Here is a 57671-nt window from a genome sequence, read left to right on the forward strand (position 1 = left end):
GGCGTGGGAGTGATCGTGGACTGGGTGAGCGCGCACTTCCCCAACGATGCGCATGGCCTGGCCGGGTTCGATGGCACCGCGCTGTACGAGCATGCCGACCCGCGCGAAGGGGTGCACGCCGACTGGGACACGCTGATCTACAACTACGGCCGCAACGAAGTGGCCGCCTACCTGATCGGCAGTGCGTTGGAGTGGGTGGAGCGCTTCCATGTCGACGGTCTGCGCGTGGACGCCGTAGCGTCGATGCTGTACCGGGATTACAGCCGTGCCGAGGGGGAGTGGGTACCCAACGAGCAGGGCGGGCGCGAGAACCTGCAGGCGGTCGCTTTCCTGCGGCGGATGAACCAGACGCTGCGGGAGCGCTTCCCGGACGTGCTGGTGATCGCCGAGGAATCCACCGCGTGGCCGGGGGTGACAGCGCCGGTGGAGGAGGGCGGGCTTGGCTTCACCCACAAGTGGAACATGGGCTGGATGCACGACACCCTGCAGTACCTGGGGCGCGATCCGGTCCATCGTTCGCATCACCACAGCCAGATCAGCTTCGGCCTGGTCTACGCCTTCTCCGAACGGTTCGTGCTGCCGCTGTCCCACGACGAGGTGGTGCATGGCAAGGGCGCGCTGCTGGCCAAGATGGCGGGCGAGCCGGCACAGCGGCTGGCCCAGCAGCGCGCGTATTACGGCTTCATGTGGGCGCACCCGGGCAGCAAACTGCTGTTCATGGGCGGCGAGTTCGGCCAGGGCCATGAGTGGTCGCACGATGCGGCACTGGACTGGGCACGGGCGGCCAGCAGCGAGGGCCAGGGCCTGTCGCGCCTGGTGGGCGACCTCAATAACGTGCTCCGCGCCGAACCTGCGTTGCATCGCGACGAACGCGACGAACGCGGCTTCGACTGGAGCGTGGCGGACGACAGTCGCAACAGCGTCTACGCCTTCATCCGCCGGGATCCTGCCGGCAGCGGCCGCACCCTGCTGGTGGTGAGCAACTTCACCCCGCTGCGTCGCGACGGCTACCGGGTCGGGGTGCCGCAACCGGGGCGCTGGAGCGAACGGCTCAACACCGACAGCGCGTATTACGGTGGCGGCAATGCGGGAAACCTCGGCGCAGTGCATACCGAGCCCAGGCCGATGCACGGCCACGCGCAGTCGCTGCGGCTCACGCTGCCGCCGCTGTCCACGCTCTACCTGCAGGTTGATGCATGACCACAGTGGCCCCGCGCCTGGGCGCTTGGCCGGTGGCCGGTGACGGGGTGGAGTTCCGCGTGTGGGCACCGGACGCAAGGACGATGGCGCTGTGCCTGCAAGGCACCCAGCGGCCGATGCAGCGCGACCCGGACGGCTGCCACTGGCTGCGAATACCGGCATCGCATGGCGACCGCTACCGGTTCCGCCTGCCTTCTGGCCAGGACGTGCCCGACCCGGCCTCGCGCTGGCAGCCGGACGGCATCGACGGCGACAGCGCGGTGGTGCTGGATACCGACGCGACGGGGCCTGCCTGGCAGGGGCATGCCTGGCAGGACCTGGTGATCTATGAGGTGCATATCGAGGCCGGGGGCGGCTTCGCGGCGTTGACCGCGCAGCTGCCGATGCTGGCCGCGCTGGGCATCACCGCCATTGAACTGATGCCGGTCGCGCAGTTTCCCGGCCAGCGCAACTGGGGCTACGACGGCGTGTTCCCGTATGCGCCGGCCCATGCCTATGGCGGGCCGGCAGCGCTGAGGGCCTTCATCGAAGCGGCGCACGATGCAGGGCTGTCGGTGCTGCTGGATGTGGTCTACAACCACTTCGGACCACAGGGCAACCACCTGCGCGACTACGCGCGCGGGTTCTTCCGTGACGACCGCAGCACGCCGTGGGGCGAGGCCATCGACTTCCGCCAGCCCTGGGTGCGGCGCTTTTTCATCGACAACGCGCTGATGTGGTTGCGCGACTACGGCTTCGATGGCCTGCGCCTGGACGCGGTGCACGCCATTGACGATGACCGTTTCCTGCAGCAGCTGGCCGATGAGGTACGTGCGGTGGCCCCGCACGCGCACCTGGTGCTGGAGAACGAGCGCAACCAGGCGCGATGGCTGCGCGGCGCCTACCAGGGGCAGTGGAACGATGACTTCCACAATGCGCTGCACGTGATGCTGACCGGCGAGCAGGAAGGCTATTACGCGGCCTATGCCGGTCGCGCCGAAGCACTGCTGGCGCGCTGCCTGGCCGAGGGATTCGCCTGGCAGGGTGAACCGGACCTGCGCGGCAATCCCCGCGGCGAACCCAGCGCCGACCTGTCGCCCGCGCGTTTTGTGGTATTCGCGCAGAACCATGACCAGGTGGGCAACCGCGCTTTCGGCGAGCGCCTGTCGATGCTGACCGATCCTGCGCCGCTGCGCGCGGCGCTGGCGCTGACCCTGCTGACGCCGATGATCCCGCTGCTGTTCATGGGCGAGCCGTGGCAGGCGCAATCGCCCTTCCTGTTCTTCACCGACTACGCGCCGCCGCTGGACGAGGCGGTGCGTGAAGGGCGTCGACGTGAGTTCGCTGGTTTCAGCGCCTTTGCCGACGCCGCCGCGCGCGCGCGTATTCCGGACCCGAACGATGCGGCGACCCTGCAGGCGTCGTACACGCCGCCGCCCGGCGATGATCCCTGGTCGCAGCACTGGCTGCGCTGCTCGGGTGAATTCCTCGGCCTGCGCAGGCGCTATCTGCAGCCGGGCCTGCTGCAGGCGCGGTCGCTGGGCGCGCGCGTGCTTGGCCAAGGCGCGGTGCAGGCGGGCTGGCAGTTGCCATCGGGCCAATGGTGGATCGCGATCAACGTGGGCCCTGTGCCGGTGGCGCATGCGGTGCCGGCCGGCGAGTACGTCGTGGGGCCGGACGCTGCCGGGATGCTGCCGGCAGGCGGCGGCGTGCTGGCCTGCTGGGTCGCCGCATGAATACGGATGCAGCGGTGCGGGAGACGGCCCGCCGTGCGGGCCTGCTGGTCCGCTGGACCGACGTGGCCGGTGCCGCGCGCGAGGTCGCGCCGGACGTGCTGCGCGCCGTGCTGGAGGGGCTGCAGTGCGAGGCGGTGCCCGAGCACGCTGGCCTGCGCACGGCCTGCTGCGGACAGCTGCTGGTGATGCCGGAGGCAGCCGGCGCAGCGTGCTGGGTGGATGAGCAGGGCGCAGCGTTGCCCGCCCGTGCCGATGCGCAGGGCCGCTGGCGCGTGCCGGACCAGCCGGGTTACTGGCAGTGGCGCCGGGGCGACCAGCAACAGGCGGTTGCGGTGGCGCCACAGCGTGCCTGGTGGCCGCGGGGCACGCTGCGCGGCTGGGGCCTGTCGGCGCAGGTCTACAGCCTGCGCGCGCCCGGTGATGCCGGCATCGGTGACAGTGCCGGCTGTGCACGATGGAGCGAGCTGCTGCACCGGCACGGCGGCGACGCACTGGCGTTGAGCCCGCTGCACGCCGGCTTGCCACCGGGCCCAGGCTACAGCCCCTATTCGCCCAGCGACCGGCGCTGGCTCGACCCGCTGCAGGTCTCCCTGCCGCAGGTACTGCCCGGTGCTGCCAACAGCGTGCTGGGCGTGGACGAGGCGCTGGCGGCGGCGGTGGAAGCGGGAACTGCCGCACGTCGCATTGACTGGCCGCACTCGGCGGCAGTGAAGTGGCGCTGGATACGGCAGGTTCGCCAATGGATTGCAGCGCAGGCACCGTCGCAGCACGCGCAGATCGAAACCTGGCGTGCCATGCAGGGCGATCCGCTGTGGCACTATTGCCAGCATGCCGCCGACCGGTTCACCGGCAGCGCGGACGACCACGCGTTTGCGCAGTGGTTGGCACAGCAGGGCTGGGCGCAGGTACACGCCACGCTGCGCGACGAGGGCGCTTCGATCGGGTTGATTGCCGACCTGGCCGTGGGCTGCGCGCCGCAGGGCGTGGAGGCACGCACCGGGGGGGCTGATCTGCTGCAGGGACTTGAGCTGGGTGCGCCGCCGGACGCGTTCAATCCGCTCGGCCAGGCCTGGGGCATCACCAGCTGGTCACCGATGGCGTTGCTGCGCGAGGGCTTCGCCCCCTACCTTCGCGTGCTGCGCGCCGTGATGTCCGGCCGCGGCGGGCTTCGCATCGATCACATCCTGGGCCTGCTGCGGCTGTGGGTGTTGCCCCGTGGCGCGGGCGCTGGGCAGGGAGTGTACCTGCGCTATCCGTTCGATGATCTGATCAACCTGCTGGTGCTGGAGTCCTGGCGGCATCGCTGCGTGCTGATCGGCGAAGACCTGGGCGTGGTTCCGCCGGGCATGCGCCAGCGGCTGGCAGCCCGGGGCATTCTGGGCATCGAGGTGCTGCCGTTTGCCCGCAACGGCGCGCGCTTCCTGCCGGCGCCGCAGTGGCGCCGCGATGCAGTGGCCATGCCCTCCACCCATGACCTGCCACCGCTGGCCGGCTGGCTGCGCGGGCGTGACCTGCGCTGGCGTGCACGCCTGGGTGAGCTGGCGGATCTGCCAGCGGCACTGCGCGCGCGCGCAAGCGACGCGCAGGCACTTTCTGCGGTGGCCGGCGGCGAGGGCGCGCCGCTGGACGCCAGGGCGTTGTCTCTGGTCGCCCACTCGGCGTCCCGGCTGGCGTTGCTGCCGCTGGAAGACGCGCTGGGCGGTCGCGCACAGGTGAACCTGCCAGGCACCGTCGGCGGCCATCCCAACTGGCGCCGCCGCCTGCCGCCGACGTGGGATGCTGACGCGGCCGATGCGCGCGTGGCGCGCCTGAGTGCCACGCGCCGCAGGACCGGGCAATGACGGGGTTGCGTGCCACCGCGCGCCTGCAGCTGCACGCAGGCTTCGACCTCGGAGCGGCTGCCGCGCAGGTGCCGTACTACGCCGCGCTGGGCGTCAGCCACCTTTACCTGTCACCGATCGCTGCGGCGGTGCCCGGGTCGACGCATGGCTACGATGGCGTCGACCCGGCTCGCATCAATCCGGAACTGGGCGGTGAAGCGGGCTTCCTGCAGCTGGCGGAAGTGACGCGCGCGCACGGCATGGGCCTGATCCTGGACATCGTGCCCAACCATCTGGCGGCGTCCCCGCACAGCCAGTGGTGGAGCGATGTGCTGATGCACGGGCCTCGAAGCCCGCACGCAGCTTGGTTTGACATCGAGTGGGAGGCGCCGGGCTGCGAGGGCCGGCTCTGGCTGCCGGTACTGGACCGGCCGTTGCACGACGCGGTACGCGACGGCGTGGTGCGCGTGGTGGTGGACAACGCGCGGCCCGTGCTGCGCCACCATGGCCTGGCATTGCCGTTGTCGCCGCGCAGCCATCCGCTGGAACCCGCGCAGTGGCCGGCGTGGGCCGAACGCTGCAACCGCAGCGTTGAACGGTTGCACACGCTGCTGCAGCGGCAGCACTACCGTCTGGCCTGGTGGCGCACGGCCGGCGATCAGGTGAACTACCGGCGCTTTTTCGATATCAACGAACTGGCCGCGCTGCGGGTGGAGCGCGAGGATGTGTTCGAGGCAGTGCATGCGCTGCCGCTGCGGCTGGTACGCGAGGGATGGGTGGACGGCCTGCGCATCGACCACGTGGATGGCCTGGCCTCCCCGGGCGCGTACCTGCAGCGCCTGCGTCAATCGCTCGACGCCGCCTGCGCGGCCGGCGGTCGTGAGCCGCAGGCCGTCAGCCTGCATGTGGAGAAGATACTGGCCGAGGGCGAGCAGCTGCCCGACGACTGGGCCTGCGACGGCACCACCGGCTATGACTTCATGGACCAGGCCGGGGCCTGGTTGCACGATCCGGCGGCTGCACCCGCGCTCTCGCGCACGTGGCAGGCGCTGGGCGGTGACCCGCGCAGCTTCGACCGGATCCAGCAGGACGCCCGCGCCATGTTGCTGCGCCAGGGCCTTCATGCCGACTTCCAGCGGCTGCTGCGCAGCGCGCAGCAGGTCCTGCAGCCGCGGCTGGCCGAAGCCGATATCGGAGTGGCTGCGCTGGCCCGCGCATTGGCTTCCGTGCTGGGGCATTACCGCACCTACCGGCCCTATTCGCTGCAGGGGGCGGGTGAACGAAAGGCGCTGGCGGACGCTTCCGCCGCAGCGCGCCAGGCACTGGACGGTGCCGCACGCGCGGCGCTGGACCTGTTGCTGGCAGCGCTTGCCGGCGAGGCGCAGGCCGAGCGCGTGCTGCGTGCGCGTTTCGGTCAACTGGCCGCGCCGTTGAATGCCAAGTCGGTGGAAGACACCGGGTTCTATCGCTATTTCAGGCTGCTCTCGCGCAACGACGTCGGCAGTGATCCGCAGCGGCTGGGCATGGAGGGGCGCGCGCTGCTGGAACACGCCGCCGCGCGCCTGCGTCGCCATCCCAGGGCGTTGCTTGCGCTTGCGACCCACGATCACAAGCGCGGCGCCGACAGCCGGGCACGGCTGGCGGTTCTCAGTACCTGCACGTTCGAATGGCGGGACGCTGTGCGGCGCTGGAACCGGATGTTGACCCGCGCCGGCGCGCCGATGCCATTGCCGGGTGCCGAGGCCTACGCACTGTGGCAGGCGCTCGTGGCCGCATGGCCGATGCACGGTGCCCCTGGCGCCGACTTCGCCTCGAGGATGGTGCAATGGCTGACCAAGGCATTGCGCGAGGGCAAGCGGGTCAGCAGCTGGTCAGACCCGGATGTGGCCGTGGAGGAGGCCGCCGCGCAGTGGCTGCACGCGCTGCTGGACGCAGCGCCCTTGCAGCCGGTGCGCGAGGCGCTGGCGACGTTCGTGGCGCGCATCGCGCCGGCCGGCGCCTGCAACGGCCTGGCGCAGCTGTGCCTGCAGCACTGCCTGCCCGGCGTGCCCGACCTCTATCAGGGCGGCGAAGGCTGGGACCTGAGCCTGGTGGACCCGGACAACCGGCGTGCCGTGGACTATCCAGCGCGGCAGGCGTGGCTGCGCGATACGCGCGGGTGGCCCGCGCTGCTGGAAGACTGGCGGGACGGTGGCATCAAGGCATTCCTGCTGCGGCAATTGCTGGAGTGCCGCCGCAGGCACCCGCACCTGTTCCTGCATGGCCAGTTGCAGCCGCTGTCCGCGCCTGCGCGCTCGCCGTGGCTGGCGTTCACGCGCAGGCATCAGGCGCAGGTGCTGCTGGTGATCGTGCGGCGGGGTTCGCCCGCCGCCGTGCCTGGGCCCAGCCTGCACGCCGCGCACGACGTCGGCACCGGCGTAGCACTGCACGGTCTGCCGACAGGCCCCATGCGCAACCTCCTGGACGGGCGCATCGAACATTTCAACGCAACCGCGGACGTGGGCAGGCTTCTGGCTGGCAGCCCGCTGGCGATATGGATCAACGAGGAGACAGGTAGGGATGGACAGCAGGGAACGACGGCAGCGGATTGAGGCATTGGCCCACCAGATCTGGGAAGCGGAGGGGCGCCCGGACGACCAGCAGCAGCGGCACTGGCACATGGCCGAGCGCCTGGTGGAGGCCGAGATTGCCGCGGCGCGCGGCGAGGAGGGCACCGATGGCCAGCCGTAAGTGGACGCAGACCTCGCGCGTGCGCGAAGGCCGGCCGTTCCCGCTGGGCGCGACGTGGGACGGGCTGGGCGTGAACTTTGCGCTGTACTCGCGGCATGCCACCCGGGTGGAGCTGTGCCTGTTCGATGCGCGCAACCGTGAAGTCGAGCGCATCGTCCTGCCTGAGTACACCAACGAGATCTGGCACGGCTACCTGCCGGACGTGCGGCCCGGGCAACGTTATGGCTATCGGGTGCACGGCCCGTATGCGCCGGAGGAGGGGCATCGCTTCAATCCCAACAAACTGTTGCTGGACCCCTACGCCAAGCAGATCGTCGGCGAGCTGAAGTGGGCGCCGCACCTGTTCGGCTACACCCTGGGCCACCGCGATGGCGATCTCAGTTTCGACCGCCGCGACAGCGCCAGCTACATGCCACGCTGCGCGGTGATCGATCCGGCCTTCAGCTGGGGTGTCGAACGTGCACCCGCAACGCCCTGGGACCGGACCGTGATCTACGAAGCGCACGTGCGCGGACTGACCATGCAGCACCCCGATGTCCCGCAGGCCGAGCGCGGCACCTTCTCTGCCCTGCGCCACGACGCGGTGGTCGACCACCTCAGCCATCTGGGGGTGACCGCCATCGAGCTGCTGCCGGTGCATGCCTACGTGGATGACCAGCAGCTGCTCGAGCGCGGGCTGCGCAACTACTGGGGGTACAACACCATCGGCTTCTTCGCGCCGCAGCCACGCTACCTGTCGCTGGGCACCGTGGCCGAGTTCAAGCAGATGGTCGCGCGGCTGCACAGTGCCGGCATCGAAGTGATCCTGGACGTGGTCTACAACCACACCGCCGAAGGCAATGAGCTGGGCCCTACGCTGTCCTTCAAGGGCATCGACAATGCCAGCTACTACCGCCTGGCCGATGATCGCCGCTATTACATCAACGATACCGGCACCGGCAACACGTTCGACCTGACCAATGCCGGCGCGCTGCGCATGGTGATGGACTCGCTGCGCTACTGGGTGACCGAGATGCGGGTGGATGGGTTCCGTTTCGACCTGGCCACCATCCTTGGCCGCGAGCGGCATGGCTTCGATGCCTCGGGCAGTTTCCTTGATGCGGTACGCCAGGACCCGATCCTGAGCCAGGTGAAGCTGATTGCCGAGCCATGGGACATCGGCCCGGGCGGCTATCAACTGGGCCAGTTCCCGCCGGGCTGGGCGGAATGGAACGACCGCTTCCGCGATACGGTGCGCGCGCTCTGGCGCGGCGATGGCGGCCAGTTGCCGGAATTCGCCACGCGCTTCACCGGCTCGGCCGACCTGTTCGAACATCATGGCAGGCGGCCCTCGGCCAGCATCAACCTGGTGACGGCGCACGATGGGTTCACCCTGCACGATCTGGTGAGCTACAACGATCGCCACAACGAGGCCAACGGCGAAGACAACCGCGATGGCCACTCGCACAACCTCTCCAGCAACCACGGTGTGGAGGGCGACACCGATGATGCGGCGATCCTCTCGTTGCGTGCGCGGCAGATGCGCAACCTGCTGGCCACGCTGCTGTTCGCGCAGGGCACGCCGATGCTGCTGGCCGGCGATGAGTTCGGCCATTCGCAGCAGGGCAACAACAACGCCTACTGCCAGGACAACCCGCTGAGCTGGATCGACTGGGAGCGTGCGGCATCGCCGGCTGCACAGGCGCAGGTGGCGTTCGTACGCCGGGCGCTGTCGCTGCGCCGACGCTATGGCCTGCTGCGCAGGAACCGGTTCCTGCGCGGCGAATACGATGAAGCGCTGGGCCTGCGTGATATCGACTGGCGGCATCCTGACGGCCGCAGCATGGAGGAAGCGGACTGGCATGACGCAGGGCTGCGTGCGCTGCTGATCGTGCTGGACGGCCGCAGCCCGGACAGCGGCCTGCGCGAGCCCGGGCGGCATGTCAGCCTGGCCCTGCTGTTGAACGCCGGGGACCAGCCGCAGCGGTTCAGTGTGTCGGATGAAGCCTTGTCGTTCCGGCGCGTACTCCTGCAGACCGACGAAACGCCGTTGGAGCCGGATGAGGCAGGTGCCTGGACCCTGCCGCCGCGCAGCCTGTGCCTGCTGGCGGCAAGCAGCAGCGCCTGACGGCAGCGCGCGTACAGGCGGTGCTGCGATGACTGGCCAGCGCCGGGCCTTTGCCCGGCGCACCGCAGTCAGCCCATCAGGTAGCGCAGCAGCCCGGCCGAGGCCACGCCGATCAGCACCGTCGGCAGCATCGACAGCCGCGTGGCGGCCAGCAGGGTGATCGCCAGCGCGGCCAGGTCGGCGGGCTTGTCGGCGACGAAATCCGGAGCGATCACCGAGATCAGCACGCAGCCCGGCGCGGCTTCCATCACCGTCACCGCGCGCTTGCCCAGCGTGCGGTTGCGCAGCGCGAGGAAGCCGACGATGCGCGTCAGGTAGGTGGCGGCGGCCATCAGCACGATGGTCAGCACCGAGGACCAGTGGATCAGGCCGTTGAAGATCATGCTGCGTCCTCCGCCAGCAGCCAGGCGGCGGCCAGGCCGGCCAATGCGCCGCTGGCCACGTACCACGCACCTGGGATCAGCAGATAGGTGCCGGCGGCCACGACCAGGCTGACCAGCCACGGGCGCGTGGCCTTCATGCCCTGCCACATGCCGCGCAGCAGCACCAGGAACACGGCGGGGAAGGCCATGTCGAAGCCGTAGGCGTGGATGTCGCCCAGCAGCGGCCCGACGATCGCACCCAGCGCGGTGCAGGCCACCCAGACGGTGTAGAGGCCCGCGGAGACGCCCAGGTAATAGGCCAGGCTGAAGCCGAGCGCACGGCGGCGCGCATCGGCCACGCCCATCGCCCAGCTTTCGTCACACATGAAGAACAGGGCCGGCAGCACCCGGCGGCGCGGCAGGTGCTGCAGCAGTGGGGCCAGGCTGGCGCCCATCAGCAGATGGCGGCTGTTGACCAGTGCGGTGATCGCCACGATCAGTGCGATGTGCGGTGGCGAGGTCCACAGTTCGACGGCGGCGAACTCCGAGCCGCCAGCGAAGTTGAGGCCCGTCATCAGTGGTACTTCCAGTGCGCTCAGGCCCTTCTGCGCGGCCTGCGCGCCGAGCACCAGGGCGAAGGGAATGAAACCGATCATCACCGGCACGGCGGCGCGCAGGCCGCGCAGGAATTCGGCACGCGGCGCGGTATCGCAGGTGTCGGGCAGGGGGAGGGTGGTACGGGCGTCCATGGAACGGCACAACGAGGTGGGGGTGGCCCATGCTAGCGGTCCGATCGCGAAATCGGGTTGCGTTGATGCCACTGGATTCTGGATCATTGATATTTCATGCGGCCAAAAGTGACAAGGGCGAAATCCCATGCAGTATCAGCTCGACAACCTCGATCGGCGTATCCTCGACGCCCTGCAGCGCGACGGCCGCCTGCAGAACCTGGAGCTTGCCCGGCTGGTCGGGCTGTCGCCGTCGGCCTGCCTGCGTCGGGTGCGGCTGCTGGAGGAAGGCGGCTACATCGACCGCTACGTGGCCTTGTTGAACGAGGCCAAGGTGGGCCGTGGCTTCACGGTATTCGTCCGCGTGTGGCTGCGCGGGCAGGACGAGGACACCACCAATTACTTCATCAACAGCATCAAGTCGTTCCCGGAAGTGCTTGAATGCCATCTGATGGCCGGTGACTGCGATTTCCTGCTGCGGGTGGCGGTGGCCGATCTTGATGCCTACCGTCAGTTCCAGATGCAGCACCTGAACCGGATTGCCGGCGTGCAGAACACCAAGACCGAGATTCCGATGCAGCGGATCAAGCAGACGACCCGGCTGCCGCTGTGAAGGGCGGGGGTTTCCGCCCGGGTGGCGCCCGGCACCCGCAGGTAGTGCCGGCCGCTGGCCGGCAACCCCAGAAGCAACAGCCGAAGCAACAGCGTGCATTCCGTTGGATGGCGGGGTGGGTCCGGTTGCAGGGGACGCCGTAAACCCTTCCATGGGGGCTTGGCCGCGGCATCCATGCCGCGGACACCCCTGCAACCAGACCCGCCCCGCCTTCGACAGTTCCCCGCAATCTGCCGGAACGGCATGAACTGCTCTTGGTGGGTGTCGACCTTGGTCGACACGTTTGGACCGGCACGGGGTCGGATCCCGTTGCTGCGCAACGGGCTCTGACCCCAGGCGTGGATGAGGTGGTCTGTTCGATTTATTGATTCCTGATGGGTGACTGGCTTCACGTCGGCCGTAGGCGGCGGTCATCGCAATGACATGTGGCCCCGCTACGGTTTGAGCCCGCTTGCGGGTCGCGCGCGGGCCGGGGTTCCGGTCGTGGTGCGCGTCCACTGCAGCTGCTGTCGCTGCCGAGGGTCATGTGTTCTACGTCAGGGGGCTGAATGGACACCATGCGGTCAGAACTTGGAAGGTGGCCATCGTCGCGTGGCTGCTGCTGTCCTTTGCCGCTGCCGCACAGGACGGAGTTCATGCCTACGACATCCCTGCGCAGCCGCTGGAACAGGCGGTCGAGCGCTTCAGCGTCATCAGCGGGTGGTCGGTGATGTACCCGGGCGACCTTGCCGCCGGGCGCAGCAGCTATCCGCTGCACGCCAACCTGCCGCCGCTGCCGGCACTGCAGGTGCTGTTGCAGGACTCCGGTGTCGAGGCCGAGGTGATCGGCGAGCAGCGTGTCGTGCTGCGCCGGGGCACGCCCTTGGCGACCGGCCCCGATGTTGGCGCTGAACTCCCTGAGGCCGAGCGTCGGCGTCGCTACGGTGGCCTGCAGCAGCGGCTGCGTGCGGCGTTCTGTGACGGCCCGGAGATCGCGCCCGGCCGCTACGCCGCGACGCTGCGCTTCCGCATCGACGGTGCGGGCCGGGTGAGCGAGCCCGAGCTGCTGTCCGGCAGTGGCAGTGCCCGCCGCGATGCACGCCTGCTGCAGGCGCTGCAGGGCCTGGTGCTGGCGACCGAGGCCGCCGCGCTGGCGCAGCCGGTGACCCTGCAGATACGTCCTTCCGGCACCGACCACGACTGTGGTGGGCGCGCGCCCCTTCCATGACTTCAAGGATTCGAACATGAGCAACGGTACGGCTGGCGCAGTTGACCTGATGGACCACCTTCTGGGGGCTTACGACGAGCTGAAGCGCCGGTTGGTGCGCAAGCTGGGATCGGAGGAGCTGGCCGGCGACGCGCTGCAGGACACCTGGATGCGCCTGAGTGCGCGCCGTGACCGCCTGGACGCCGTGCAGAACCCTGCGGCCTACCTGCTGCGCATGGCGATGAATACCGTGATCGACCGCCAACGTGCCGACCATCGCCTGCTGAGCCTGGAAGAGGTGGAGACGCTGATGGACATGGCCGACCCTGCACCTGGGCCGGCGCAGGCGGCCGAACTGGACTTCGCGCTGGAGGACATGGTGGGCCTGCTGCAGCGCATGCCCGAGCGGCGTCGCCGCATCCTGCTGGCAATCCGCGTCGATGGCCTGCAGCAGCGTGACGTCGCCGATCACCTCGGCGTGTCGCTGCGGCTGGTGCAGCGTGAGCTGAAGGCGGCCCAGGACTACCTGGCAGAGCGCAGCGGGCAGGGGCGCCAGGTGCGGTTCTGAGCGGCGGCAACCGTCTACACTTTGACGCCGAGCAGAACCCCGCAGCGTGCGGGTCCGGCATGAGCCCCCATGGATCCTGACGATCGCCCGCAACGCCCGCTGGATGCCGTCGAGCGCCAGGCGCACGCGTGGGTGGTGCGGCTGACCTCGGGCGAGGCTACTGCGGCCGACGGGCGCAGCTTCCGCGCGTGGTGCGAGGCTGATCCCCGTCATCGCGAAGCATTCGGCCGTGCGCGCCGGCAATGGGAGCAGGTACGCCTGGCCGGCGAGCAGCTGCCTGCCGCTGCACGCCAACCGGCCGTGCCGACGCCGACCCAGCGCTGGAGCCGGCGTGCCTTCCTGGGTGCCGCGATTGCCGCCCCGGCCAGCCTGGCAGTGGTGGCGGCGATCCGTCCGCCGCTGGGGCTGTGGCCCTCGGTGACGGCGATGACGGCCGACTTCCACACCGGTACCGGTGAACGGCTGCAGATCGCACCTTCGCCACAGCTGAAGATCGAGCTGGATACGCAGAGCAGCCTGCGCCGCCGTGCGGACACGGAGGGCGAAGGCTTCGAGCTGGTGCAGGGCCAGGCCGCGATCGAGACCCGGGCCGGTCTGCGCCTGGCCCTGTTCGCAGGGGCGGGCTGCGTGATTGCCGATGAAGGGGCGGTGCGCCTGGACGTGCGCAACACCCACGGCCAGGTACGGGTGACCTGCCTGCAGGGCAGCGCCCGGATCGAGCACCCGCAGGGCCGCCTGCAGCTGCAGGCGGGCCAGCAGACCCGGTACGACGAGCGCCTCAGTGGCGTGGTGGCCGAAGCCGTGGCCTCGGAAGTGAGTGCCTGGACCGAAGGCATGCTGGTGTTCCGCCGGGCGCCGCTGCGCGAGGTGGTGGAGGAGATCAACCGCTACCGCCGCGGCAAGGTGCTGCTGGGTGAATCGGCATTGGCGCGCGCCCCGGTCAGCGGCCGCTTCCGCATCGATGATCCGGATGCGGCGCTGGAGCAGCTGCGACTGACGATGTCGCTGGATCTGCGTCGCTTTCCAGGTGGCATTGCCGTCCTTGGTTAGGTGAAGACGCTGGCCGTGCGCGCCGCGCAGGGCTGTTGCAAGCAAGGAGACGCCAAGGATGCGCAACGAGACCATCGGTGTGCTGGATCTGCGCCGCAATCTGTCGGCGTTGCTGGAAACCACCCAGCGACGGCCGTTGATGGTGCACCGCTACGGCTCGCCATGGGTATGCGTGGTATCGGACGCACAGTGGCAGCAACAGGCCGTGCTGCTGGACTTCGATCCGCAGTCGCACCCGTTGGCGATGCTGTTGCGCCTGCAGCAGCAGGTGCTGCCGCTGGCTGAAACCGGTGTGTTGCCGCCTGCGGCGCTGGCACGCGCACTGCTGCTGATGGACATGCATGGCATCAAGGATCTCGCGCAGCTGCACGAGCAGGTGCTGCACCATCGGCTGTGGCACTGGTTCGTGGCGGGCACCCGCGGGCTGATGGACGGCTGGCAGCTGCCGGCGGTGCGCATTGCGATGGCGTCGTGGTGCGATGACGTGGACATGACAGACGCGCTGGTCGCGTTCGCCGCGCGCAGCGACGTTGCGGTACTGGCCCGCCGCTGCGGGGGTGACGCACCGCGCCTGCAGCGCGAAGCCTGCAGGCGGATGACGCTGCGATGACGTTGCCGATGAAGCACCACCCAGCGCACAGAGCGGCATTCGCGCTGTCGCTTCACCTGCGTTGCTGACGTCTTCTCCAGAGTACGACGCACCACGCGTCGCGGAGCACGGGCGACGCAGATGGCAGACAGTCGCAGGATCAGCATGCTGGAGCTGGATCGCCACCTGAGCCGGTCGCTGGAGCAGGCGCGGCACACGCCGTTGAATGTGCAACGCTACGGGCACTCGTGGGTCTGGGTGCTGTCCAGTGATGCCTGGGCCGATGCCGCGCGCTGGGCGGCACTGGACAGCAGCGCGCATCCATTGGCGGCGCTGCGGCGCGCCCTTGATCTGCAGCTGCGGCCGTGGTCCGAAGCAGCCATGAACGCGCTGCCGCTTGACGCAGGCGATGCGCGGCTGCTGCAACGTGCGGCCCTGCTGGTGGTCGTGCGTGATCTCAACAGTGCGCAGCGCGTGTACGACGATCTGCGCTATCACCAGGCCTACCGCACGTTCATCGGCCTCGACCATGGCACCGCGTGGTCGCCGATGCAGTGCGTGCGCCTGTTGCAGGCGTGCGCGCTTCCGCTGCTGCGCGGCTGCATCGACGAAACGCTGTCCAGTGTGCCGCCACACCTGCTCGAGGCGGCACGCGTACCGGCTGCGCCGGCGCCCGCCCAGGCACATGCGCAGCGAATTGCCGGCGGATGTTTATCGTACTGACACATGCACCGCTGACCATGGCGCAGCGGTCTCTTCCAGGATGACGAGGGCGGAACAATGGCAAGGCAGGTGGGTGGTCGCAGGGCTCGGCAGCAGGGTTTCAGCCTGATCGAGATCATGGTGGTGGTGGTGATCATCGGCATTCTCGCGGCATTGATCGTGCCGCGCTTGATGGACCGTCCCGACCAGGCGCGCGTGGTGGCAGCGCGCCAGGACATCGCGGCGCTGATGCAGGCGCTGAAGTTGTTCAAGCTGGACAATGGTCGCTATCCCAGCGCCGAGCAGGGCCTGCAGGCGCTGGTGAAGCCGCCGCAGGGCAGTGGCGCGATGCCGGTCACGCCCTATCTGGATCGCCTGCCGAACGACCCGTGGGGCCATCCGTACCAATATCAGGTGCCTGGCACACATGGCGACATCGATGTGTTCTCGCTGGGTGCGGACAGCAGGCCCGGTGGCGACGCCGGGAACGCGGACATCGGCTCGTGGCAGCTGTGAGGCAGGCCGATGTCAGCCCGGATGCGGTCTGTTTCGAGTGTCCGTCAACGTGGCATGGCGGTGATCGTCGCCCTGCTGGTGGTGGCACTGGTGGCAGTGATTGCCACTGCACTGCTCACCCGGCAGTCGGCCCAGCTGCGCGCGCTGCGTGGTGACCAGCTGCGCGCACAGGTACGCATGGCCGTGGACGCAACGCTGGAACGTGCGGCGCAGCAGCTGCGCGAGGACGCAAAGGAACAGCTGACCACGGTGCGCAGCGGGCGCTGGGCGCGCCCATTGGAGCTGCAGGTGCCGTTGCCGGTCCAGCTGCAGCTGGTCGATGCGCAGTCGATGTTCAACCTGCGCAATCTGCTTGCGCATGGCAGGCCGGACCCCGAGGCGCGGCGCGCGTTCATCGCGTTGTGTGCCGGGCAGGGGCTGGGCCAGGGCGCCTGCACATCCGCCGCGGATCACATCCAGGCGCGCCTGCGCGATGGCGACATGCAGGCGCAGGCGCCGCTGCCGCGCGAATCACTGATCGAACAGGTGCTGCCGGGTGCCGATCCGGTGGCGTTGCAGGCGCTGGCGCGACGCACCGTGGTGTTGCCGGCACAGACCCTGGTCAACGCCAACACCAGCGACCTGCGCGTTCTGCAGGCGGTGACGCCTGCGGTCGAGCCGGCACGGCTGCAGGCGCTGCTCGGTGAGCGCGACGCTGGCCATTGGCTGCTCAATCGCGGCGACATCGCCAACCGACTCCAACTGAGCAACGAACAGATGGCGGTACTTCCCTTGGGTATCCATAGCGAGTGGTTCCTGGCCGTCGGCCAGGTGCAGGCTGACGGCAGCGCGGTTGATTTCCGCGCGCTGCTCTGGCGCGAGTACCGCGACGATGGCGTGCGTGTGCAGCGCGTGTGGACGAGGATCGGCGCATGAACGCGCAGCTTCGGGTGCGCCTGCCGACGCTTGAGGGTCTGCACGCCGACAGCGCGGTGGACTGGGCGCAGCTGCACAGGGGCGAGGTGCTGGCCCACGGTTGCGCCACGCTGGCGGCGCTGGGCCTGCGGCATCCGCGGGCTGCGGTGCATGCCTGCCTCGATCCGGGCGACCTGATCCTGCTGGAACTGCAGCTGCCACCGTTGTCCGGGCGCCGCCTGCAGTTGGCGTTGCAGGGTGAGGTGGAGGCAATGTTGCTGGATGACCTGCAGGACGTCGCGCTGGCCCACGGTGCGCAGGCGGCTGACGGCACGGTTCCGGTGGCCTGGCTCGGCCAGCAGGCGGTCCTGCAGGCGCAGCAGTTGCTGGCCTCGTGCGGACTGCAGCTGCAGGCACTCCATCCGACGCCCCTGCTGCTGCCCTGGCAGGACGGACAGGCCACGCTGCAGGTCAGCGGCGAGCACCTGCTGGTGCGAAGCGGGCGCGATCGGGGCTTCGTCCAGTGGTATGGCGGACGTGATGCGTGTGCAGTCATGCAGGCGCTGGCCGTTCGCCTGCCACAGGCCGGCGTGCAGGCCGTGCAATGGATCGGCAGCGTACCGCCGGCGTGGCCGGACAGCCTGCCGGCCACCGCCGTCATGAAGGAACGGCAGGCATGTGGCCCTCTGCCGGGGTGGTCACTGCCGCTGCCCGGTGCGGATCGGCAAGCGCCACGCCTGGCAATCGGCCTCGCGTTGGCGGCAGTGCTGCTGGCCGCGCTCGGCCTGCAGCTGCAGGTCTGGCGTTGGCGGATCGAGGGCGAGGCGCTGCAACAGGACATGGCGCGGCAGTTCAGCGCACGCTTCCCGGAAATCACCGATGTGGTGGATCCGGTGCTGCAGGCAAGGCGTGCTCTGGCGGTGCCGCCACCGGCGCCACCGTTGCCGCCGTTGCAACGGCAGGTAGCCAGCACGCTGCTGGCGGTTCCGGAACTGGCCGGGCAGGTGCGCAGCCTGCATTACCAGCCCGGCCAGCTCGACATGGAGCTGGATGCCGATGCCCAGGCATTGGCCGACGATCCGCAGCGGCTTGAGCACTGGCAGCAGGCGCTGCAGGTGCAGGGCCTGCTGCTGGCGCGCGACGCCGGTGGGCGCCTGCGGGTGAGCGGAGCGGGACAGTGACGGCCCGCACCCTGCGGCTGGGCGGGGGGCTGGCCGGCCTGCAGCAGCGCTGGCAACGCCTGCCACCGCGCGACCGGCGGATGCTGTGGGTGATGGTGGTGGCGCTGCTGGTGGCGGGCCTGTGGTCGTTGTGGCTGGAGCCACTGCTGAAGCAGCGCACGCACTGGCAGGCCGAGCTACCGCGGCTGCAGGCGCAGTGGCGCGCACTGGCACCGCTGCTGCGCGTCCGTGAGCGCCAGCAGCTGGCGCAGGGCCAGCATCCGACACTGGCCGGGCTGCGCGATGGAATCAAGACCGCCGGCCTTGCCGACGGCCTGCATATCGAAGCGCGCGACGGGCGCTGGCACCTGCAGGTGCAGGCGGTGCCCGCCGATGCGCTATGGAACTGGCTGCTGCCGCTGCTGGCCGACCCCGCCATCGAGCTGCAGCAGCTGCAACTGACACGCACAGGGGACGCGAACATGCCGGCGGCACGGATTTCCGGAAACATCGTGATGGTGGCCACTGCGGGTGCCCATCCATGAGGGCGATGCGCAGCCTTGCCTGCAGTACTGCATTGGCCCTGATCGGGGGCATGGCCCACGTGCCGGCGCCGGTGGCAGCGCAGGACACACGCGATGAGCCGCTGCAGCTGAACCTGGTGGATACCGATATCGGTGGCGTGCTGCGGATGGCGGCACGGTTCACCGGCCGCCAGTTCCTGGTCGACCCACGGGTGACCGGCAAGATGACGGTGGTCTCCGATGGCCCGGTCAGCCGTACCCAGGCCTATCAGCTGCTGCTGGGCGCGCTGCGCATGCGCGGCTTCGCCGTGGTCGAGAATGGCGGCGTCAGCCGGGTGGTGCCGCAGGCCGACGCCAAGCTGCTCGGTGGCCGGGTGGGCAGTGGCGGTGCAGGAGGCGAGGTCGCCACGCGCACCTTTCCGCTGCGCTACGAGAACGCCGCCGCGCTGGTGGCGGTGCTGCGGCCGATGATCAGCCCGGACAATCCGATCACGGCGAACCCGGGCAACAACACCCTGGTGATCACCGACTATGCCGACAACCTGGAGCGCATCGCGCGGGTGATCGCCAGCGTCGACACGCCGGCCGGCATGGACACCGATGTGGTGAAGCTGCAGCAGGGCATCGCCGTAGACGTCGCGGCGATGGTCGCGCCGCTGCTGGATGCGCAGGGCGCAGAGCCCAGCCAGAAGGTGGTGGTGATGGCCGACCCGCGCAGCAACAGCGTGCTGCTGCGTTCCAGCAGTCCCGGGCGCACCCGTCTGGCCCGGCAGCTGGTGGAGAAGCTGGACCGCGCGCAGGACGAGTCCGGCAACCTGCATGTGGTCTACCTGCGCAATGCCCAGGCCAATCAGCTCGCCGGCGTGCTGCGCGGCGTGGTTGCGGGGCAGAGCGATGCGCCGGCAGTGGGCAGCAATGAAGGCATCACGCCACTGCCTGGCGATGCAAGCCGTTCCGCACCGGCGCAGCCGTCGCAGCCACAACAGGCCAGGGCCGGCAGCAATGCGCTGGAATCGCAGCGGCTGGATCCGAACCGCCGCGACCCGATCGACGCCGGGAGCACCGGCTTCAGCCAGAACGGCATTTCGGTACAGGCGGACGTGGCCACCAACACGCTGTTGATCTCGGCGCCGGAACCGGTGTACCGCAACCTGCGCCGGGTGATCGACCAGCTTGACCAGCGCCGTGCACAGGTGCTGGTGGAAAGCCTGATCGTGGAGGTCAACCAGACCGACGCGGCCGAACTGGGCGTGCAGTGGATGCTGGGCAATGGCCGCACCTTCGGCGGCACCCACTTCGGCGGCACCAGCGGTGGCAGCGGGCTGAACACCACCGCGCGCACCACCCTGGACGTGCTGCCCAAGGATGGCCTGAAGATCGGGGTGATCGACGGCACGATCAACCTGCCCGGCGTCGGCCAGATCCTCAACATGAAGGCGCTGGCCAACGCGCTGCAGAGCAAGGGCGGTGCCAACATCCTGTCCACGCCGAACCTGATGACGCTGGACAACGAGGCGGCCAGCATCATGGTCGGGCAGACCGTGCCGTTTGTGAGCGGCCGCTACGTGACCGACGGTGGCGGCGGCAGCAACAATCCATTCCAGACCATCGTGCGCGAGGACGTGGGCCTGAAGCTGCGGGTACGCCCGCAGATTTCCGAGGGCGGCACGGTGAAGCTGGACATCTACCAGGAAGTCAGCAGCATCGATGCGCAGAGCGCGAACAGCACGGCCGGCATCATCACCAACAAGCGCGCACTGGATACCAGCGTGCTGCTGGACGATGGCCAGATCATGGTGCTGGGTGGCCTGCTGGAAGACAGCGTCAGCCATGGCCGTGACGCGGTGCCGGGGTTGGGGAAGATTCCGGTGCTGGGTGCCTTGTTCCGCAGCGACACACGCAAGCGCGCCAAGACCAACCTGATGGTGTTCCTGCGTCCGCACGTGGTGCGTGACCCGGCCGCCGGCCAGCGCCTGACCCGCGACCGCTATGACTACATGCGCAACGCGCAGGCTGGCGCGCAACCGGTGCAGAGCTGGGCATTGCCGGCGCTGTCGGCACCGCAGCTGCCGCCGCAGGACCTGTCTGTACTCGGCCAGGGCAACGCGCGCGATGGCCAGGGCCAGCCGCTGCAGAACACCAGCCTGGCAGCGTTGTATCCGGCCGGTGACGGCGATGCGCAGCTGGTGCAGTTCGCACAGGGGCTGGACCCGACCCGTGCCCGCCAGGGCGTGGCGCAGGTGCGGGCGCTGGGCCTGCAGGCCTATGCCGAGGCGACGCCGGGCGAGAGTGGCCAGCGCCTGCGGGTGCGGCTGCCGCGCGACCCGGCGACGCTGGATCCGGCACTGCAGCAACTGCGCGGGCTGGGCTACACGCCGGAACTGGTGATCGGACCGTGAGCGCCGCCGCGCCACTGCCGTACGCCTGGGTGCGCAGCCATGGGGTGATGCTGTCCGAGGTTGGCGGTGAGCCTGTGCTGCTGGGTACCGTCGATACCGCAGCGTGGGCTGTGGCCGAACTGCGCCGCCGGCATGGACCGTTGCCCTTCCAGGCACTGGATGCCGCGACGTGGCAGCAGCGGTTGGCTGAGCAGTATCGTGACGGCGGCGACGCCGCTGCCGTGGTCGGTGCCGCCGAGAGCGAAGTCGATCTGGACCGGCTGATGCAGGACATGCCGGAAGTCACCGATCTGCTGGACGCGCAGGATGATGCGCCGGTGATCCGCATGATCAACGCGCTGCTGGCGCAGGCCGCACGTGATGGCGCCAGCGATCTGCACATCGAGCCGTTCGAGACCCATTCGGTGGTGCGCTACCGGGTGGACGGCACGCTGCGCGACATGGTGCAGCCACGGCGCGCACTGCACGCAGCGCTCGTATCGCGCATCAAGATCATGGCCCACCTGGACATCGCCGAGAAGCGCCTGCCGCAGGACGGGCGCATCGCGATCCGCGTGGGTGGGCGTCCGCTGGATATCCGAGTCTCCACGGTGCCGACCGGGCATGGCGAGCGCGCCGTGCTGCGACTGCTGGAGAAGGATGCCGGCCGTCTGCAGCTGCAGCGCCTTGGCATGGCCGATGACACCCTGGCCACGTTCACTGGATTGATCCGGCAGCCGCATGGCATCGTGCTGGTCACCGGCCCGACCGGTAGTGGCAAGACCACCTCGCTGTACGCCGCGTTGGGCCAGCTCGACAGCAGCACCAGCAACATCCTCACCGTGGAGGACCCGGTGGAGTACGACTTCGCCGGCATCGGCCAGATCCAAGTGAACGCGCGCATCGGCATGAGCTTCGGCACCGCGCTGCGCGCGATCCTGCGCCAGGACCCGGACACCATCATGATCGGCGAGATCCGCGACCTGGAGACCGCACAGATTGCGGTGCAGTCGTCGCTGACCGGCCATGGCGTGCTGGCGTCCCTGCATACCAACGACGCGATCTCGGCAGTGACGCGCCTGGCCGATATGGGCGTGGAACCGTTCCTGCTGGCCTCGTCGCTGCGCGGTGTGCTGGCGCAGCGGCTGGTGCGGCGGCTGTGCACCCAATGCCGGCGTGCCGAGGTGGATGGGGACGGCCGTACCGTATGGCGCGCGGTGGGTTGCGCGGCCTGTGCCAACAGCGGCTACCGGGGGCGTACCGGCATCCACGAGTTGTTCGTGGTGGACGATCGCGTGCGTACGCTGATCCATGAAGGGCAGGGTGAACCTGCACTGCGCGAGGCGGCGCGGCGTGCCGGCATGCGGACCTTGCGTCAGGACGGCCAGCGTTGGATCGACAGCGGGGTGACCACGCTGGAAGAGATCCTGCGCGTCACCGGCGACGACTGAGGCTTGCATGGCGCTGTTCGACTACCAGGCCGCCAACGCGCAGGGCCGCATCGAGAAGGGCCAGCTGGACGCTGACAGCCCGCGCGGTGCGCGACAGGTGCTGCGCGGTCGTGGGCTGACACCCGTGCAGGTCAGCGTGGCGCGCAGTGCCGGCAGTGGCTGGGCTGCCCGGCGGCTGTCTGCCAGCGAGCTGGCCTGGGCCACGCGCCAGCTGGCCAGCCTGCTGGCCGCCAGCCTGCCGTTGGAAGGCGCCTTGAGTGCGGTGATCGAGCAGGCCGAACGCCCGCACGTGGCCCAGGCGCTCACCGCAGTACGCGCCGACGTGCGTGCCGGCCAGCGCCTGACCGTGGCGCTGGCAGCGCGGCCGCGCGATTTTCCGCCGATCTATCGGGCGCTGGTGGGCGCTGGTGAAGACTCTGGTGACCTGGCACGGGTGATGGAGCGCCTGGCCGACTACATCGAAGAACGCAATGCGCTGCAGGCCAAGGTACTGACCGCCTTCATCTATCCGGCGGCGATCAGCCTGGTGTCGGTGGCGATCGTGATCTTCCTGCTCAGCTATGTGGTGCCGCAGGTGGTGACCGCGTTCGTTCAGGCACGGCAGACGCTGCCGATGCTGACCCAGGTGATGCTGGCCGCCAGCGCGTTCGTGCGCAGCTGGGGTGCGTGGGCAGGGCTGGGCATGGCTGCGCTGGTGGTGGCCTGGCGGCTGGCATTGCGGCGGCCGGAACTGCGCCTGCGCTGGGACGCGATGCTGCTGCGGGTGCCGATGGTCGGGCGCTTCGTGCTGGGTGTGAACAGTGCGCGCTTTGCCTCGACGCTGGCGATCCTGCTGGACGCCGGTGTGCCGCTGCTGCGTGCGCTCGAAGCGGCGCGGCAGACGCTTGGCAATGCGTTGCTGGCGCGCTGTGCCGATGATGTGGCTGCTCGCGTACGCGAAGGTGCGGCACTGGGTGCTGCGTTGAAGGTACAGAAGGTCTATCCGCCGATCCTGGTGCATCTGGTGGCCAGCGGCGAGAAGACCGGTTCGCTGGCGCCACTGCTCGAACGCGCCGCGCAGACGATCTCGCGCGAGATCGAGCGCCGCGCGATGGCGCTGACCGCACTGCTGGAACCGACCATGATCCTGGTGATGGGCGGCGTGGTGTTGACGATCGTGCTGGCAGTGCTGATGCCGATCATGGAAATGAACCAGCTGGTGCAGTGATGCGCAACGCGCATCACGGGTGGAGTCGACTGCTTCCAAGCACACTTCGACAGGACCAGCGCTCCGTGCACCAGGCGACGAACAGTCGACTCTACCCGGTCGCCGTCTTCGATTCTCCACACAATCCTCCACACCTTTTTCCGATCTTCCACAGGTTTCTTAAGCGGCCTGTCATCGGCGCGGACCAGCATGGACACGTCGCCGCAGAGTGGGCTGGGAGGCCCTCGGCGGCAGCAGGCGTGTAGTGACCGTTCCTCCCTTGGTGTTTCCCTTCGCAGTAAACCCTTCAGGAGAAGATCATGAACAAGTACAAGACCCTGGCCGCGCTGGTTGCCACCGCGCTGCTCGCTACCGTGGGCGCCGCCTCGGCGCAGACCGTGACCGGCGGCGGTGCCTCGTTGCCGGCCGACCTCTACAAGGGTTCGTCCGACAGCATCCTGCCGGCGAACTTCAGCTACGCCGTGACCGGTTCGGGCACCGGCAAGAAGGCCTTCCTGGAAAACAACTCGCTGCTGTTCTCGACCACCGGCACCGTGCACTTCGCCGGCAGCGATTCGGTACTGAGCGGCACCGAGCTGAACACCTACACCACCAACTTCAACCAGCCGACCAATGCCAACCGCTACGGCGCGCTGATCCAGGTGCCGTCGGTGGCCACCTCGGTCACCATCCCGTTCAACAAGGCCGGTTCGGCGGTGAACCTGAGCGTGGCGCAGATCTGCGGCGTGTTCTCGGGTGCGATCAGCGACTGGTCGACCATCGATGCCAACCGCAGCGGCCCGATCCAGGTGGTGTACCGCACGGAAAGCAGCGGCACCAGCGAAATGTTCAGCCGCTTCCTGACCGCGGCCTGTGCCGCTGAGAACGCTGAAACCTCGAAGCTGGTGGGCGGCAAGTTCGCCATCAAGTCGACCTTCGCCGACCTGTACAAGCGCGATGCCAACGGCAACCTGCCGGCGTTCCTGGTGGCCGCCCCGGCCACCGGCGGCACCTCGCTGTACAACGCTGTCTACGCGGCTGAAGGCCGTATCGGCTACGTTGGCCCGGACGTGATTCCGAACCTGACCGATGCGACCAAGGTCGCCAAGGTCAAGGGCTTCTCGCCGGACCAGGTGAGCGTGCAGGCCACCCTGGACACCGTCGCTCCGCCGACCGGCACGGATGCAGAGAACCCCGCCAACTGGGTGCCGGTATTCGGCAACCCGTCGGCCGGCTATCCGATCGCCGGCTACACCAACCTGGTGATCGGCCAGTGCTACAAGGATTCGAGCGTCGCCACCAGCCTGCGCGGCTTCCTGGCCCGCCACTATCCGGCGACCTACACCGTCGCGTATGAGAAGTCGATCACCGACCACGGCTTCATCCCGCTGACCAAGGTTTGGCGCGATGCGATCCGCAACCGCTTCGTGCTGGCCAGCAGCACTGCCGGCCTGAACAACCCCAGCACCTGCGCCGGCATCGGCCGTCCGCTGTAATCCGCAGCACGGGTTGAATCCTGCTTGACCCGACGCCGGCCTCTGGGCCGGCGTCGCCATTTCCGCGACGGTGCCGCCGTTGCAGCGTTTGGCTGTCGGCTTCGTCTCGCGTGAACCGTCTATCAGTGGCAGGGCATGCGTTGCGTGTGCCTCCCCGATCGTCGCCGCAGCTGCGGCCCACCAGGTTGATGAGGTTCCGATGTCGCACCCGCTCCCGTCCGCTGTTCATCCGGCCGCGTCGATGCGCCGCAATCATCCGATGGCGTGGGCCATCGCGGTCGCACTGGGGAGCATGGTAGCCCCGGCCAGCCAGGCGCAGCAGGCGTTCACTCCGGGCTGGTTCGCCGAACGGGGCGCGGCCCAGGGCAGCGCGGCACAGAGTGGCCGGATGCCCAACGGCGTGCCGATCCAGTTCCAGTTGCCGGCCCAGCAGCAGGATGCGGCACGGCAGAAGCTGCAGCAGTCGATCGACAATCTTGGCACTGCGGCACAGGCGATTGCCCTGCAGCAGCGCCTGCAGGAACAAGCCCGGCAGGCGCACCGCGAGGCTGGCTTCATCGTTGCCGATGGCCTCGGCAAGGACGGCCTGAGCGTCGACCAGAACCCGCTGACCCGTGGCTGGCTCAATGCGCGCGACGCGATCCAGTCGCAGGGCAGCGACGGGAGGGTGCAGGTCACGGTCGAGCAGACCGCGGACAAGGCGATCCTGAACTGGGAGACTTTCAACATCGGCGGCAACACCACGCTGAATTTCCTGCAGAACCCTGACTGGGCCGTACTGAACCGCGTCAACGATCCGCAGGCGCGGCCCAGCCACATCCTGGGCCAGCTGAAGGCCAGTGGCACGGTGTTCGTGGCCAACCGCAACGGCGTGGTGTTCGGCAACAACAGCCAGGTCAATGTACGCAATCTGCTGGCGGCTGCAGCACGGATCAGCGATGCGCAGTTCCGCGACAACGGCCTGTACAGCCCCGACGCCAGCAGCAGCGCGCTCAGCGATGCATTCGGCAAGGTGATGGTGGAGCGGGGCGCGCGCATCGCGACCCATGAGCCGACCAGTGCGACGCGCGGCGGTGGCTACGTGCTGCTGGCCGGGCACAGCGTGGACAATGCTGGCCAGATCGAAGCGCGCAAGGGCCAGGTGCAGCTCGCAGCAGGTGACAGTTTCGTGATCCGGCGCGGCGTGGGTACGGCCGCCAACACCAGTTCCACCACCCGCGGCAATGAAATCGCGCCGCGCTTCATTGCTGGCAGCACGGCTGGCAGCGTGCGCAATACCGGCCTGCTGCGCGCACTCGAGGGTGACGTGACCCTGGCCGGACGCAGCGTCGAGCAGGCCGGTGTGGCCGTGGCCAGCACCACGCTTGCACAGCGCGGCACCGTGCATCTTCTGGCCTCGGCCAGTGATGCAGGCAGCAGCGTCACGCTTGCTGACGGAGCCACCACGGCGGTGCTGATCGAGGACGATGGCAAGACCACGGTGCTGGATACGCAGCGCGACGCCCTAATCAAGGAATCGGCCGAGCAGGACGCGATCCGCGCTGGCGCGCGTTCGGCAACCTTCGACAATCTGTCCCAGCACAATGATCGCCGGGACCAGTCGCGGGTGGAGATCGTCTCGGGTGGCAACATCCATTTCAGCGCGGATTCGCTGACGGTTGCCACGGGCGGCCAGATCATCGCCGATGCGGCGGCCCGTAGCTACGTGGACGATGCCGCGCGCGTGGACGTGTCCGGCGCAGTGGGCGTGCAGGTGTCGATGGAGAGCAACAATGTCCAGGTCAAGGTGCAGGGCAACGAACTGCGCGATGCCCTGGACAACCGCGACAGCGGCAAGCTGACCAGCAGCGAAGTCTGGGTCGACCGCCGCAGGCTGGTCCACGTTCCGGCCGGTACCGGGGGCTACGAGGGTGAGCGCTGGTACGCCGCAGGCGGCCTGCTGGAAGTGGGGGGCTACCTCGACAACCAGGGGCACTCGATCGGCGAATGGGCTGCGCAGGGAGGCACCGTCCTGCTGGGCGGCAGGGAAGTGATCACGCAGGGTGGCTCACGCATCAACCTTGCCGGCGGCAGCCTGGATGTGCAGAGCGGCGTGGTCCGGCAGAGCTGGGTGCGCGGCGTTGATGGCCAGGTCTACCGTCTTGATGAGGCGCCAGCGGAGATGCTGTTCGATGGCCTGTACAGCGGCCATGAAGTGAAGCAGGAACGCTGGGGCATCACCGAGACCTTCCGTGATCCGATCGTATTCGCGGCGCAGCGGGTCGATAACGGGTACACGGTCGGCCGCGATGCAGGACGGCTGATCGTCTCCGCACCGACCGCGGTGCTGGATGGAAAGGTTGAGACTGCAACCTTCCAGGGCGCGCAGCAGAACCGCAGGCCGGATGCCGCGCGGGATGGCTATGCACAGGCGCAGACGGCGGTCGCGCGCAATGCGCAGTTGTACCTGGGGCGCTACGACGGCCAGGGCCGCAGTGGTGTGTTCGGCTCGGATGTGCGCCTGGGTGACAAGGCTCCGACGAAGACGGCGTGGTCGCTGGCGGCTCCGGTCAACGAGGAGCGGCGTGACACGGTGTGGCTGGATATTGCAGAGCTGAGTGCCCAGCAGTGGGGGCGGATCGACCTGGCGACCGCCGATCGCATCCGCATCGACGGCAGCCTTCGGCTTCAGGCCGGCGGGCAGCTCAACCTGACCGGCAGCGAGGTGGAGCTGGCAGGCGACATCGGCATTGCCGGCGGCCAGTTGTCGGCGGGCAACCTGCTGGATGTCCAGGGCCGGCCGACGGCGCTGCTGCACGATGGCCGCGCCCGCACCGTCATTGCCGACGGCACGCGGATCGACCTCTCCGGCGAATGGAGCAACGCCTCACTGGCGATGCCGCGCGACGCGAGCGGTGCCTGGACGGATGGCGGCCGCCTGAGCCTGGGCAACAGTCATGACGTGGCCGTGGGCGCCAAGGCAACGGTTGACGTCGAGGCCGGTGCTGCGCTGGACCTGCGCGGCAAGGCCCATATCGGCAAAGGCGGCAGCGTCAGCCTGCAGGCGAACAGCAGTACGGTGACGACCGACGGCAGTGGCCGTGTGCAACTGGGTGAGGGAAGCCGGTTCAGTGGTCGAGGACAGGGCGGTGGTTCTTTCTCGCTGGGGACCGGTGGCCAGGTGCGGGTGGGCGATGCGGACCTGGCGGGCGCGTCGCTGCGACTGGACCCCGGCCTGTTCGGCAGTGGCTTCGCGCAGTACGACATCAATGGCCACCACGGCGTGGAGGTGGCCGATGGCGCGCGGCTGGTCGCTGCCCTGCCAGGCCTGCGCCTGACCCAGGACGCGCCGATGGCGACCGACCGGGCGTCCGCACTGGCGGCGTGGGACGAACCGCTGTACAGCGCCGATCCGTCGAGCGGGCGCGTCAGCCAGCGCGCGGGTGCGAGCATCAGCCTGCGTTCGGAGCGCAACAGCGTGGGCGGTGACCTGCGGGTCGGCAAGGATGCACTGGTGGCGGTCGATCCAGGCCAGACGATCTCGCTGCTTGGTGCGGGCAACATCGATGTTGAAGGCACGCTGCGCGCGAAGGGCGGACGCATCCTGATCGACGATGTGCGCCCGGAGAACGCGCTGTACGCCGGGCAGCGCACCGAACGCACCTGGCGTTTCGCCGAAGGCGCGCTGCTGGATGCCGATGCAGACGCGATTTCGCTGCCCGATTCCAGCGGCCGTCTGCGCGGGCAGGTGCGCGCGGGTGGACGCATCGAGATTGGCGGGGCGCTGGACTGGGAGACCACCGCGTTCGTCGACAACCGACCACCGGAAGCCTTCGTGGTGGTCGAACGCGGTGCGCGCCTGCAGGCGCGGGGTGCGTCGGCCGAGCTGGACGTCGACGGCCAGGGCCGCGTGCGCGTGGACAGCGATGGCGGGCAGATCGTGCTGCGCTCGGCCAATGCGCTGTACCTGGACGGCGGGATGGACGCGGCCGCCGGTGGTGCCGGCGCACGCGGCGGCACCCTGGGGTTGGCCTTTGGCGGCAGCATCCATGCACGTGGCGCCAGCGGGGAGGTACTGCGGTCACGTGCGATCACCCTCAGCCAGCACAGCGCACCGGGGCAGCCACTGCCGGCCACATTGGAGTATGGCCACGCCGCGTTGTCGGTCGAGCAGCTGCAGGCTGGCGGTTTCGACAATCTGTCCGTGTTCGGTGACATCCGCGCGGTCGGCGACGTCGACCTGCGCCTGGCCCAGAGCCTGCGCATCCACGGCCAGGGTACTTCGAGCCTGGGCATGGCCATGGATGCCGGGCCATCGTCGGGGCTGCGACTGAGTGCGCCCTACGTTCGCCTGGCGCAGGCACGCTGGCGCCAGATGCCGGGCGAGAACCTGCAGGGCACCGCCGCGGTCGCTTCGTCCGGGCCGGAAGATCACGCGCTGGCGGTGCAGGCCGGGCTGATCGACATCCGCGACGTCACCTGGCTGCCGGGTTTCAAGCATGTGGCGCTGGAAAGCCGCAGTGACGTGCGCCTGACCAACGGCATTGCCAGCAGTGGCAACACCAGCGCGTTGATGACGGCTGGTTCGATGGACGTGACCGCTGCGCGCCTGTATCCCACCACAGGCGCGGTCGGCACGCTGGTGGCCGGCGCGTCGGCGCAGACCGTGCAGACCGCTGATTACTGGTCCGATCCGGATGCCGTGCTGCGCATCCACGGCACCGGTGCGGCCACGAAGCCGGCGCCGGAATCGGCGCTGGGTACGCTTCGCCTGGTGGCCGCCACGGTGCGGCAGGGCGGCAACGTACAGGCGCCGATGGGCACGCTGCAGCTGGGTGGCCTGATCCAGAACGGAACCGTCGGCAGCCGGGTGGAACTGCTGCCAGGCAGTGTAACCTCGACCAGTGGCGCCGGCTTGTCGCTGCCCTATGGTGGCACCGTCGATGGTGTTGACTGGCGGGTCGGTACGCGCAGCCTGGGTTCGCTGACGCCGGCCGGCATCTCCTCGATGGGGGTGACACTGAAGGCCAACGAGATCGATGTGGCGCCGGGGGCCCTGCTGGACATGTCCGGCGGTGGTGAGCTGACCGGCGCCGCCTTCGTGTCAGGACGCGGTGGCTCTGTCGACGTCCTGCGTACGGCGTTGGCCGACGCCAACCCGCGCTACGGGTTCAGTGCGTCGGGCAACCCGGTGTACGCGATCGTACCGGGACGCGCCGGGGCGTTCGCCCCCAGTGGCGAAGAAGGGTTCGCAGCTCCGGCGGTGGGCCAGCAGATCACCGTGCCGGCTGGCGTGCCCGGCCTGGCGGCCGGCACCTACACGCTGATGCCGGCAAGCTATGCGCTGCAGCCCGGCGCATTCCGGGTGGAGCTGGGCGCCACCGGCACCTCCGGCATCGTGCAACCGATTGCGACCGGCACCGGCACCTGGCGTGTGTCCGGGCAGCAGCGCACGGCGCTGGGCGCGGCAATCTCGCCGTTGCTCACCGACATCCTGCTGACTCCCGCGGCCGTGGTACGCCGGCACTCGGGCTACAACGAAACCTCCTACAACAGCTTCGCGCAATCGGTAGCTGACCGCCGCGGCGAGTCGCGTGGCTGGCAGACCATCGATGCGCTCGGGTTGACCCTTGCGCTGGGCGAAGGTGCAGGTCGTGCAGCAACGCCTGCCATCCGCTTCGCCGGCACCGCGCGGTTCGCGGCCGCCACCGACAAGGGGCGTGGTGGCACGCTGGCAGCCACGTTGGCGAGCCCGGCGGTCGGTTCGCTGGAGATCGTCGATGGCAGCGCGCCATCGCAGGCGCGTGATCGCGGCGCCACCTTCAGCGACGACGCGCTCAATGCCTTCCTGCCGGCGCGAATGATGATCGGCGGGCAGTTCAACCAGGAGGCCTCGCAGGTGGCGGTGACCGGCCAGGCGCGCAGCGTGGCGATCCGTTCCGGCGTCACCTTGAACGCACCGGAAGTGCTGGTGGCAGCGGCCTCCGGTGGCAGCGGCGTGCTGGTCGAGGCCGGTGCGACCCTCGATACACTGCCGTTCGCATCCGCCAACGCGAATGCCAGCGCGACCCTGCCTTACCAGGTCTCCGGCGGCCTGCTGGCGGTGTCCAACCAGCGCCTGAACCTGATCACAGGCACCACCGGGGTGGAGGCCGGTCCGGTGGCGATCGACATCGGCGGATGCCAGGCGGCGTGCGACGGCCAGACGCGGCTGGTTTCCGATGGCAGCATCGCGGTAGCGACCGATGGCGCGCTGCAGATGCGCGACTCGGCCAGCTATGGCACCCGCCAGCTCGGCCTGAGCATGGCGGCGCTGAACCTCGGCAGTGCCGAAGCGATCGCCCAGGCCGCTGCGGCCGGGGCGCTGCCCAGTGGCATGACCATGAACCAGTCCGTGCTGCAACAACTGCTGCGCGGCAATGATGCGACCGGCGCGCCGGCGCTGGACACGTTGAGCCTGGTCGCGCGGGAGTCTGTCAACGTGTTCGGCAGCGTCTACCTGGATGCGCGCGACAGTGCCACCGGCCGCAGTGGCCTGCAGACGCTTGTGCTCGGTGCGCAGGCCATCCGCGGCTACGGTGCGGCGACCGACCGCGCGCGCATCCTGGTGGACACGCTGGTCTGGGACGGCTCATTGGCGGCGGGCCAGGTGCCCGGCAGCGACGCGACGGTGCCGCCGGCCGATCCGATGGTGGACCGGCTCGGGGCCGGGCAACTGGACATCGTCACCCGGCAGCTGCAGCTGGGGCGGGCGCCATTCAGCCGTCCCAGCTCTGAAGTACCTGCGAACCGGCAGGTGCTCGGCTTCAGTGCGCTGAACCTGAGGGCTTCGGAGCAGCTGTCTTTCTCCGCGCAGGGCACGCTGGACGTATTCCAGCAGCGTGGCGACTATCTGGCCGACAAGGGGTGGCAGTACAGCGGAGGCAACCTGGGTATCGATACACCGCTGTTGGCCGCCGATCCCGCCGCGCAGCTGCGCGTGCGCACCGGCGGCGACTTCCGCCTGCAGGGGGGCGCCGGCAAGACGGGTGGCGATGCACTGGGCAGTGAGTTGAGCATCGACGCCAACCGGATCGCGCTGGACAGCACGGTCGCGCTGGCGTCCGGACGGCTGTCGGCGAACGCACGCCAGGGCATCACGCTTGGCAGCCGGGCCGAGTTGGATCTGGCCGGACGCAAGGTCTCGCTGTACGACGTGGACAAGTTCAGCTGGGGCGGCGATGTCCTGCTGTCCAGCGACACGGGTGACATCCGCGCCGATGCGGCCTCCCGCATCGATGTTTCCGCACGCAACAACCGCGGCGGACGCCTGACGGTCACCGCAATGGCCGGCCGAGCCGATCTGGCCGGTGTTCTGCAGGGTGCCGCCACTGGTCGCTACGATGCCGGTGGCACGCTGGTGCCCTACGACGGTGGCGAACTGGTGGTGCGGGCACGCCAGCTGCAGGACTTCGCCGGCCTCAACCAGCGATTGACCGCCGGCGGCGTCGTCGGCGGTCGCAGCTTCCAGATCGGTGAGGGCGATCTGCGGATCGGCGACGAAGTGAAGGCGCGCCGGGTCGATATCAGCGTCGATGCGGGCAGCCTGACCGTGGCCGGCCGCATCGATGCCAGCGGCGAGCAGGTCGGCAGCATCCGCCTGTACGCCCGCGATCAGTTGCAGGTGGACGGCACTTTGGACGCGCACGGTACCGGCCTGCGCGTGGACAGCCATGGCAAGATCATCGACAGTCCCAACCGGGCCATCATCACGCTGGGCAGCGTCGAAGGTGCCGTCGGCCTGGGCAGCGCGGCGCAGCTGGACCTGCGTGCGGGCAGCGACGTTGCCGTTGGTGGACGTCCTGGCCAGAACGATGGCACCCCGCGCGGCACGCTGAAGATCGATGTGCCGCGGCTGGGCAGCAACGACGCGGCGATTGCCGCGGCCACCGGCCTGCGCATCGATGGCGCGGCCGACATCCAGCTCAATGGTGTTCGCCGCTACGACGATGCGCCCCTGGCAACCACCGCTGACGTGCGCGGCAACCGCGCGCAGCTGGTCACCCAGCAGTGGCTGGACCGGGTGGTCGATCCGCACAGCGTGGCCTGGATCGATGGTGCGCTGGGCAACGCGGATCTGCAGCAGCGCACGCGGGCGCTGGGCGCTGTCCGCCTTCGTCCCGGCGTGCAGGTGCTGGCGCGGCGCAGCGACGCCAACCCGGACGGCGACCTGACCATCGCCGGCGACATCGATCTGTCCGGCTACCGTTACGGCCCCGATGCCAACCGCGCCGATCCATCGCGGCGTGGCTTCGGCGAATCGGCCTCGCTGGTGCTGCGCGCCGAAGGCAACATCAACGTCTACGGCAGCATCAACGATGGGTTCGCAGCGCCGCCGTCCACGCCGGATGAGGGCGGCTGGCAGCTGTACGAGGGCCGCAATGGCAGCGCGGGGCACACCCCCTTTGGCGGTGGGCTGGTGGTGCCGGTGGACGGAGTGAAGCTGCAGCCCGGCACCGAGTTCCAGGCCGGCACCCGCCTGAACTATGACGTGCCGGTCGAATCGGTAACGCTTCCGGTCGGTACCGTGCTGCCCGCGCCGATGGTGATCTCGCAGAACCTGCGGCTGCCTGCAGGCACGGTGCTGGGTGCGGCGGTGACCACCGACTCCGGGCAGACGCTGGCCGCAGGCACCGTGCTGCAGGAGCCGCTGATGCTGGCGGCCGGTGCGCGGCTGGGAGCCGGCTTCCGCCTGCGCAGTGCGGTACAGATGGCGGCACAGGAGTGGCCCGCCGGCGCGGTGCTGCCGGTTGCGCTGCGCCTGGCACGCGAAGTCGCGCTCAAGGTGGGCGCGTACATCCCGTCGTTGACCAAGGTGGAGCTGCCCGGCGACGCGCCGGTGAATCTGAGGCCGGCCGATGCCGGCGGCAACCAGGGGCGCAACTGGGCGCTGGCGCCGATGCTGGCCGAGGGCACCACCTCCTGGGACCTGACCGTTGTTGCCGGTGCCGATGCCGGGGCAGCCGACCCACGCAGCCGGCGCTGGGGCAGCGAAGGCAGCGTCGTGCTGGCCGATGCCCACCAGGGCTCGATCGGCACGGTCAAGACGGAAATCATCTGGGTGGGGGATCGCGCGTTGACCGAGCAGGCATCGTTGGACTGGATCGGCGACACCTCCTATGCAGGCCGTCCGATCGCGGAGCTGGCCGACATGTTCGGCTTCACCGAAGACGAGTTCTGCGCGATGTCGGCCGACTACTGCGGCCCGGCACCCCGCCAGGTGGCCGCGCAGGGCTCGCTGGATTACTGGGGCGACGAGTCCTACGCAGGCACTCCTGCGAAGGACTTCGCCGCGATGTTTGGCATGACCGAAGACGAGTTCTGCAGCACCGCGCCCACCTACTGCGCCGGCGGCGGCACGCAGACCGAAGTGACCACTTACGGCAAGCGCGCAGGCACGCCGGCGTGGAGCGTACTGCGCACCGGCAGGGGCGACATGGAACTGCTCGCGGCCGGTGACGTCGTGATGAAGTCAGGCTTTGGCGTCTACACCGCCGGCACTCCCGCCGCGCTGGGTGGGGGCCGCGACGCTGCCTTCAATTCGCCCCGTGCAGCGGCCCCTTGGAACACCGCAGTGCTGGGACCGAACCTGGTGCCGGGCAGCTATGACGCCGCGATGGCAGGCTACCAGGCCTGGTATCCGGATCATGGTGGCAACCTGCGCGTCGAAGCCGGGCGCGATATCGTCGGCGACGCCTGGACCGCGCGCGCAGAGTCGGGCAGCAGCGATCGCGACTGGGCGCTGTACTCCAGTGCCGCGGTCGGCAACTGGCTGTGGCGGCAGGGTACCGGCGGCACCACTGGGGTGGAGCCGGTGCCGACCAGCTGGTGGGTGAACTTTGGCGCCTACACCAACGTGTCCGCTGCCGCTGGCGCCTCTCCACGGATGGTTGGTTTCACCGGCTTCGGCACATTGGGCGGGGGCAACCTGACGCTGGAGGCCGGGCGTGACGCCGGCGTGCGCGATGCGATAGGTGACGCGTTGGTCTCGACGATCGCACCGCGCTCGGGTGCGATCATTGCTGCGGTGGGATCGACCGGCCGGGTCAGCGATGGCCAGCTGCACCTGACCGGCGGCGGCGACCTGCAGCTGCGTATCGGTGGCGCGCTGAATCCGAACCTGCAGGCGACGATCTCCAGCCTCAACCCCTCCAGGGCGGGACAGAATCTCGACCTCAACGGTACCTTCAGCAACCTGCGTGGGAGCCTGCAGCTCGATGCGGGGCGCATCGGTGCAATGGGCGTCACCCTGGAAAGCTACGCGACGCTGGGTAAGCAGCGGGCGGCAGACCTGTTTGCGCCTGACGCCGCCCGCGCGATGGGCGGGCCGGTGCTGGTGCTGGGCGACGCCGCCGCGCAGCTGCAGGCGCGGGGCGATGTGGTGCTCGGCGGCGTCGCCGATGCCGGCCGGGTTCCGCTGGCCAACTACAGCGCGGTGCTGCAGGATGACGGCGCGCGCGCTGCAGGCAGTACGTGGTTCTCCCTGTGGACCGCCAACACGGCCGTGGATCTGTTCAGTGCCGGTGGTGACCTCGCGCCAGGCCTCGCCGGGCCGGAAAACGTGACGGGCAGCAATCTGTGGCGGGAGCAGGTCCAGCTTGTTGTGCGTGGCGGCGATGATCTGCTGAATTACTGGCTCTATCCTTCGCGCTTCAGCGCGATTGCTGCGCAGGGTGACATCAAGCTGGACCGGATCAGCACCACGACGGGGACGCAGGATGTGATTCTGCTGGCACCCTCGGCGACAGGACGGCTGGACGTCCTGGCCGGCGGAGGCATCTTCGCCCAGCCTGGCGCGACCCAGATCGCGCGCTCGGCCAGTGACGCGCGCCTGCCGGGACCGTTCGACCCGGCATTCATGGCCGAGCAGGGGGATTCCGCAGGCAATGTGACCCGCTCGCGGCACAACCTGTCCGTCGACGGCAACACGGCATCGCCGGCGGGGTCGCTTCCACTGTTCGCATTCGGTCCGAATACGCCGCTGTCCACTGTGTCTGCGGCACTGGCGCCGAGCCGCTTCTACGCGGTGCAGGGCGACATCATGGGTCTGGCCACCGGCGCCCAGCGCACGCTGAATGTCAACGCGGGGCAGCGCACGCAGCTGAACTGGTTCGAGGCCGCCGGCGCCGTGCAACTGCGGGCAGGCCGGGACATCCTCGGGGTGTCGATGACCGCGTTGAACACCGCACCCAGCGACATCACGGTGGCGACGGCGGGCCGCGACATCGTGCATCTGAATGCGACCATTGCCGGCCCCGGCAACGTCGAGATCAGTGCCGGCCGCCAGCTGCGCCAGGAGGATGCGGGCAGCATCGCCAGCCTCGGTGGCATCGTGCAGGGCGACACCCGTCCCGGCGCCAGCATCGCGCTGACGGCCGGCAACCAGCAGATCGATTTCGCGGCCCTGCGTGCACGCTATCTGGACCCTGCCAACCTTGCCGATCCCGCGCAATCGCTTGCTTCGCAGCCGGGCAAGGCAGCCAAGGTGTACGACCAGGAACTGAAGCAGTGGCTGCAGCGACGCTTCGGCGTGGCGGCCGAGGGCGACGGGGCGCTGGCCGCGTTCGATGCGCTGCCGCAGGAACAGCAGCGCATCTTCCTGCGCCAGGTCTATTACGCCGAGCTGCGCGAAGGTGGACGCGAGTATACCGATGCAGAAGGGCCCCGCTTCGGCTCCTACCTGCGCGGGCGCGAAGCCATCGCCACGCTGATGCCGGACAGGAATGCGGCCGGTGCGACGATCGACCGTACCGGCGATATCGTGATGTACGGTGGCTCCGGCGTGCGTACCGAGGCGGGCGGCAACATCGAACTGATGGCACCGGGTGGGCAGATCGTGATCGGTGTGCAGGGCGTGGTGCCACCTGCCAGCGCCGGCCTTGTCACCCAGGGGCAAGGTGATATCCGGCTGTTCAGCCAGGACAGCGTGCTGCTCGGCCTGTCGCGGGTGATGACCACCTTCGGTGGCGACATCCTGGCGTGGTCGGAGCAGGGTGACATCAACGCCGGTCGTGGTTCGCGGACGACGTTGCTGTACACGCCACCGCGCCGCGTCTATGACGGCTGGGGCAATGTGATCCTGTCGCCGCAGGCCCCGGCCAGCGGTGCCGGCATCGCGACGTTGAACCCCATTGCCGAAGTACCGCCGGGCGACGTCGACCTGATCGCACCGCTGGGCACCATCGATGCGGGCGAGGCCGGTATCCGCGTCTCGGGCAACATCAACCTGGCGGCGCTGCAGGTGCTCAACGCGGCCAACATCCAGGTGCAGGGCGAGAGCAAGGGCCTGCCGGTGCTGGCATCGGTGAACGTCAATGCGCTGGCCTCGGCCAGTGCGGCAGCCAACAGCGCCAGCCAGGCGGCACAGGATGTGATGCGCAAGAGCCAGGACGAGGCACGGCGCAACCAGCCGTCGGTGATCAGCGTGCAGATTCTGGGCTTCGGCAGTGGTACCAGCGCCATCAATCCGCCGGCGCGTGGCAACACTGCCAACAGCGGTTATGACGCCAACAGTGCCTTCCAGTTCCCGCAGGCAAGGCGCGACGAGGGCACGCAGCGCCGATAGGTGCCGTCCTTGGTCGGCACACGTTGCTGCCCACCAAGGTCGGCAGTAGATCCACGCCATGCGTGGATGCGACCGGGCCAGCCGCCACGGAACGGCAGCGGCCCCAGCCAGGATGGCACGGACGGCAGGGAGCGGCCATCAGCGGTGAGGACCACCGACACGGCGCCGCCGGGCGCAGGAGCGCGCCCGGCGGCAGGCTCGGCAGTAGGTCCACGGCATGCGCGGATGCCCGGACCAGCCTCAGTGCCGACCAACGGTCGGCACCCACCAGGGCAGGCCGGGCAGTAGAAGCCGCTCGGCAGTAGATCCACGCCATGCGTGGGTGCTTTGCCTGGGAGGAATCCTAAAGCTCCAGCACGCGCCGGTAGCTCAACGGTCCACGCCCGTCACGCAGGCCCAGCCGCAGTTCCAGCCCGGTGGCCGGCAGCACCTCGCCCTCGCTCGGCAGCATCGCCCAGCCGGCCCCGGGCTGCCAGGCGCGCACCTCGAACCGCTGCACATCCTTTGCCACTGCAATGCCTTCCGAAGGAACCGGCGCGGGCAGAGGATAGCGGTCCGTCGCCGTACCGCTGGCGCGCCATAGCGTGTTGCCTTGCCGCCACCAGCGCACCCGCTGCCAGCGCAGCCCATCACTGTCGACGCTGCGGGTGATCTCCAGCGCAAAGCTTCCATCCGGATGCCGTTCGCTCACCAGTGAAGGGGGTAGCAGGCGCTGAGGCTGATCCGCCGGGCGCACCGCGCCGTTCATCAGCGCATCGTCGGCACGCATCTCGATATCGCGCTGGAACTGCTGCAGCACGCGCAGTGCCGTCGTGGTCTCGGCATCGGCCCGGCGCAGGCGCTGGTCGCTGCTGGCCACGCTGTCGAGCGCTCGCCAGCAGATCAGCGCCAGCACGCCCATGATGGTGATCGCGATCATCACCTCGATAAGGGTGAAGCCTGCGGCGGTACGCTTCATTGCGCCGCGGTCCACGGCAGCTGCATCCGCGCCAGCGACTGCCGCGGTGCATCTTCGGCAGCCACGCTGAGTTCCAGTTGCGGCTGTCCGTCACCCCCCGTGCCGATATGCTGCAGCACCAGGAAACTGCTTCGCCCCTGCACGCAGCGCAGTCGTGCATCCTGCGGCGGCTGCCCGGCCAGGCGCAGCTCCTGCCAGCGGTCCTGCGCGCACAACAGCGCCAGGCGACGGTCGCGCAGGCGTGACTGATCGTCGGTGGCCACCGCGACCGAGCGCATGACCGCAGCCAGCGCAATCGAAACGATCGCCAGTGCGATCAGCACTTCGATCAAGGTGAATCCGCGCATGTTCCGCTTCACTGCACGACCTGCAACTGTCCGCTGCCATCGTCACGAAGACGCAGCTGGCGGCCCTGCAACGACAACGTCAGTTCCCATGCCACGCCGATCCACTCCGGGCTCAGTTCAACCGGGGTGGCCGGCTGCACAACGATGCCGGCCGGTTGCCATGACTGTGGGCGCAGCAGGTCGTCGCGTTGCACGTCCACCCAGCGGGTGCCTTCGCGCCTGCTGAACCGGTAGCCGGCGGCGTCGGCCTGCCAGCGCAGGGGGCGGCCATCGATGCGGGCCTCGTCGCGCGCCACCTGCAGGCGCTGCGCCAGTCGTTCGGCCTCCTGCCGCAGCTGGCGCGCGGGGTCGAGCAGGCCGCCCAGGCCCAGGCCGATGCCCGCCGTGCAGATGCCGATGATCACCAGCACCACCATCAGTTCCAGCAGGGTGAAACCACGCGGCACGTGCTGCATCGACGTTGCCTCCTGTCCAGGTCGATGCCTGCCAGCGTAGGCCCGCATGATGAAACAAAAGCGTCAGCGGCGGCTGCTAGCGTGGGCGGACACGAACGTGGCGATGGTGCGGAACATGGATGGCAGGCGCTGGGATCGCAATCGGATGTTGACCCTGCTGGCGGCCACCCTGCTGCTGGCGGTGGTGGCCTATTGGAGCGTCACCCTGTCTGCGGTGGCGCCTGCGGCGGCGGCCAGCGAAGCGCATGCCGATGCGCCGGCCCGGCCGCTGTTCGATGCGGTGGCCAGTCTGCCGCTGGTGCGGCTGCTGTCGCCCGGTGCGGTGCAGACCGAGGTGGTCGTGCTGGGTGTGATGGCGGGTGACCACGCGCCCCTGGCCCTGTTGTCGGTGGATGGACGCCCGCCGGAGGCTTACGCGCCCGGCCAGCGGCTGGGGCCCTGTACGGTGCTGGCCAGCATCAGCGCCAACGCGGTGGAACTGAACCAGGCTGGGCAATCGCGCAGCCTGCCGGTGCCCGCGCTGCCACCGGTGCCGAACGATGGCATCGTGCCGGCCGCTCCGCAGGGCGGCGCTCGGTAGAGCCGAGCCCGCGCTCGGCTGCCTCTGCATGGCTGTTGAACGGTGTGCAGGCGCAGCCGGGCGTGGGCTCGGCTCTGCAGATGCATGGGTTCATCGCGCCGGACGCTGCGGTACCACGGACCGCCCGAAGGCATCGCCCATGCGTTGCCGCGTGCCTTCCAGGTTGTACTGCATCAGCTGGTTGCCGGGCTGCCGCATCAGGCGTTCGGCATCCGGCAGCGCCGCTGACTTCGCCGATTTCGGCGCCGGCGCCAGCCTGCGTTGCAGGCATTCCCACGCGGGGATGCGCTCGCCGTTGACCTGTACTTCGATGCACGGCGCAGCACCGTCCTGCTTCTTCGCCTCTCCGGCCCAGGCCGATGGCAACGCCAGCAACAAGGCAAGGGCGAGGGCAGGGCGAAGGCCCGCCTTCAATGGCTCACTCATCTCGAATCTCCTGCAACAACCGACGCTCTGCAATGAAGACGTGTGGCGAGGGCAGTCTACGCCGGCGAGTGCTCTGGCGCTGTCACAAGATGACAGTGCTGTCACAAAACTGGTGGCGGTTTTGACGCGACGTGCACGTCCTGTTGGTAGACCCACGCGCCGCTCCCTGGCCACTCCCTCCGATACGACGCGATGCCTTCGATGACTCCTGTTCCGTGCCGAGCCGTCCGCTTTCCGTTGCGCCTGCATCCGCTGGTGCTGGCGCTGGCCGCGATGCCGCTGCCATTGTTCGCGCAGGAGGCAGCGCCTGCGCCCAGCGTGAACATCAATGAATACATCGTGCGCGGCAACACCGTGCTCGATCCGCGTCAGATCGAACGGGCGGTAGAGCCGTTCCTCGGCCCGGGCAGGACCCTGGCCGATGTCGAGAAGGCGCGCGATGCGGTCCACGCGCTGTACCAGCAGGCGGGCTACCAGTCGGTCTACGTCGAACTCCCCGAGCAGCAGGTCAGTGGCGGCGTGGTGCTGCTGAAGGTGCAGCAGACGCCGATCGGCCAGCTGCGCGTGGTCGGCACCCGCCACGAATCGCCCGACCGCATACGCGATCGCGTACCGGCACTGGCCGAGGGCAAGGTGCCGGACTTCGACCAGGCCCAGAAGGAACTGACCGCACTGAACGAAGGCGGGCGTCGCCAGGTGATGCCGCTGGTGCGCGAAGGCCAGGTGCCGGGCACGATGGATGTGGACCTGCAGGTCGAGGAGAAGTCGCCGTGGCGTGCCAGCGCGTCACTCAACAACGACCACAGTGCCGACACCGAGAAGCTGCGCCTGAGTGCGTCGCTGGCCTACGACAACCTGTGGAAGCGCGGGCACAGCGCCAACATCGGCGTGTACCTGGCGCCGGAAGATACAAAGCAGGCCAAGGTGTTCTCGGCCTCGTACACGATGCCGTTCGAAGGCACGCCGTGGAGCCTGGAAGCCTCCGGCTACAGATCCGACAGCCGCGTGTTGAATGCAGGCGGGCAGGTCGGTACAGGCACCGGCACCAACGTGATCGGCAACGGCCATTCGATCAGCCTCAAGCTCAACTACCGCCTTGCCGGCAGCAGCCAGTGGTGGCGCCAGCTCAGTCTCGGTGTGGATTTCAAGGACACCGAGGAAGACACGCAGATGGGCAAGGACAGCCTGAAGACACCGTTGAAGTATGCGCCGATCACCCTGGCCTTCGTCGGCGTGCGCCAGGGCGAGCAGGATCAGCTGAGCATCAACACCCAGCTGGTGGCCGGTACCCGCCGCCTGTTCGGTTACGGCAGCGACGCCACCGCGTTCGGGCAGAAGCGCTACTGGGCTGACCCGAGCTTCGTGGCCTTCAAGGCCGACGTGGCCAACACCCACACCTTCAGCAATGACTGGCAGTGGTATGCGCGTGGCTCGCTGCAGGTAACCGATGCGCCACTGGTGTCGGCCGAGCAGTTCGCTGCTGGCGGCATGTACACCGTGCGTGGCTACCTGTCGGCCGAGGCGATCGGCGACTACGGCGGCCTGGCCAGCCTGGAATGGCGCACCCCGGCGTGGTCGCTGTGGAGCGGCACCGATCTGCGTGTCTACAGCTTCGCCGACGCGGCCTACCTGCGCCTGCGCCGGCCGCTGCCCGAGCAGCGTGAAAAGTACAACCTGGCCTCGGTCGGCCTGGGCGCGCAGCTGCGCCTGGGTGAACACCTGCAACTGCGCCTGGACTACGCCTGGCCTTATGCCGATGGCCCGGTCACGCGCAAGGACGACCCGCGCCTGCATTTCAACATCAGCACCAGCTACTGACCCTTCCCTTGAACATGCGTTCTCCGGAGACCCTTCGCATGGACCGTTTGCTTTCCCGAGTGTTGCTGCTGCTGGCCGCGCTGGTTGCGTTGCCTGCGGCTGCGGCCGATGCCAATTGGTGGCAGGCCGAATGGAAATACCGCAAGCCGATCACCGTAGACGCGGGCCCGCAGGGCGCGGGCCTGGCCGGTGACCCGGGCCGCACGCCACTGCTGCTGCGGCTGCATACCGGCAACTTCGGCTTCGACGGCACCCAGGATGCGGGCAACGACCTTCGCTTCGTCTCGGGTGATGGCCGTACCGTGCTGGCCCACCAGATCGAGCAGTTCGATCCCACGCTGGGCCTGGCCCTGGTCTGGGTGGACCTGCCGGCGGTCAGTGCCGCCGCGCCGCAGACCATCTGGATGTACTACGGCAATGAAAATGCCCCGGCCAGCGGCAACGGCCAGCAGGTGTTCGATCCGGACTACACGCTGGTCTACCACTTTGCCGAGGCCAATGCGCCGGCACGCGACACCACCGCCTATGGCAACAATGCCGGTGCGGTGGTGCCGCCGTCGGAAGGCGCGGTGATCGGCCGCGGCGTGCAGCTGGGCGCCGGCTCGCTGCCGCTGCCGGCCAGCGCATCGCTGGCGCAGGAGGCGGGCGCGCCGCTCACCGTTTCGGCCTGGATCAAGCCGGGCAGCAACAATGCGGCTCAAGCCATCTACGCCCGCCGTGATGGTGCTTCCGAACTGGTGCTGGGCATCGAGAACCGCGTGCCGTTCGTGCAGCTCAATGGCCAGCGCAGCACGCCGGCGCAACCGATTCCGGAAGGGCAGTGGGCGCATGTTGCACTGACGGCAGAGAAGGGCGCGTTGCAGCTGTACCTCAATGGGCGCGTAGCTGCCCAGCTGAGCGGTGCGCTGCCGGCGCTGGCCACCGCGCCGGTGGTCGGCGCCGATGCGCCGGGCGCGGCGCAGCCGCTGGCCAACTTCGAAGGTGCCCTGGACGAGTTGCGCATTTCGCGGGTGGCACGTCCGGCCGCGCTGCTGCTGGCCGACGCCACCGCTCAGGGCGCCGACTCGCGCCTGGTCAGCTACGGCGCCGACGAGCAGTCCGCCGGGCAGAGCCACTTCGCCTTCATTCTCAAGGCGATGCCGTTCGATGCCTGGGTGGTGGTCGCCATCCTTGGCCTGATGATGCTGCTGTCGTGGGCGATCATGATCGCCAAGAGCCGCCACTTCGGTCGTACCAGCAAGGCCAATGCGGTGTTCACCCAGAGCTTCGGCAAGCTGTCCGGCGTACCGCTGCGCACCCTGTCCGACATGGACCGCCAGGGCAAGGCGCCGACCGCCATGCACGATGGCTCGTTGTGGCGCATCTACCAGGTGGCCATCGATGAAATGCAGCAACGCCACCAGCGCGATGGCAACAGCGGCTACCTCAGTGGTGCCACCATCGCGGCGATCCGCGCCTCGATGGATGCAGTGATGGTGCGCGAGCAGGAAGCGATGGCGCGGCGCATGAACTGGCTGTCGACCACCATCGAAGGCGCGCCCTACGTGGGCCTGTTCGGCACCGTGATCGGCATCATGCTGGTGTTCGTGGTTGCGGCAATGGCCGGCGCGGTGGACATCAACTCGGTGGCACCGGGCATGGCCGCGGCGCTGCTGTGTACTGCCGCCGGCCTCGGCGTCGCGATCCCGGCGCTGTTCGGCTACAACTACCTGGGCGCGCGTGCCGAAGCGATCGGTGCGGACATGGCGGTGTTCATCGACGAATTCGCCGCGCGCCTGGCCGAAGAGCAGGACGGGCGCGGCCCGGCCGCGGTCCAGGGCTGAGGGGCGCGCCATGGGCCAGAAGGCGAAGTTCGGCATCAAGAAGCGCGAGAAGGGCATCAACGTGACGCCCTTCGTCGATGTGCTGCTGGTGGTGCTGGTGATCTTCATCCTGACCAGCAACGCTTCCATCCCCGGCATCGAGGTCAACCTGCCGAAGGCCAGCAACAGCGTTGCGCTGGAGAAGCCGAAGACCAAGGCGATCACCATCGACCCCAGCGGCCAGGTGTTCCTGGATGCCTACCCGGTGACGATGGCCGAGCTGGAAGACCGGTTGCGGACCGAGCGCGCGACCACGCCGGACTTCCCGGTGATCGTGCGCGGTGACGCACAGGTGCAGTACGCCCGCGTGGTCGAGGTGCTGGACCTGCTGCGGCGGCTGGAGCTGGCCCAGGTGGGCCTGGTCACCGGCAAGGCGCAGGGCTGAGGCATGACGGCCCATCAACCCCCTCGGCCGGAGCCCGGCATGCGCGGTCGCCAGTTTCTGGTGACTGTCGCGCTGGTGCTGGCCGCGTTGCTGGTGCTCGGCATCGCCGTGTGGTGGATGCTGTTCAAGGACACCGCCAGCACCCGTCGGCCGGTGGTGCAGCCGCCGATGTTGGCGCTGCCGCCAGCGCCTCCGCCACCCCCGCCGCCGCCGGAAAAGCCGCCGGAGCCAGAAACGCCGCCGGAGGAGACGATGCCCGAACCGGAGCCGCTGGAGCAGCCGACGCCGGCTGAAGAGCCGGCACCGACTCCGGACAATGCCGATCCGGTGACGATGAACGCCGATGCGCAGGCCGGCGGTGACAACTTCGGCATCCAGTCCGGCAATGGTGGCGGTTCGTCCGGCGTCGGTCGCGGCGGTGCCGGCAATGCCACCTATGGGCGCTACCTCGGCTACCTGATGCAGCAGGCAATCTCGCGCGACGACAAGGTCAAGCGCCTGGCGTTCCAGCTGCAGGTGAATGTGTGGCTGGCCAGCGATGGCCGCCTGGAAAAGGTCGAGCTGGTGCGTGGCAGTGGCAACGAGGAGGCCGACGCGGCCGTGCTCGATGCACTGCGTCGCATCGGCAAGGTCGACCAGGCACCCCCACCGTCGCTTGATTTCCCTGCCCGCGTCCTGATCCAGGGCCGCCGGCCCGGGGCCTGATTCCCGACCTCCGTGATTTCCCTTCTTTCGATGAGAACCGTGATGAACGACCACGTCCGCGCACGAACCGATTCCCGCCGCCCGCGGCCGGCCCGACGGGCGCTGCTGTGCTGCGCCGTGCTGCTCAGCCTGGCCGCCCCGGCCGGTGCGATGGCCGCTGAAACCACCATGGTCAAGCTGATCAAGGGCCTGATCGCCAGCGGCGCACTGAAACCAGAAGACGGCCAGGCATTGCTGGTGCAGGCCGAGGCCGAAGCGGCGGCCGCCCAGCGCAGCGCAGCCACCGCGACCTCGGCCGCCAGTGGCGGTGTCGCCCTGGAGGCCGGCGACGTGCGCGTGCCCTACGTGCCGCAGAGCGTGCGCGACGGCATCCGTGACGAAGTACGCCAGGACGTGATGGCGCAGGCCAGGTCCGAGGGCTGGGCGGCACCGAACGAAGTGGCTGAGTGGACCAAGCGCATCAAGGTCACCGGTGACATGCGCGTGCGCAGCGAATCGCGCTTCTTCTCCGAACGCAACAGCGATATCGTGAGCAACTGGTCGTCGATCAATTCCGGCAACGGCTTCGACACCAACACCAACACCAACCTGCAGCTGCCACCACTGCTGAACACCCGCCAGGACCGCCGCAACCTGTGGCGCATCCGCGCCCGCCTGGGCATCGAGGCGACCATCGGCCAGCACACCACGGCCGGTGTGCGCCTGGCCAGCGGCAGCAGCAATGGCCCGGTGTCGACCACCGAGCAGCTGGGTGGCGGCCTGAGCAAGAAGGATGTATGGCTGGACCAGGCATGGCTGGCCTACAGCCCGGCCGACTGGGTGACGGTGCGTGGCGGCCGCTTCGGCAATCCGTTCTGGACCAGCGACACGCTGTTCTCCAACGACCTCAACTTCGATGGCCTGGCCGCCAACCTGCAGTACGACTTCGGCGGCGGTGACCTCGGCCTGTTCGGTAATCTGGCGGTGGTACCGCTGGAGTACACCTCCGACAGCGCGCCCAGCCAGAGCCGGGTCAAGACCCCGAACGAGAACAAGTGGCTGTCCGGGGCGCAGGTGGGCGTGAACTGGCGCTTCAATGACGACAACGCGCTGCGCGCGGCACTGGGCTACTACGACTTCAAGAACATCAGCGGCCGCCTGTCCTCGCCGTGCGCGCTGTATGCGGGCGCGGTGGGCTGCGACACCGACTGGTCGCGTCCGGCGTTCATGCAGAAGGGCAACACCCTGATGCTGATCCGCGACATCGCGCGCAATCCGCTGGATCCGGCCAATACGCCCACCCCGCAGTATGTCGGTCTGGCCTCGGCATTCCGCCTGGCCACGCTGAACCTGCGCTGGGATACGCAGCTGGCCCAGGACGTCGGCCTGCGCCTTGAAGGCGACTACATCCGCAACCTGGCCTATGACAAGCAGGCGATGTTCAGTCGCGCCAACAACGGCATCGTCAACAACTACGGTGCCGGTGGTGCCGCCAGCATCGACACCTTCCGCAGCGGCGACACGGCATGGATGCTGCAGGCCACCTTCGGTGCCACCGAGCTGAAGGAGAAGGGCCAGTGGCAGGCGCTGCTGGGCTACAAGCACATCGAGGCCGATGCGCTGCCGGATGCCTACAACGATCCGAACTTCCACCTCGGCGGCACCAACGCCCGCGGCTACTACGTGGGCGGTGCCTACGCGCTGGATGCGCGCAGCTGGATCAGCGGCAAGTGGATGGCGGCCAAGGAAGTGTCCGGTGCGCCGCTGTCGATCGACGTGTTCCAGCTGGAGTTCAATACCGGCTTCTGAGTGACGGCGTGATGCGGATCACGTAGTGCGTGGCGGGGGCGCAGCGATGCGCCCGTCTAGGGAAAGGAGACCACGCGTTGTTCAAAAGGAGGAGTGGATGAGCCGTCGCAAGCTGTTCGAGAGTCCCGAACCGTCCAGCCAGATGCTGGGTGTTGGACCGGCCTATGTTTCCGTGGAGGGCCTGCGCCAGCACCTGGCCGAGTTCCTGCTGTACGCGGGCCGGCCGGTGGTGATCATGCGCGGGCGCAGCGAAGTGGGCTACTTCCTGCCGGCGCGCTGCTGGCGCCAGCGTGACGATGATCCGCTGGCGGCCGCTGCCGCCGACCAGCTGCTGGATGCCGCCGGGTTCCAGGCCGAAGACATCCAGCAGGTGGAGCAGGAATTCAACGCGATGCGCCAGCGCACGGTGCTGCATTCACGGCGCTGAGCCCTCTGTTACGCCGCCGCCCCACGCTCACTGGTGATGCGTGCACCTTCGCGCATCACCAGGGTCACCGGGGTCTTTTCCACCACCTCCAGCAATCGCTGCCACTGCGCATCGCTCAGCTCGGCACTGGCATGCAGCACGCGGTGCACGTGGAGGCGTCCGTCCTCGTCACGTTCCGAGCGCAGCTCGGCATGGAACTCGCCCAGGTCCCAGCCCTTGCGCTGCGCGTACATGCGCAGGGTGATGGCGGTGCACGCCGCCAGCGAGGCCAGGTACAGGTCGAACGGCGCGAAGCCCTTGCCCTGGCCGCCCAACGAGGCAGGCTCGTCCGCATCCACATCGAAGCTGCCATTGCTGATGTGGTGCAGGTAATTGTCGGCGGTCGAAACAATGCGTGCGTAGGCCATCACATTCTCCATCTATCCATGGCGTCGAGCCACGCTCGATTAAACCCACTGTAGCGTCGAGCCGTGCTCGACGGCTCCCCAAAGGCGGCGCCAGCCAGGACCGGCGCCGCCACCCGGTTACTCGGTACGATCGTACGAGAACTGGATGCCCGCCGTACCGCCGGTTTCAATGAAGAGGTTCATGAAGGCCGGCACCGTTTCCGAACGGGCCCAGTCGCGCTGCAGCTCGCAGAACAGCTGCGGCACGCTGATCAGCTGGCCGCCGGCCTGTTCGATGCGGCGCAGCGCGGCATCGTGCGCGGCCAGCGAGGTGCCGCCGACGGCGTCGACCACCACATACACCTCATAGCCTTCCTTCAACGCATCCAAGGCCGGGAAGGTCAGGCAGGCCTCGGTCCACAGCGCGGTCATGATCAGCTTGCGGCGGCCGGTGGCTTCCACCGCCCTGCGGAACTGGACGTCTTCCCAGGAATTGATGGTGGTGCGGTCGTAGGTCGGATAGTCACCCAGCACCTGGCGCAGCTGCGGAATCGGCGGCTTGTTCAGGCCGGTCTTGACGTTCACCGTCGAATGCACGATCGGCAGGCCATAAGCCACTGCGGCTTTGGCAGTGCCGACGATGTTGTTGACCAGCAACTGGCGGTCCATCGAAGCAATGGAGTTCACCTGCACCGGCTGGTAGTCGATGATGATGAAGGCGGAGTTCTGCGGGGTCAGCAGATGATCGCTGGCCGGGTCGCGGATCGGTTCACTGGACATGATGGGTCTCCGGTTGAGAGGCGTGCCGACAGCGGGCCGGCACCCCGGGCGTAGGTCAGCTGCGCTGCGAATCCAGCGGCTCGTGGTTCTTCTGCACGTCCTGCGCCTTCAGGTAGCTTTCGATCAGCAGCTGGTAGTTCGGGAAGATCTTCGTGTAGACCTCGGCCCATTGCTGGGCATCGTCGCGGTTCCAGCTGCGCTGGATCTCCGAGGCCACCGCGGCGGTGTCCATCGGCACCACGCCGGCCTGCACCACCCGGGCCAGGGTGATCTCCTCGGCCATCTTCGAATAGGTGCCCGAGGCATCGATGACCGCGAACACCTGATAGCCATCGGCAACGGCGGCAATGGACGGGAAGGCCATGCACACGCTGGTGATGGTGCCGGCAATGATCAGCTGCCTGCGGCCGGTGGCCTTCACTGCGGCAACGAATTCCGGATTGTCCCATGCGTTGATCTCGCCCTTGCGCGCCACGTACTGGGCATGCGGGGCTGCGTCGTGGATCTCCGGGACCAGCGGGCCGTTCGGGCCCTGCGGAACAGAGGCAGTGGTGATCACCGGCATCTTTGCCAGCGTGGCCATCCTGGCCAGCGCGGTGGCGTGGGCGCGCACGCGGGTGAACGGCATGTCACCGATGGTCTGGAACAGGCCGCTCTGATGGTCGATCAGCAGCATCGCGGCGTTGTCCGGATCGATCACCGGGCGGGCACCGTTGAAGTTGGCGGGGGTACTCATGGTCAGTCTCCTGGAAAAAGCGGGCGATGGCCCGGAGGGTGCGGCGGGCCATCGCCCGCCGCTTTGAAACGATCAGTGCGCGATCTGGCCGAAGCGGCCGCTGTTGAAGTCGTTGACCGCCTGCGCGATCTCGGCCTGGCTGTTCATCACGAACGGGCCATAGCCCACCACCGGCTCGTCGATCGGCTCACCGCTGAGCAGCAGTACGGTGGCGTCGCTGTCGGCGTCGACGAACACGTCCTCGCCGCTGCGGTCGAAGGTGACCAGCTGCGCTTCGCCGACCGGCTGGCCGCCGTTGATCCGCACCGTACCCTTCAGCACCACAAGCGCCAGCGTGCGGCCCTCGGCCACCGGCAGGTCGGTGTGGTGGCCCTGCTGCAGGCGGATGTCCCAGACATCCATCGGCGTGTGGGTGCGCGCCGGGCCGGCATGACCGTGGAAGCGGCCGGCGATGACCCGCACGCGGCCGGCGCCATCGGGCAGATCCACCGAGGGAATCTCTGCGTCGAGCAGGGTCTGGTAGCCCGGTGCGCCCATCTTGTCGCGCGCCGGCAGGTTCACCCACAGCTGGACCATGTCCAGCGTGCCGCCGCGCCTGCTGAATTCCGGCGTGTGGAATTCCTCGTGGAGGATGCCGGAGGCAGCCGTCATCCACTGCACGTCACCCGGGCCGATGGTGCCGCCGGCCCCGGTCGAATCGCGGTGGGCGACCTCACCCTCATAGACGATGGTGACGGTCTCGAATCCGCGATGCGGATGCTGGCCGACGCCACGCGGCGTATTGCTGGGGGCGAAGGTGTACGGGCCGGCGTAATCCAGCAGCAGGAACGGGCTGAGGTGCTGGCCGTGGGTGTTGTAGGAAAACATAGAGCGGGCGGGGAATCCGTCGCCCACCCAGTGCGGGCGTGGGGCGCTGTAGGTACCGGTGACACGCTTCATGGCGATCTCCTGGCCGGGGCTGCCGGCCGCTGTTCTTCGTTGCGAAGACGATATCGCCGTGACAATAAGGCCGGTAGACGCCAGTATTTGCCGTCATAGTCCTATCTGGTGAACAATGTCTGCAGGCCGTGGCCGCAGGAGATCGCCCCGTGTTCATCGCAGATATCCGCCGTTGTGACCTCAACGACCTGTTCTACTTCGCCATGGTGGTCGAGCATGGCGGCTTCTCGCAGGCCGGCCGGGCGCTGGCGATGCCGAAGTCGAAACTGAGCCGGCGCATCGCGCTGCTGGAGGAACGGTTGGGCGTGCGCCTGATCCAGCGTTCGACCCGGCGTTTCTCGGTCACCGAGGTCGGCCAGGACTACTACCGCCACTGCAAGGCAATGCTGGTCGAAGCCGAAGCGGCCGAGGAAGCCATTGCGATGTCACGTGCCGAGCCGCGCGGCACCATCCGCCTGGCGTGCCCGATCGCGATCCTGCACGCGCGCATTGGCACGATGCTGGCCGATTTCCTGGCCCTGCACCCGCAGGTGACGGTGCAGCTGGACGCCACCAACCGGCGCGTCGATGTGGTGGGTGAGGGTGTGGACGTGGCGATCCGCGTGCGGCCGCCGCCGCTGGAGGACAGTGACCTGGTGGTACGCGTGCTGGCGCGCCGGGTCTGGTGCACCAGTGCCAGCCCGGCGCTGCTGCAGCGGCTGGGCACGCCGCAGGTGCCGGCCGACCTGGCGATGATGCCGACCGTGGATCTGGCATCGCCCAGCCAGCAGCATGCCTGGGAATACACCGGGCCGGGCGATGTGCTGGCCAGCGTGCACCATCGCCCGCGGCTGGTCAGCGATGACATGATCGCGTTGCGCACCGCCGCGGTGGCCGGGGTGGGCCTGCTGATGCTGCCGCGGATGATGATCAGCGACGAGCTGGCCAGTGGCGCGCTGGTGCCGGTACTGCCGGAGTGGGTGCCCAAGCACGGCGTCGTGCACGCGGTGTTCCCGTCGCGACGCGGCCTGTTGCCTGCGGTGCGTGCGCTGATCGACTACCTCGCCGAACGCTTCGAGGCGCTGGAGGAACCGTAGATCCTCCATCCACGCCATGCGTCGATGATGCTTTCGTGGCGCGGCTTGCCGCCTGCGGCCCCGCAGCCCACAATCCACGTCCGGACCGTCGCCATCACGCCCATCATTCCCCGGTCCGGCCTTGGCACCTATGTCTCCCAATGCCCTGGCGCTGGTCGAGCTGCTGATCCGCGAGCGCCGTGCGTTGTCCCGCTTCGTCGCGCGCTACCTCGACCCGGCCAGCACCGAGGACACCCTGCAGAACCTCTACCTGAAGGCCAGCAGCGTGCCCGGTGATCCACCGATCCTGGAGCCGCGCGGTTATCTGTACCGGATGGCCTACCACCACGCGCTCAACCGCAGCCAGGCCGACGCCCGCGAGCGGCGCGCGATGGCCGAGTACGCCACCGGCATGGCCGAGGCAGGCCACGACGGCGAGGCGCAGGCGCTGGACCAGGCGCAGCTGCGCGAGATCACCCAGACCATCCTGGCCCTGCCGGCCCAGGTACGCGAGTGCTTCGTGCTCAACCGCTACCTGGGCCTGAGCGAACGCGAGATTGCCGCGCGCCTGGGGATCTCCAAGAGCCTGGTCGGCAAGCATGTGCTGCGCGCAGCGCTGCTGATCCAGCAACAGCAGCGGGGAATGGGCCGATGAGCGGCGATTGCCGTGGGCAGATCGTGCCCGCCGTTGTCACAACAGGAAAGCGCACCCATTCGCGGTGCGGCAGGCCACAACCATGACCACGTCCGAACCCTCGCCGCGTCAGGCCAGGCAGGCGTTGCGCTGGGTGATACGGTGCAATGCAGGCCCGTTGCCGGAACGCCAGCAACGCACCCTGCAGCGCTGGCTGCAGTCCGATCCGCGCCATGCGCTGGCCTGGCGCCAGCAGCAGGCCTTCTGGCAGCGGTTGGACGCTGCCGGGCCCGAGGTGCTGGCCGCGCTGCCCGATCTGACCGCCGACCGCCAGGGGCTGCGTCCGATCGCACCGCGCCGTCGCCTGCCGTGGCTGCTGGCATCGGCTGCGGCCGTGGTGCTGATGGTCGCGGCCGCTCCGCATGCGTTGCTGCTGGCGCGCAGTGATGTGCGCAGCAGCGATGCGCCACGAGTGGTGCAGCTGGCCGATGGCAGCACGGCGGTACTCGATGCCGGCACCGCGCTGGCACTTTCGTTCGATGACCGGCAGCGCCACCTGCGCCTGCTGCGCGGCCAGGCCTGGTTCCAGGTAGCGCACGAGGCTCGCCCGTTCCAGGTCGAGGCAGCGGGCGGCCTGGTCCGTGACATCGGCACTGCCTTCAGCGTGTCGATGCTGGATACCACGGTCACCACCCAGGTCAGCGCGGGTGTGGTCGATGTGCGCCCGGGCGATGGCAGCGTGCAGCGCCTGCATGCCGGACAGGCACGCGCGTTCCGTGACGGGCACTGGCTGCAGCCGGTGCAGCTGGAAGATCCGGAGAGCATGGCGCCGTGGCGGCGTGGCGAGGTAGTGATCGATGATCGGCCGGCCGCGCAGGCCATCGCCGACCTGGCGCGCTACCGTCGTGCCCCGGTCTGGGTACTGGGCGGGCAGGGCGCACGCGTACGGGTCAGTGGCCTGTTCCGCCTGCAGCAACCGGACACGGCCATCGTCGCCGTGGCCGCGCAGGCGGGACTGCGCGTGCAGCGCTTGCCCGGTGGTGCGTTGCTGCTGTGGTGAAGCACCCTCGGAACATGGACGAACCGGTCGCATGAAAAAAAACATGAAAAAACCGTGGGCAGTCGTCGCAGCCCGCTGTCTATAGAGGTATAGCCAGAGCGAAACAGCGTTTCTTCTCAAGCCAGACACACCACCGGGCACCGGACGTGTCCGTGGTCCCGCCCCGCTTGAGGAGTTCCTGTCCATGCCGTCCACGGCATCCGCCTGTCATCGTCGCGCCACCGCTCTGGCCCTGGCTGTTTCCACCGCATTGCTGCAGTTGGCCTGGGTGCCGGCCGGGCAGGCGCAACCGGCGGTCGTCGCGCCGCTGCGCCAGTACGCCATTCCGGAACAGCCCCTGGCCGACGCCGTGCGTGCCTTTGGCCGCCAGGCCGATGTGCAGGTGGTGTTCCGCAGTGACCTGGTGGAAGGCCGTCGCTCCAGCGCGGTGAGCGGCGAGTACAGCCAGATGCAGGCCCTGCAGCTGCTGCTGCGTGGCAGCGGCGTGCGCGCGCAGCGTGGCATGGACGGCACCTGGAGCCTGCGTACCGCAGCGGAGGCGGGTGAAGGGGAAGGGGTGCGGGTGACCGAGACACTGGACGTGGCCGGTCGCCTGCAGTCGGAAGGGGGCGAGGCCCGCGATCGGCGCGGCTACGATGATGTGTTCGCGCTGGACATGGCCACGGCGTATTCGGGGCGCGACCGGGTGGAGCGCTACCGCGGCTCCAATCCGGCCGACGTGGTCAAGGATCTGGTCGGTGTGTTCAGCGGCGATGCGCGCAACAGTGGCGCGCTGGACATCAACATCCGCGGCATCCAGGGGCCGGGGCGGGTGCCGGTCAGCATCGACGGCGGCGAGCAGGCACTTACGGTCTGGCGCGGCTACAACGGCGTCAGCAACCGCAACTACATCGATCCCAACCTGATAGGTGGCATCCAGGTCATCAAGGGGCCGGGGCTGGTGCGCGATGTGCACAGCGGGATCGGTGGCGCGCTGGTGATCAAGACCATCGACGTCGATGACATCGTGGAAGCGGGTGAGCGCTTCGGCGGGGAGCTGAAGATCGAAGGCAGCAGCAATGCGGTGGCGCCACGCCTGCCGCGGCTGCATACCGGCGAGGACTACCGCACGGTGCCCGGGTTCCCGCAGGGCTCGCCCTCGGCACCGTATGCCGACAGCACGCTGCTGGTGCCGGTGAAGTCGCGCGGTTCGGAAGCCAATGTGTTCGCCGGCGAGGACCAGGCCTGGCGGCTGGCGCTGGGCCTGCGCGGCGAACACGTGGACCTGATGGCCGCGTATGCCTGGCGCAAGCGCGGCAACTACTTCTCCGGCACCCAGGGCACGGCGTACTACGACCAGGACCCGCGCGAGCAGTTCGAGTACAAGGGCCTGGACTACATCACCACGCTGGCGCGCTACTTCAAGCCCGGCGACGAGGTGCCCAACACCTCCAGCGAGCAGGAATCGTGGCTGCTGAAGGCGACCTGGCAGATCAACGATGACCAGCAGCTGCGCGCCACCTGGCGGCGTACGCTCTCCCACTACGGCGAGATCATGCCCTCGCGCATCCTGTCCGCGCCCGACTACGGTCGCATCCAGTGGCCGCACAGCCGCGTCGATGCCGATGCCTGGAACCTGGAATACCACTGGCAGCCTGCCGGCAGCCGCTGGCTGGACCTGCGTGCCAACCTGTGGCGCACCGAAACCACCAGCGATACCTACACCGCCGGCGGCTTCGCCAATTTTGCCAGCAACCCCGACTGGAACCCCGGCAGCAGCCCGATCCTGCGCAATACCGCGCTGGCCAATGCCCGCAACGACCGCACCGGCCTGACCCTGAGCAACCGCTTCGCGTTGCATTCCACCCTGGACCTGACGGTGGGCGGCAACTGGCAGTTCGAGAAACTGCGCTCGGCGGACCCGTACTTTGGCGTCAGCGATGGCTGGCGCATGTACCCGCGCGCCGGGCGCCGCCAGGAAGGCGAGGGCTATCTGGTGCTGGACTGGCGGCCGGTGGATTTCCTCTCCCTGAGCGCCGGCGTGCGCTACGCGCGCTATTGGGCCTTCGATGATTTCCTGCAGGAACACCCGGAACTGATGACCACCTCTGTGTTCCCCAAGGAGGCCCGCTACCGGGTCAACGAACTGCCTGAGCGCCCGGCCAGCCTGCAGGGCGAGATCGACGCCATCGAGTCGCAGCGCGCGTTCTGGGACAGCATCGGCATGGGCTTCATCGTTGATGATCTGCTGAAGGGCCTGCTGAGCAGGTACGAGACGCCGGTGGCGGTGGAGCACAGCATTCCGTGGCTGCCGGATGCGGACGGCAACTACAGCCGTGCCAGCAACCCGTGCCTGAATGGTCAGTTGGCGGCCATTCCCGGGCTGTTGCCGGTGCAGGGCGCGCAGATCCTGTGCAGCATCCAGAGCGGGCGGTCGCAGACGGTATCCGGGCGCAACGAGCGCAGGCGCGACCATGCCTGGCTGCCGACCTTCTCGGCCACCGCGCATTTCTCGCCCAATGCGCGCGCCTATGCCCGTTACAGCGAGGCGGTGCGTTTCCCCAGCATGTTCGAGAGCACCATCGCGTTCTCCAGCAGCCTGAACCCGCTGTACCCGCTCAAGCCCGAGCACGCCTACAACTTCGAAGTGGGCTACGTGCACAACCTGTCCGCACTGTTCGGCAACACCGCCGATGCCGACGTGAAGCTGGCCTACTACGTGCACAAGACCCGCAACGTGATCGAGCGCGACGGCAATTTCCTGTTCGACAACCTGGACAAGCAGCGCATCCGCGGCCTGGAGCTGCAGGCGCGGTTCGACAACCGGCGCTTCTTCACCGACCTGGGCATCACCCGTACGCTGGAAAACAAGGTCTGCGACGAAAGCATGGCGGTGCAGCTCGATGCGCTGGCCGGCAAGGTGCCCAACTGCGTGCAGGACGGCTTCGTCAGTGGCTACCTGCTGACCCAGGCCATTCCCCGGTTGTCGGTGAACGTGTCGCTGGGCACCCGGCTGTTCGATGAGCGCCTGGAGCTGGGCAGCCGCATCGTGCATTACCAGCGCCACCAGAACCCGGACCTGCAGGCCTACCGTGACCGACTGTACGCCGGCAGCGGTGGCCTGATCTGGCAGAACGTGCCGTTCACCTGGGGAAACATCACCACCGTCGATGCCTACGCGCGCTGGCGCTTCAGTGACCACGCCAGCGTCGAGCTGGTCGGCACCAACCTCGGCAACCGCTACTACGTCGACCCGGCCACGCGCTCCACGCTGCCGGCGCCGGGGCGCACGCTGAAGCTCGGTGTCACTGCACGCTTCTGATGACCTGTCTCGTTGTTGTACCCGTTGTTCCCTCAACCCAAGGAGTAGTTCCATGAAGATGATCTCCCGTTCCGTACTGGCCATGGCCGCCACCTTCGCCCTGGCCGGTGCCGCCCAGGCCGCCGACATCGTCGGTGCGGCCAGCCCGGCCACCGATTCGCAGCTGTACGTCAAGGTCGGTGCCTCCGAAGTCAACGGCGGCCCGCACAGCGCAGGCAAGGCCGGCATCGGCGTCGGCACCGTCTCCAACGGCAAGCCGGTCGACTTCCAGGGGCTGGCGGCCTACTCGGCCCCGACCACCGTCAACGGCGTTACCGTGCGTACCCTGGCCATGCCGATCACCGGTACGCCGGGCAGCCATTCCGGCATGGGCCACTTCAACTTCGTCAAGGTGGGCAGTGGCGATGTGTGGTTCGGCGAATGGTCCAAGGACGGCGCTGCGGGTGGCTTCAACAACCGCCAGGTGTACTTCGCTGGCGACCGCGCCGGCACCACCCTGCCCAGCGGTACCGCCACCTACGCGGTGGCCGGCCTGAACCGGTTCAATGGCAGCAACCTGCTCAGCGGTACCTTCGCGGCGAACTTCGGCACTGGCAAGCTGACCGGCGGCCTGACCGGTGGTGGCCAGACCCTGGCGATCAGCGCCAACATCAACAGCGCCGATGCATCCTTCGCCGGCACCGCCGTGGCCAACGGCTCGGTCACCGGCAACAGCCAGGGCCAGTTCTTCGGCGCCAATGCGGCCACGCTCGCCGGTATCGCCACGTTCGCCGGCAACAGCCAGTACGACACCGCCTTCGGCGGCAGCAAGAACTGATCGCCACGCCCCTGACGGGGCAGGGCAGGGACAAGCCGCGATCCGCCAGTCCCTGCTTCGGCCGCTGCATGCACCACCACGGATCGACCATGCGCCATTCCACCTTCCTTGTCGTACTGCTGTTGGCTGCCGCTGATGTGCGCGCCCAGCAGGACGATCTGCGCCGCGTGCTTGAACAGGGCAGCGAACTGCGCCACCAGCAGCAGGACCGGCAGCGCCTGCAACAGGCCGAGTCGGAGCGGCCGACCATCACCATCGACGGCAGGACGCTGCGCGTGGAGCGCAGCGTCGACGATCTCGGCCAGGCCCTCTACCTGTCACTGCAGCATCAGCAATGGCGGGCCGCCGCGGCCTTCCTCGAGGAGTACATCGAACTGCCGGGGCATGACCCGCTGCTGCGCCATTACGCGCAGGGGGCGTTGGCCCGCGTGGCCGGCGACCATCGTCGCGCGGCGAAGGAGTACGAAGCGCTGCTGGCGGCGCAGCCGGATTTCCTGCCGGCCCGTCTCGAGCTGGCACGTGTCTATGCGGAAGACCAGCGTGATCGCGATGCGGTCGCGCTGTTCACGGCCATCGCTGCAGGCATCAATGCTGATGATCCGGCCACGGCCGGCGTCCGCGCGCGCGTGGGCGGGTACCTGGGTGCCCTGCAGG

44 protein-coding genes (2 of these 44 cut by a window edge) are annotated in these 57671 nt (G+C 68.6%); 34 read left to right on the forward strand and 10 right to left on the reverse strand.

The window, feature by feature from the left end:
• The 6 genes in view from VG561_RS10910 to glgX are tightly spaced (each overlapping or abutting the next) and all read left to right on the forward strand, a layout consistent with a single transcriptional unit that may run on beyond the window.
• Window positions 1-1200, forward strand: the 3' portion of a protein-coding gene (locus VG561_RS10910; protein WP_423179580.1) for a 1,4-alpha-glucan branching enzyme. The gene continues 1035 nt to the left of window position 1, outside the view; only the last 1200 of its 2235 coding nucleotides appear in the window; its start codon lies off the left edge, out of view; its stop codon occupies window positions 1198-1200.
• Window positions 1197-2915, forward strand: coding sequence for a malto-oligosyltrehalose trehalohydrolase (gene treZ, locus VG561_RS10915; protein ID WP_262093817.1), 1719 nt, complete (start codon window positions 1197-1199; stop codon window positions 2913-2915). The genes VG561_RS10910 and treZ overlap by 4 nt, the downstream gene beginning before the upstream one ends.
• Window positions 2912-4756 (forward strand): 4-alpha-glucanotransferase, encoded by a 1845-nt coding sequence (locus tag VG561_RS10920; RefSeq protein ID WP_262093819.1) that lies wholly within the window; start codon window positions 2912-2914, stop codon window positions 4754-4756. The genes treZ and VG561_RS10920 overlap by 4 nt, the downstream gene beginning before the upstream one ends.
• Window positions 4753-7326 (forward strand): malto-oligosyltrehalose synthase, encoded by a 2574-nt coding sequence (gene treY, locus VG561_RS10925; RefSeq protein WP_423179581.1) that lies wholly within the window; start codon window positions 4753-4755, stop codon window positions 7324-7326. Before VG561_RS10920 ends, treY begins: the two co-directional genes overlap by 4 nt.
• Window positions 7295-7465, forward strand: coding sequence for a DUF2934 domain-containing protein (locus tag VG561_RS10930; protein WP_014647380.1), 171 nt, complete (start codon window positions 7295-7297; stop codon window positions 7463-7465). Before treY ends, VG561_RS10930 begins: the two co-directional genes overlap by 32 nt.
• Complete coding sequence (glgX, locus tag VG561_RS10935; protein WP_014647379.1) at window positions 7452-9572, forward strand: glycogen debranching protein GlgX; 2121 nt, start codon at window positions 7452-7454, stop codon at window positions 9570-9572. Before VG561_RS10930 ends, glgX begins: the two co-directional genes overlap by 14 nt.
• A 68-nt stretch (window positions 9573-9640) precedes the next feature.
• Here glgX and VG561_RS10940 read toward each other — a convergent pair whose 3' ends face one another.
• Both VG561_RS10940 and VG561_RS10945 read right to left on the reverse strand, forming a co-directional pair.
• Window positions 9641-9955 carry an AzlD family protein gene (locus tag VG561_RS10940; protein ID WP_014647378.1) on the reverse strand — a complete coding sequence of 105 codons (315 nt, stop codon included), beginning with the start codon at window positions 9953-9955 and terminating at the stop codon, window positions 9641-9643.
• Window positions 9952-10683: an AzlC family ABC transporter permease gene (locus VG561_RS10945; protein ID WP_423179582.1), complete on the reverse strand. Its 732-nt coding sequence runs from the start codon at window positions 10681-10683 to the stop codon at window positions 9952-9954. Before VG561_RS10945 ends, VG561_RS10940 begins: the two co-directional genes overlap by 4 nt.
• Before the next feature lie 127 nt (window positions 10684-10810).
• Here VG561_RS10945 and VG561_RS10950 point away from each other — a divergent pair, with 127 nt between their 5' ends.
• The 15 genes from VG561_RS10950 to VG561_RS11020 all read left to right on the forward strand — a co-directional run bounded on the left by VG561_RS10950 (window position 10811) and on the right by VG561_RS11020 (window position 37558).
• Entirely contained in the window at window positions 10811-11275 is a 465-nt protein-coding gene (locus VG561_RS10950; protein ID WP_262093821.1) for an Lrp/AsnC family transcriptional regulator, read from the forward strand.
• Between the two features lie 526 nt (window positions 11276-11801).
• Window positions 11802-12482, forward strand: a complete 681-nt coding sequence (locus VG561_RS10955; RefSeq protein ID WP_423179583.1) for a TonB-dependent receptor — start codon at window positions 11802-11804, stop codon at window positions 12480-12482.
• 16 nt (window positions 12483-12498) lie between these two features.
• Complete coding sequence (locus VG561_RS10960) at window positions 12499-13029, forward strand: RNA polymerase sigma factor (RefSeq protein ID WP_032961748.1); 531 nt, start codon at window positions 12499-12501, stop codon at window positions 13027-13029.
• Between the two features lie 69 nt (window positions 13030-13098).
• Complete coding sequence (locus VG561_RS10965) at window positions 13099-14079, forward strand: DUF4880 domain-containing protein (RefSeq protein WP_262093823.1); 981 nt, start codon at window positions 13099-13101, stop codon at window positions 14077-14079.
• Between the two features lie 58 nt (window positions 14080-14137).
• Window positions 14138-14689 carry a hypothetical protein gene (locus VG561_RS10970; RefSeq protein WP_262093824.1) on the forward strand — a complete coding sequence of 184 codons (552 nt, stop codon included), beginning with the start codon at window positions 14138-14140 and terminating at the stop codon, window positions 14687-14689.
• 144 nt (window positions 14690-14833) lie between these two features.
• Window positions 14834-15391: a hypothetical protein gene (locus tag VG561_RS10975; RefSeq protein ID WP_014647372.1), complete on the forward strand. Its 558-nt coding sequence runs from the start codon at window positions 14834-14836 to the stop codon at window positions 15389-15391.
• 57 nt (window positions 15392-15448) lie between these two features.
• A complete protein-coding gene (gene gspG, locus VG561_RS10980; RefSeq protein ID WP_046430971.1) occupies window positions 15449-15886 on the forward strand; it encodes a type II secretion system major pseudopilin GspG in 438 nt (145 codons plus the stop codon).
• Between the two features lie 9 nt (window positions 15887-15895).
• Window positions 15896-16801, forward strand: a complete 906-nt coding sequence (gspK, locus tag VG561_RS10985) for a type II secretion system minor pseudopilin GspK (protein ID WP_262093826.1) — start codon at window positions 15896-15898, stop codon at window positions 16799-16801.
• Window positions 16798-17961, forward strand: a complete 1164-nt coding sequence (gspL, locus tag VG561_RS10990; RefSeq protein WP_262093827.1) for a type II secretion system protein GspL — start codon at window positions 16798-16800, stop codon at window positions 17959-17961. The genes gspK and gspL overlap by 4 nt, the downstream gene beginning before the upstream one ends.
• Entirely contained in the window at window positions 17958-18485 is a 528-nt protein-coding gene (gspM, locus tag VG561_RS10995) for a type II secretion system protein GspM (RefSeq protein WP_032961733.1), read from the forward strand. Before gspL ends, gspM begins: the two co-directional genes overlap by 4 nt.
• The gene (gene gspD / locus VG561_RS11000; protein ID WP_262093829.1) at window positions 18482-20863 is read left to right on the forward strand and encodes a type II secretion system secretin GspD; all 2382 of its coding nucleotides are present in this window, start codon (window positions 18482-18484) and stop codon (window positions 20861-20863) included. Before gspM ends, gspD begins: the two co-directional genes overlap by 4 nt.
• Window positions 20860-22293, forward strand: a complete 1434-nt coding sequence (gene gspE / locus VG561_RS11005) for a type II secretion system ATPase GspE (protein ID WP_075075770.1) — start codon at window positions 20860-20862, stop codon at window positions 22291-22293. The genes gspD and gspE overlap by 4 nt, the downstream gene beginning before the upstream one ends.
• 7 nt (window positions 22294-22300) lie before the next feature.
• Window positions 22301-23500: a type II secretion system inner membrane protein GspF gene (gene gspF / locus VG561_RS11010; RefSeq protein WP_046430964.1), complete on the forward strand. Its 1200-nt coding sequence runs from the start codon at window positions 22301-22303 to the stop codon at window positions 23498-23500.
• Between the two features lie 299 nt (window positions 23501-23799).
• Complete coding sequence (locus tag VG561_RS11015) at window positions 23800-24975, forward strand: substrate-binding domain-containing protein (RefSeq protein ID WP_069116561.1); 1176 nt, start codon at window positions 23800-23802, stop codon at window positions 24973-24975.
• Between the two features lie 199 nt (window positions 24976-25174).
• Entirely contained in the window at window positions 25175-37558 is a 12384-nt protein-coding gene (locus tag VG561_RS11020) for a filamentous haemagglutinin family protein (RefSeq protein WP_423179584.1), read from the forward strand.
• A gap of 343 nt (window positions 37559-37901) precedes the next feature.
• Here VG561_RS11020 and VG561_RS11025 read toward each other — a convergent pair whose 3' ends face one another.
• From VG561_RS11025 to gspH, 3 genes are read right to left on the reverse strand one after another with little or no spacing between them, the layout of a single operon-like run.
• On the reverse strand, window positions 37902-38516 hold the full coding sequence (locus VG561_RS11025) for a prepilin-type N-terminal cleavage/methylation domain-containing protein (RefSeq protein WP_134808948.1): 615 nt from the start codon (window positions 38514-38516) through the stop codon (window positions 37902-37904).
• Window positions 38513-38863 carry a type II secretion system minor pseudopilin GspI gene (gene gspI / locus VG561_RS11030; RefSeq protein ID WP_219634480.1) on the reverse strand — a complete coding sequence of 117 codons (351 nt, stop codon included), beginning with the start codon at window positions 38861-38863 and terminating at the stop codon, window positions 38513-38515. Before gspI ends, VG561_RS11025 begins: the two co-directional genes overlap by 4 nt.
• 8 nt (window positions 38864-38871) lie before the next feature.
• On the reverse strand, window positions 38872-39318 hold the full coding sequence (gene gspH, locus VG561_RS11035) for a type II secretion system minor pseudopilin GspH (RefSeq protein ID WP_046430958.1): 447 nt from the start codon (window positions 39316-39318) through the stop codon (window positions 38872-38874).
• A 103-nt stretch (window positions 39319-39421) separates the two neighbouring features.
• On the opposite strand from gspH, the gene VG561_RS11040 reads away from it, so the two are divergent.
• The gene (locus VG561_RS11040; RefSeq protein WP_014647359.1) at window positions 39422-39898 is read left to right on the forward strand and encodes a general secretion pathway protein; all 477 of its coding nucleotides are present in this window, start codon (window positions 39422-39424) and stop codon (window positions 39896-39898) included.
• Between the two features lie 90 nt (window positions 39899-39988).
• Here VG561_RS11040 and VG561_RS11045 read toward each other — a convergent pair whose 3' ends face one another.
• Entirely contained in the window at window positions 39989-40324 is a 336-nt protein-coding gene (locus VG561_RS11045; protein ID WP_014647358.1) for a hypothetical protein, read from the reverse strand.
• Between the two features lie 201 nt (window positions 40325-40525).
• Here VG561_RS11045 and VG561_RS11050 point away from each other — a divergent pair, with 201 nt between their 5' ends.
• From VG561_RS11050 to VG561_RS11075, 6 genes are all read left to right on the forward strand, one after another.
• Window positions 40526-42142, forward strand: a complete 1617-nt coding sequence (locus tag VG561_RS11050) for a ShlB/FhaC/HecB family hemolysin secretion/activation protein (protein ID WP_262093835.1) — start codon at window positions 40526-40528, stop codon at window positions 42140-42142.
• 38 nt (window positions 42143-42180) lie between these two features.
• Window positions 42181-43965: a MotA/TolQ/ExbB proton channel family protein gene (locus VG561_RS11055; RefSeq protein WP_262093837.1), complete on the forward strand. Its 1785-nt coding sequence runs from the start codon at window positions 42181-42183 to the stop codon at window positions 43963-43965.
• Window positions 43966-43975: 10 nt separating this feature from the next.
• Complete coding sequence (locus VG561_RS11060; RefSeq protein WP_005409874.1) at window positions 43976-44389, forward strand: ExbD/TolR family protein; 414 nt, start codon at window positions 43976-43978, stop codon at window positions 44387-44389.
• A gap of 39 nt (window positions 44390-44428) precedes the next feature.
• Window positions 44429-45094: a cell envelope integrity protein TolA gene (locus VG561_RS11065; protein ID WP_126412395.1), complete on the forward strand. Its 666-nt coding sequence runs from the start codon at window positions 44429-44431 to the stop codon at window positions 45092-45094.
• A 42-nt stretch (window positions 45095-45136) separates the two neighbouring features.
• On the forward strand, window positions 45137-46882 hold the full coding sequence (locus VG561_RS11070; protein WP_262093839.1) for a putative porin: 1746 nt from the start codon (window positions 45137-45139) through the stop codon (window positions 46880-46882).
• Window positions 46883-46979: 97 nt separating this feature from the next.
• Window positions 46980-47309 (forward strand): hypothetical protein, encoded by a 330-nt coding sequence (locus VG561_RS11075; protein WP_005409871.1) that lies wholly within the window; start codon window positions 46980-46982, stop codon window positions 47307-47309.
• Window positions 47310-47317: 8 nt separating this feature from the next.
• On the opposite strand, the gene VG561_RS11080 is transcribed toward VG561_RS11075, so the two are convergent.
• From VG561_RS11080 to VG561_RS11095, 4 genes are all read right to left on the reverse strand, one after another.
• The gene (locus tag VG561_RS11080) at window positions 47318-47716 is read right to left on the reverse strand and encodes an OsmC family protein (protein ID WP_049404363.1); all 399 of its coding nucleotides are present in this window, start codon (window positions 47714-47716) and stop codon (window positions 47318-47320) included.
• A 117-nt stretch (window positions 47717-47833) separates the two neighbouring features.
• The gene (locus VG561_RS11085; protein ID WP_032962577.1) at window positions 47834-48475 is read right to left on the reverse strand and encodes a hydrolase; all 642 of its coding nucleotides are present in this window, start codon (window positions 48473-48475) and stop codon (window positions 47834-47836) included.
• A gap of 55 nt (window positions 48476-48530) precedes the next feature.
• Complete coding sequence (locus VG561_RS11090) at window positions 48531-49211, reverse strand: hydrolase (RefSeq protein ID WP_262093841.1); 681 nt, start codon at window positions 49209-49211, stop codon at window positions 48531-48533.
• 72 nt (window positions 49212-49283) lie between these two features.
• Window positions 49284-50150 carry a pirin family protein gene (locus VG561_RS11095; RefSeq protein ID WP_014647351.1) on the reverse strand — a complete coding sequence of 289 codons (867 nt, stop codon included), beginning with the start codon at window positions 50148-50150 and terminating at the stop codon, window positions 49284-49286.
• Window positions 50151-50299: 149 nt separating this feature from the next.
• On the opposite strand from VG561_RS11095, the gene VG561_RS11100 reads away from it, so the two are divergent.
• The 6 genes from VG561_RS11100 to VG561_RS11125 all read left to right on the forward strand — a co-directional run.
• A complete protein-coding gene (locus tag VG561_RS11100) occupies window positions 50300-51226 on the forward strand; it encodes a LysR family transcriptional regulator (protein ID WP_262093842.1) in 927 nt (308 codons plus the stop codon).
• Between the two features lie 130 nt (window positions 51227-51356).
• Window positions 51357-51860, forward strand: a complete 504-nt coding sequence (locus tag VG561_RS11105) for an RNA polymerase sigma factor (RefSeq protein WP_014647349.1) — start codon at window positions 51357-51359, stop codon at window positions 51858-51860.
• An 82-nt stretch (window positions 51861-51942) separates the two neighbouring features.
• The gene (locus VG561_RS11110; protein WP_262093844.1) at window positions 51943-52899 is read left to right on the forward strand and encodes a FecR domain-containing protein; all 957 of its coding nucleotides are present in this window, start codon (window positions 51943-51945) and stop codon (window positions 52897-52899) included.
• Window positions 52900-53083: 184 nt separating this feature from the next.
• Complete coding sequence (locus tag VG561_RS11115; RefSeq protein ID WP_423179585.1) at window positions 53084-56200, forward strand: TonB-dependent receptor domain-containing protein; 3117 nt, start codon at window positions 53084-53086, stop codon at window positions 56198-56200.
• 52 nt (window positions 56201-56252) lie between these two features.
• Entirely contained in the window at window positions 56253-57017 is a 765-nt protein-coding gene (locus VG561_RS11120; RefSeq protein ID WP_014647346.1) for a Slam-dependent surface lipoprotein, read from the forward strand.
• A gap of 89 nt (window positions 57018-57106) precedes the next feature.
• Window positions 57107-57671, forward strand: the 5' end (the start) of a protein-coding gene (locus VG561_RS11125) for a porin family protein (protein WP_262093846.1). It continues 890 nt past the right edge of the window; 565 of the gene's 1455 nt are visible here — the first part of the coding sequence; it begins with the start codon at window positions 57107-57109; the stop codon falls past the right edge of the window.

The organism is Stenotrophomonas sp. CASM110 (assembly GCF_049384345.1).
Classification (GTDB): Bacteria; Pseudomonadota; Gammaproteobacteria; order Xanthomonadales; family Xanthomonadaceae; genus Stenotrophomonas; species Stenotrophomonas muris.

Bases quoted from the DNA above. Each gene is read 5' to 3' on its own strand.
- treZ (WP_262093817.1), top strand. From the start codon at position 1,197: ATGACCACAGTGGCCCCGCGCCTGGGCGCTTGGCCGGTGGCCGGTGAC.
- VG561_RS10920 (WP_262093819.1), top strand. From the start codon at position 2,912: ATGAATACGGATGCAGCGGTGCGGGAGACGGCCCGCCGTGCGGGCCTG.
- treY (WP_423179581.1), top strand. From the start codon at position 4,753: ATGACGGGGTTGCGTGCCACCGCGCGCCTGCAGCTGCACGCAGGCTTC.
- VG561_RS10930 (WP_014647380.1), top strand. From the start codon at position 7,295: ATGGACAGCAGGGAACGACGGCAGCGGATTGAGGCATTGGCCCACCAG.
- glgX (WP_014647379.1), top strand. From the start codon at position 7,452: ATGGCCAGCCGTAAGTGGACGCAGACCTCGCGCGTGCGCGAAGGCCGG.
- VG561_RS10940 (WP_014647378.1), bottom strand. From the start codon at position 9,955: ATGATCTTCAACGGCCTGATCCACTGGTCCTCGGTGCTGACCATCGTG.
- VG561_RS10945 (WP_423179582.1), bottom strand. From the start codon at position 10,683: ATGGACGCCCGTACCACCCTCCCCCTGCCCGACACCTGCGATACCGCG.
- VG561_RS10950 (WP_262093821.1), top strand. From the start codon at position 10,811: ATGCAGTATCAGCTCGACAACCTCGATCGGCGTATCCTCGACGCCCTG.
- VG561_RS10960 (WP_032961748.1), top strand. From the start codon at position 12,499: ATGAGCAACGGTACGGCTGGCGCAGTTGACCTGATGGACCACCTTCTG.
- VG561_RS10965 (WP_262093823.1), top strand. From the start codon at position 13,099: ATGGATCCTGACGATCGCCCGCAACGCCCGCTGGATGCCGTCGAGCGC.
- VG561_RS10970 (WP_262093824.1), top strand. From the start codon at position 14,138: ATGCGCAACGAGACCATCGGTGTGCTGGATCTGCGCCGCAATCTGTCG.
- VG561_RS10975 (WP_014647372.1), top strand. From the start codon at position 14,834: ATGCTGGAGCTGGATCGCCACCTGAGCCGGTCGCTGGAGCAGGCGCGG.
- gspG (WP_046430971.1), top strand. From the start codon at position 15,449: ATGGCAAGGCAGGTGGGTGGTCGCAGGGCTCGGCAGCAGGGTTTCAGC.
- gspK (WP_262093826.1), top strand. From the start codon at position 15,896: ATGTCAGCCCGGATGCGGTCTGTTTCGAGTGTCCGTCAACGTGGCATG.
- gspL (WP_262093827.1), top strand. From the start codon at position 16,798: ATGAACGCGCAGCTTCGGGTGCGCCTGCCGACGCTTGAGGGTCTGCAC.
- gspD (WP_262093829.1), top strand. From the start codon at position 18,482: ATGAGGGCGATGCGCAGCCTTGCCTGCAGTACTGCATTGGCCCTGATC.
- gspF (WP_046430964.1), top strand. From the start codon at position 22,301: ATGGCGCTGTTCGACTACCAGGCCGCCAACGCGCAGGGCCGCATCGAG.
- VG561_RS11015 (WP_069116561.1), top strand. From the start codon at position 23,800: ATGAACAAGTACAAGACCCTGGCCGCGCTGGTTGCCACCGCGCTGCTC.
- VG561_RS11020 (WP_423179584.1), top strand. From the start codon at position 25,175: ATGTCGCACCCGCTCCCGTCCGCTGTTCATCCGGCCGCGTCGATGCGC.
- VG561_RS11025 (WP_134808948.1), bottom strand. From the start codon at position 38,516: ATGAAGCGTACCGCCGCAGGCTTCACCCTTATCGAGGTGATGATCGCG.
- gspI (WP_219634480.1), bottom strand. From the start codon at position 38,863: ATGCGCGGATTCACCTTGATCGAAGTGCTGATCGCACTGGCGATCGTT.
- gspH (WP_046430958.1), bottom strand. From the start codon at position 39,318: ATGCAGCACGTGCCGCGTGGTTTCACCCTGCTGGAACTGATGGTGGTG.
- VG561_RS11040 (WP_014647359.1), top strand. From the start codon at position 39,422: ATGGTGCGGAACATGGATGGCAGGCGCTGGGATCGCAATCGGATGTTG.
- VG561_RS11045 (WP_014647358.1), bottom strand. From the start codon at position 40,324: ATGAGTGAGCCATTGAAGGCGGGCCTTCGCCCTGCCCTCGCCCTTGCC.
- VG561_RS11050 (WP_262093835.1), top strand. From the start codon at position 40,526: ATGACTCCTGTTCCGTGCCGAGCCGTCCGCTTTCCGTTGCGCCTGCAT.
- VG561_RS11055 (WP_262093837.1), top strand. From the start codon at position 42,181: ATGGACCGTTTGCTTTCCCGAGTGTTGCTGCTGCTGGCCGCGCTGGTT.
- VG561_RS11060 (WP_005409874.1), top strand. From the start codon at position 43,976: ATGGGCCAGAAGGCGAAGTTCGGCATCAAGAAGCGCGAGAAGGGCATC.
- VG561_RS11065 (WP_126412395.1), top strand. From the start codon at position 44,429: ATGCGCGGTCGCCAGTTTCTGGTGACTGTCGCGCTGGTGCTGGCCGCG.
- VG561_RS11070 (WP_262093839.1), top strand. From the start codon at position 45,137: ATGAACGACCACGTCCGCGCACGAACCGATTCCCGCCGCCCGCGGCCG.
- VG561_RS11075 (WP_005409871.1), top strand. From the start codon at position 46,980: ATGAGCCGTCGCAAGCTGTTCGAGAGTCCCGAACCGTCCAGCCAGATG.
- VG561_RS11080 (WP_049404363.1), bottom strand. From the start codon at position 47,716: ATGGCCTACGCACGCATTGTTTCGACCGCCGACAATTACCTGCACCAC.
- VG561_RS11085 (WP_032962577.1), bottom strand. From the start codon at position 48,475: ATGTCCAGTGAACCGATCCGCGACCCGGCCAGCGATCATCTGCTGACC.
- VG561_RS11090 (WP_262093841.1), bottom strand. From the start codon at position 49,211: ATGAGTACCCCCGCCAACTTCAACGGTGCCCGCCCGGTGATCGATCCG.
- VG561_RS11095 (WP_014647351.1), bottom strand. From the start codon at position 50,150: ATGAAGCGTGTCACCGGTACCTACAGCGCCCCACGCCCGCACTGGGTG.
- VG561_RS11105 (WP_014647349.1), top strand. From the start codon at position 51,357: ATGTCTCCCAATGCCCTGGCGCTGGTCGAGCTGCTGATCCGCGAGCGC.
- VG561_RS11110 (WP_262093844.1), top strand. From the start codon at position 51,943: ATGACCACGTCCGAACCCTCGCCGCGTCAGGCCAGGCAGGCGTTGCGC.
- VG561_RS11115 (WP_423179585.1), top strand. From the start codon at position 53,084: ATGCCGTCCACGGCATCCGCCTGTCATCGTCGCGCCACCGCTCTGGCC.
- VG561_RS11120 (WP_014647346.1), top strand. From the start codon at position 56,253: ATGAAGATGATCTCCCGTTCCGTACTGGCCATGGCCGCCACCTTCGCC.